The sequence below is a fragment of the Pseudomonas veronii genome (assembly GCF_001439695.1).
Lineage (GTDB): Bacteria > Pseudomonadota > Gammaproteobacteria > Pseudomonadales > Pseudomonadaceae > Aquipseudomonas > Aquipseudomonas veronii.
In genome coordinates, this window is the sequence record NZ_JYLL01000041.1 from 1 (window position 1) to 49,415 (window position 49,415).

Genomic DNA, 49,415 nt, shown 5'->3' on the forward strand with positions numbered 1-49,415 from the left:
CGTATTGCCGTGAAAACCAGCGATACGCGTTGGTGCTCGGACGGCTTTGAGTTCCGCTGCGAGGACGGCGCCAAACTGAGCGTGACCTTCGCCTCGATTGCTGTGATCGCGAAGCAATCGGCTGGGTGGCAAGCCCGACTGGGTACAGCGGCGATGATATCCGCGACTTGATGCTGGAAAGCGTGGAGAAGCGCTTCGGTGATCAATTGCCCACCACGCCGGTGCAATGGCTAAGCGACAACGGCTCGGCGTACACCGCCGAACAGACACGCCTGTTTGCTCGACAGATCGGCTTGCAGCCGGTGACCACGCCAGTTCGCAGCCCGCAGAGCAACGGGATGGCGGAGAGCTTCGTGAAGACGATCAAGCGTGACTACGTGGCGCACATGCCCAAACCGGATCGGGAAACGGCGTTGCGTAACCTGGCAATTGCCTTCGAACATTACAACGAGCAGCATCCGCACAGCGCTTTGAACTATCGCTCGCCGAGGGAGTTCAGGCGCTTGGCGGCAGCATCAATTTAACAGGGAGTTGGTGTCCGGTTTTGTAGGGGCAAGTCCAGGGACACGAAATGCCAAATTAGTGGCGCAATTTACTGATGGAAATGTTTCGAAGATTAAAACGAGTACCTTGTTTCCCGCATCGTGGACTGATGCGCAAACTATGAGTGCTGTTCGGGCTACCGGAAATGGCCCGGCGCTCGCGACTAGATCCGATGGTGCCTCGTTGCATAAAACGACAGTTAACGGTGTTAAAGTTGAGGTGATCAAGGTGGGGGATCGCGTTACTGCTGGCTATCCTTGTGGCAGAGGATGCACGGATCCAACGAAATTTTGATAGGTGAAATATGTTTAAAGAGTATGAATTTTTGCTGGATTCGATAGGGTCAGAAGATTATTGGTCGGATGTAGGTATTGATATCGCAGCCTCCAAAATCTCTCAGTTTGATAGTTTGAGTTGGGGTGAACTTGAGTATGCGCTTTCAGTGAAGTCTGAAATGTGGCGAGGTCGGTGCGCGGAGTCCCTTGGGGACTCGAATGATGAGCGGGCTCTGCGTATTCTGTTAGCGCTTCTAAAGGCTGAGGAGGAATCGGTTGTCATTCATGCAATTGAATCAATTGAATCAATTTTTTTAGCTGGCTATATTTTCGATAGGTCGCAGGCCATACTCGCTCTAAATGAGGGTTTTAAGGAAGGGAATCGAACGTTAAAGCTAATGAAGACTACATTGGCTAAGAAGTTAAGTGAGTAGTAATTGTGGAGAAAGGAAGAACGAGGTAGATGACGCGCAAATCCTAGTGCCGGTGCTCTATCTAGCCCGGGCCGACAATCGCCTCGCGCCGAGGGGCGGGTTGATCGCCGGTAACAATCCGAACCTGATAGCCGGTGAAGATCTGCTTAACGCCGGCGCGCCGTGTGCTACCAATAACCTGTCGGCGAATTCCAGCAACGACCTTTCCAACAGCGGCCTGATCGGAATTTAAATAAAACTGTCGCCTTTATTCGGTCCCCAGTCCTCTTTATTCCGAACTGCTGCGGCCTTGAAGTCCGCCATGTGGAACTCGACCCGTTCATACACGCACTCGAGGCTGCACGACAACTGACAGCGGGCGCCTCCTTTTCCTACAGATCATTGCTTTGCCACGCTTTGACAACCCAATTCAACCCGACTAACTTTCGTGGCGTGCTGCGCTCATGCGGCTCACGCTATGCAGCAACCCTATATCTCCACCACGTTCTTCCGTGGCACCGTTGCGACTAACAGCTAGCAAATGACTGTTAATCATTGGGTCCCTGGTTCGAGTCCAGGTCGTGGAGCCAGACAAGGTTTCAGAGAAAGCTTTTAAAATCTCTGAGCACCCCGAAAAACCCGCCTTCTGGCGGGTTTTTTCGTTTTGGCGTTCTGTCGGACCCCGGTGGGTGCCAGCCATTTCAAGGGTAGAACCCTTATCGCGCTTGCCTGAATTGCAGGAACGGATCGACACCTATAAAGGCCGCGCGCTTACCCGGCTGACGGTCTTGCTGTCGCTGCACGTGTTTGTACGCTCCAGCGAGCTGCGCTTCTGATTTTCATCGGTGGATAATTTCATCCGCAGCCGCAGAGCGCCCAACAATTCGAGCCTTGAGCCGAATTCTCCCCCAGGCGTAGAAAAGGTCGGGCAGAGCGCTGTCGTTGACAGCAACCCCGGTAGCCAGAACCTTTAAGGCTACGCCACGCCATGGTGGTTCTCCCAAAGTTTGATTAGCGTCCGGCGGCTCGCACGGTCACAGCGATGCAGATGATGGTGCCGCAGCCCAGGCCCGCAGGTATCAAGCAACATGAGTGTTCGCTGCAAGCTCATGCGCGGGCTCAGGCTTGATCTTGAACCAGAGGGTGTACATCGCTGGCAGGAACACCAAGGTCAGTACTGTGCCGGCAAACGTACCGCCAATCAGGGTGTACGCCAGCGTTCCCCAGAACACCGAATGGGTCAGCGGAATGAACGCCAGCATCGCCGCCAACGCCGTGAGAATTACTGGCCGTGCACGCTGCACAGTGGCTTCGACCACTGCGTCATAAGGCGACAGACCGGCTTGCTTATTAGAGTGGATCTGGCCAATGAGGATCAGCGTGTTGCGCATCAGAATCCCTGACAAGGCAATCAATCCCACCAAGGCGTTGATCCCGAACGGCTGCTGGAACAACAGCAGAATTGGCACCACACCAATCAGGCCCAAAGGCGCGGTGGCGAACACCATCATCATTGCCGACATCGAGCGCACCTGAATGATGATGGTCAGCAACATCAGCGCAATCATGATCGGGAACAACGGCAGCAATGCCTTGTTCGCTTTACCCGACTCTTCGATCGAGCCGGCAAACTCAATGCGGTAGCCCGCCGGCAGTTTTTCGATGATGGGCTGCAGCTGCGTTATCAAGGCGTTGGAGACATCGGGAGGCTGAAGACCTTCAGCCACGTCACCGCGCACGGTGATGGTCGGCGTCCGATCGCGCCGCCGCAGGATGGGCTCCTCCATGTGCACATCTACCGCTCCTACCTGGGACAGCGACACGCGCTGGCCTTGGGCGCCGGTCAGCGTGAAGGCGGCAATTTTCGATGGATCAAGACGCGTCTCACCAGCGGAGCGAGCGACCACCTGAACCGAACGAATGTCCTCACGCACCTCGGTGACAGGCACCCCCGTGAGCAGAAATTGCAGCTGTTGCGCGACATCGGTCGAGGTCAAGCCGAATGCTTGCAGGCGATCCTGATCCAGCGTGAGATGAAGTGCCGGCACGCGCTCGCCCAAGTCGGTGTTGACGGTCCTCATCATGGGGCTGGCGGTCATGACCTCACGCACCTGCGCGGCGATATCCCGCAACACTGCGGGGTCGGCGCCCATCACCCGAAAGGCCACCGGATACGGTGAGTAAGGACCGAATACCAACTGCGTCACCCGCACGCGGGCTTCGGGCGCCAAACCATCGGTCGTGGCTTGCCTGAGCCGAATCTTGAGCGCCTCACGCTCTTGCTGATTCGCCGTCAGGACGACGATTTTTGCGAAGGATGGATCGGGTAGCTCAGGGGCCATCGCCAAATAGAAGCGCGGCGCGCCCTGGCCAATGTAAGCGGTGACGATCTTGGCTTCCGGCTGCTGAGTCAACCACGCCTCGACCTTGGCCGCCGCCATATCAGTCTGTTCGATAGAGGTGCCGTAAGGCATCTGCACCTCAACCAGCACCTCAGGTCGGTCGGATGTTGGAAAGAACTGCTTCTTGACCACGCCCATGCCCATAATCGCAACAACAAACAAGCCCACGACGGATGTCGCCACCAGGCCATTGCGGCGGATCACACTGCCCAGCAGGCGCCTGAAACGCTGGTAGTTCGGTGTACCGTAAATCGCCGTATGCCCACCTTCAGGCACCTTGATCTGCGGCAGCAGTTTGACGCCCAGGTAAGGGGTAAACACCACGGCCACCACCCAGGAAGTGATCAGCGCAATGCCAACGATCCAGAACATGTTCGCGGTGTACTCACCAGCGGTCGACTTGGCAAAACCGTTGGGCATAAAGCCGATCGCCGTCACCAACGTCCCCGACAACATCGGCGCGGCCGTGTGGCTCCAGGCATAAGCGGAGGCCTTGATTCGGTCGTAGCCTTCCTCCATCTTTACCACCATCATTTCAATGGCAATGATGGCATCGTCCACCAGCAGTCCCAGCGCCAGAATCAACGAGCCCAGGGTAATTCGATCGAAGTCTTTGCCCGTGGCCGCCATGACAATGAACACGGCCGCCAGGGTCAGCGGCACCGCTGCGGCAACCACAACGCCGACACGCCAGCCCATGCTGAGAAAACACACCAGCAGCACCACGCCCAAGGCAGCAAAAAACTTCACCATGAACTCGTTGACGGATGCGTCAATATTCACCGCCTGATCCGTGACCTTGGTCAGGCTCATGCCCAAAGGCATCTGCTCATTGATCGCTGTTGCCTCAGTGTCCAGCGACTTCCCCAAATCCAGGCCGTTCCAGCCATCGCGCATGACCACGCCGAGCAACAGTGCTGGCTCGCCGTTGTTGCGTACCAGGAATGTCGCGGGGTCCTCATAACCGCGCTTGACCTCAGCCACGTCGGACAACTTGAGGGTTCTGCCCTGCACTGTCAGCGGGGTATTGCGAATCTTCTGCAGGTCATCAAACGCGCCATCCAGGCGGATGAAAACCTGGGGCCCCTTCGCTTCTACCGAACCGGCCGGCGTTATCATGTTTTGCGTGTTCAACGCACTGAAGATGTCTCGTGCAGAAATGCCCAGCGTCGCCAGGCGCTCGTAGGACAGCTCGACAAAAACGCGCTCGGCCTGTTCACCGATGATGTTGACCTTCTTCACACCCGCTACATGCAGCAAACGCTGACGCAAGCTCTCGGCTTCGCGCACCAACAGACGTTGCGGCTCGCCCTTGGCCTTGAGCGCATAGAGCGCGAAGGTGACATCGGAATACTCATCATTGACCATCGGGCCGATCACCCCAGACGGCAACCCCTTCTGCTCATCCAGGACTTTCTTGCGCGCCTGGTAAAACTCCTCCTGGACGGCTGAGGGTGGCGTGCTATCGAGCAGATAAACCGTGGTGAATGCCAAGCCGGGCCGGGTAAAGGTCTCGGTCCTATCGTACCAACGCAGTTCCTGCATGCGTTTTTCCAGCTTTTCTACCACCTGGTCCTGCATCTCCTGGGCCGTCGCTCCAGGCCAGGCTGTGACCACCGTCATTTGTTTAATGGTGAATGCGGGGTCTTCCGCACGCCCCAGTTTGAAGAAGGCGTACAACCCACCCACAGAAATCAGCAGGATCAAAAACAGGGTGATTGAGCGCTCGCGTACTGCCAGCGCCGAAAGATTGAAGCCGCTCATCGACTCACCTCAACCACCGTTTTTTGCGTGGCACCGGCAAGTTCAGTCCTGACTTTCTCTCCCTCATTCAATAGGTGTGCACCCAATGCGACGACACGATCACCCACCTGGAGATCACCCGTCACGCGCACACTGGCCTCGTTATTCAAGCTGCGAACCTTGATCGGGCGCCACACCACATGCTCCGGTTCTCCCTCAACCACCCAGACACCCGGGCCTTTACCCGCGTCGTAGAGGGCCCCTATGGGCACCTGTAATTCCTTGGCATCAGCAACATCCGTGTCAGCGATAGACACTGAGATAGTCGAACCCAGGGTGGCGTTGGAGAGCGCCCCCTCCAGCACATAACGCGCTTCATACGTTCGGGTCTGTTGGTCCGCAGAGTCGGACAGCTGACGTAAACGGGCGCTGCCTGCACGCTGGTTCTGCCCGTAGAGCTCAACCGTCGCCGCCGAGCCCAGCGCAGGACGTAGCGTCTCGGGTAACTGGATCACGGCCTCGCGCTGCCCTGAATGGGCAACGCGTACCACCCTCTGTCCTGCGCCAACTACCTGTCCCGGCTCCGCCAAGGTATCCACTACCACCCCGTCAGCATCCGCCACCAACGTCGAATAACCGGTCGCGTTTTTCGCCACATCAGCCTGAGCCTGGGCAGCGTTTAGCTGAGCTTTCGCCGAGTCGGCAGCCGCTTTGATCCCTGCGTAAGCTGAGGCAGATACCGCACCGACGGACACCAAATCACGGTAGCGAAGCTCATCATCGGAGGCCTGCCGGGCTCGAGCCATAGCGGCCAGCACCGCTTCCTGCTGCGCCCTCGCGGTCAGCGTCAGGTCGTTGGCATCGATACGCATGAGTGGCTGCCCACGTTTGACACTCTGCCCAGAGTCCACCAAGCGCTCCAAGACTTTCCCTGGCACCCGAAAACCGAGATCGCTCTGAACTCGAGCCGCGACGATACCGGTGAATACCCGTGCTGCAGGCGCGGAGGGTTGAACCACGCCGATGCGTACCAAGGGCACTTGAAGGCGAGGATCGGCGGGCGTGGCCTCGTTGCAGGCCGCTAGGGCAAACGGCAACAAGACAATGAAAATGAGTGACATGCGGTGGCGCTGGATCATAAAGACCTCTCGGTAGCGGATGCACCATGCTTATTCAAGTGACCATTTCTGTCAATAGTCACTGCCGAGATGAATGAACGTCGCCCACTTGATCAGAGCAAAGCAAAGAGGCTCGATAGCTAGTTTTTTCAGGCGCACACGCTGATACGGATGCGCAGCGCATCCGTCAGCAGAGGTTTAAGGCATCAGGCTGCGCAGAACCAGATTGGAGATGAGAGAAGGGGCTTCTTCAACAAAATCGAGGTTGTACTGCAGTAGCAGAGGATTGATGAAGGGCCGCAGAGCGAGATGAATCGCCTCTACCGTCTCGTCCAGCGGAGTCTTGCGTTCAAACTCGCCGAGCTCTCGCCCCTCACGCACGATTTGCAACACGAAGCTCTTGATCCGAGCGTCATAGACTTGTGAGCTGGGCCATCGCTCCGACGCGGAGAACGCTGCGATATCGTAGAGTTTACGGTCGTTAAAGAACAGGCTCACACCTGTAGCGATTAAGGTTTTGACCAGGCGCCGAAAACGTTCGGTCGGCGAGATGCCGTCTACATTGATGGCTTGCTCCACTGCCGTAACGATTTCAGTCAGGCAATTTGTACAGATTGCTTCACCAATCGCCTGCTTGGATTCAAAGAATTTGTAGATGTAAGCCTTGGAAAAGCCGATGGCCTTGGCTAGGTCAGAAACCGTTGTTTTGCCATAACCGTATTGACTGAAATGTTCGTTGGCCGCCGCAACAATCTGGTCTCGAATGTCGTGATCGGCTGGGCCACGGGCGCTGGGCGAAGAAACTGATGGCTGATTCATGCGAGCAGCTTACTCATCCCAACGGTGGTTGACAACTTGTGACCAAATTGTAATATCGTCACAAATCGACCCTTTCGCAGGTACCCCATGCATCCTCCTCTTCGTTTCGCCGTCTTACTGTGTTTGGGTATGGTTGCAGGTTGCGCAGTGGGCCCCGACTACTCAAAACCCAGTGTGGAATTGCCCGAGCATTTCTCGGCGCAAACGTCCAAGGCACGACAAGTGGATGCGGCAAATGCCGATCTCGCTGCTTGGTGGAATGCATTTAATGACCCGATACTCAGTCAACTGATAAATCGAGCACTTGAACAGAACCTCGATTTAGCCCAGGCAAGCGCAAGGATCGAGCAGGCTCGCGCCGGTTTGGGCGCAGCTAACGCAGCCCTCCTGCCGTCGGCTACCGTCAACGGTCAAGCGGCCCGAGCCCGTCAGTCATTGGAGACGCCGTTGGGCCAAGTGCTGAATTCAGACCCTTCCTATAATCGCTACGGCAGTGCTTATGAGGCGAACTTGAATGCCGGCTGGGAGCTGGATGTGTTTGGCGGGCTGCGCCGAGGTAAAGAAGCGGCCTTCGCCGATTATCAGGCCTCGCAAGCCGGAGCGATTGCCACACGCCTGGCAGTGGTCGCGCAAACAGCCGACCTTTACATCAGCATCCGTGGCCTGCAAGCACGCCTGGAAATTGCCCGGCGGCAAGTCGACACACGACAACAACTGCTCACCACCATCGAACATCTTTACGCAAAAGGCCTGGCGGCTGAACTGCAGTTGAACCAGGCCCAAGGCGCGCTGAACCAAGCGCAGGCCACCGTGCCGGTACTGCAAGCAGGCATTGACACGGCAATGAATGCGCTGGATGTCATGTTGGGCAAGGCGCCCGGCACTTACAGCGCGCAGTTGACTAAGCTGGCGCCCATCCCTGAGGTGCCAGGCCTCTCGGACATGGGCGCTCCTGCCGACCTGCTGCGTCGGCGTCCAGACTTGATCGTCGCGGAGCGCCGTCTTGCGGCATCCAGTGCGCGTATCGGCGAAGCCATGTCCGAGTACTACCCCAAACTGTCTGTGGCTGCGCTGCTCGGCAGTGCTACATCGGTATCCAGCGCGAACCTGTTCAGCAACGGCGCCAGTCAGGCTTCGGCGGCACTGGGATTACGCTGGCGGCTGTTCGATTTTGGCCGCATCAACGCCCAGATTGATTTGGCAAAGGGCCAGGAAGCCGAGGCCTTGGCCGCTTACCGCCAGTCCGTTCTGCGGGCCTGCGAAGATGTGGAAAGCGCTGTTTCGGCACGGATCAACCGCGAGCAACAATCGACCCAGCTCGCCCAGGGCGAGTCGGCGTATGCGAAAGCCAGAGCGACATCGTTTGCCGCCTATGAAAAAGGCGTGGTCAGCTTGATCGAAGTGCTGGATGCCGATGAGCATCTCCTAGCGGCATCTGATGGCAGAGCCCAGGCACAAACTGAATCGGCTCGCGCTGCAGTGGCCACGTTCAAAGCATTGGGCGGCGGTTGGCAGCGAGATGACTCAGATGCTCGCGTTGTCTCAAAAAGAGCGGAAACTCGAATGTTTTTTCCTGATCCAGGGATATCGAAAGAACTCCAATAAAATACGGGCTGGATCAGGATGATCGTAGGGATGTATAGACTAAAAAACAGAATAATTTCATTGTAGAACAAATGTTTATTTTTCTGTTCGAGTCCAGGTCGTGGAGCCAGATAGAGAAAAGCCTGCAGCGATGCAGGCTTTTTTTGCCTTGGATTTCGCCAGAGCGATCAAAGCGCACAGCGTGAACAGCATGAATGCGTCTCTGATCCTTCGATTCAGAGGTAAGCCCCATGAAAGTCACTGCAGTCGTTTCACCTGGCCACGGCCTAGGTAAGGCTGCACTCACGGGCGACTATCGGAAAGTGAGCAGGGTATTGGCGGTGTCGCGCGGTATCCATAAGACTCCTTCATGGGTAGTGGCGCGTTATAGCAACGCTTGGAGCGCTTGGCCCGGCATAAATCCCTGCCCTGGTGCCAGCCACCTGCATGCCCGGGCTACAGGTTGCGGGCGATGTTCAGCGCAGCGTAACTCTGGGCTACCGGCATGATTTCCACCGAGTTGATGTTCACGTGCGGCGGCTGGCCTGCGATCCACACTACTGTGTTGGCCAGATCCTCAGGGCGGATTGCCTCCACGTCGCGGTACAGCGCGTTCACCGCGTCCTGGTCACCGGCCAGGCGTACCAGTGAAAATTCCGTGCCCGAGCACAGCCCCGGCTCGATGTTGCTGACCCGTACCCTGGTGCCTGCGAGGTCTGCGCGCAGGTTCAGGCTGAACTGTTTAACGAAGGCCTTGCTGGCGCCATATACGTTGCCGCCCGGGTAGGGATACGTGCCGGCAATGGAGCCGATGTTGATGATCAGCCCGTTGTTAGCTTCCACCATGGCCGGCAGCAGCTTGTGGGTGACCATGGCCAGGCCGGTGACGTTCGTGGCGATCATGCGTTCCCAGTTCTTGGCATCGGCGCTCTGGGCGCGGTCGATACCCAGTGCCAGGCCGGCGTTGTTCACCAGCAGGTCGATGTGCAGCGACGAGTCGCGAATCGATTCGCAAGCCGCGTCCAGCGAGGCGGCGTCTGTCACGTCCAGGGGCAGGGCAATGAAGTGCTCGCCCAGTTCGCGCTTCAGTTCCGCCAATTTATCTGCGCGGCGGGCGCCGCCGATCACGCGGTAATTGTCAGCGATCAATGCGCGGCAGATGGCCTTGCCGAAGCCAGCCGAAGCGCCGGTCACAAATGCAGTTTTCATCAGGTTCTCCTTGAGGGTTGAATCAAGCCAGGTACTTCACGCCAAGGCTGGCGAACAGGCAAAGCATCGAAAGCACCAACACCTTGCGCACAACATCGTTGCCTTTACGGATGGCCAGGGCACTGCCTATGTGGTTGCCCAGGATGTTGCAGGCCACTAGTGGCAGGGCCAGCAGGTACACCACCTTGCCGGCCACAATGAACGCGACCAGCGCGCCAATGTTGGAGGCGAAGTTGAAGCTTTTCGAGTTGGCCGAGCTGGACACCAGGTCCATCTTCAGCAGGTAGTGGAAGGCGATGATGAACATGCTGCCAGTGCCCGGCCCGAAAAAACCGTCGTAGAAACCGATGACCAAGCAGGTCAGGGGCACTACGGTGAAGAGCATGCGGTTGCTGAGTGTGTGCTCTTGTACCGGCCGATCCTTGGGCGTGAGAAAGATCAAGATGCCAAGAGGGATAAGCGCCAGGATGATCTTGCCCACGGTTTCCGGGGAAATCGACACGATCAGGTGGGCGCCCATGTAAGCGCCCAGCAGCGCGAACGGCACGCCCACCAGCGCCACTTTCCACACCATCTTGCTGTTGGCGAAGAAGTTGCGGATGGCGGCCAGAGTGCCTAGGGTGCTGACCAGCTTTTCCTGGCCCAGCGCTACCTGCGGCGGCAGCCCCACCAGCAGGAAACCAGGCACTAGGAACAGCCCGCCCCCTCCGGCAATGCTGTCTACGAAGCCGGCGACAAAAGCGATTGTGCCCAGCAGCATGATGGCCAGTATCCAGTGCTGGGCCCAGAACGATCCGAGTAATTCCATGGTGGTACCTGTTTAGTCAATGTGGCGATCAGGAAAGGACTTCGTAAAGGTGGTCGGCGCGGCTGTGGCAGCGTCGACTGCGGTCTTGAGGTTTGCGCTTTCCATTTCAGGTGAAGTTCCATATTTTGATGTGGATGGGTAAAGAATATTGAGTCGATGTAATCATTCTAATTCCTTGAAATAAATCGACTCAATATGTTTTTGATACCTAAATTGACATTGTTTCGCTTGACTGATCATAACCTAATGATTTTATTGATTTTAATTGGCAATAAAATCTGCAGAAGCTGCTGCCGAACTGCACTTTCCCTCCGCTATGGCGCAGATGCTCCGTGCAAAATTCGGTCGCGTTGCCTTGCGGTGACGGCTGAAGTCTTGTGTTTCGGTAGAAAATCAATGACATGTATTTGATCGGTGTAATGTTTTGAATCGACTAATATTGAGTCGATTGTTGTGCGATTACGCTTATGAAAAATTTCATGGTAGGATTTCGCGCTTCAGTTGTTTCTGGTGTCGTTCCTATGTGGGTTCCTGAATACAGCGGCCATGGCCAGCCGGTTTACTTGATGATCGCCGACGCACTGGCGCGTGACATCGCTTCCGGGCACTTGGCCGCGGGCGAGCGCCTGCCCACCCTCAAGGAGCTGGCTGAGGCGTTGAAAGTGACGCCGGGCACCATCGGCCGCTCCTACGACGAGGCGGCCAAGCGCGGCCTGGTGATCGGGGAAGTGGGGCGAGGCACATTCGTGCTGCCGACCCGCGGTGTCTTGGCGCCGGTGGCCAGACTCGGCGTTGCCTCCAAGGTAGATACCGGGCAGATAGACCTGTCGATCATCAAGCCCTGCGACGCCGGCATGAGCGACTGGCTGCGAGGAGCAATCGAGGAGTTGGCGCAGGCGCCCGAGTTGGGATCGATCCTGGATTACGTCACCGACGGCGGCCATTCCGTGCATAAGGAGGCCGGCGCGTTGTGGGTGCAGCGCTGCCTGCCGGACGCCAATGCCCAACAGATCGTGTTGACGGCTGGTGCCCAACACGGCTTGCTGGTGGCCATCGGCGGCCTGTCCAGCGTCGGCGATATGATTCTGTGTGAGGAATATTGCTATCCGGGGATCATCTCCCTGGCCCACAGTCTGGGTCGTCGCCTGCACGGGGTGCAGGTCGATGAGTACGGCCTGGTGCCGGCGGCGCTGCGGGCTGCGTGCATTGAGCACCGGCCCACGCTGCTGGTGACGGTGGCCACGCACCAGAACCCCACCAACTCGATCATGCCCGAATCGCGTCGCCTGGAAATCGCCGAGATCGCCCGCGAGTTTGATCTGTACATCATCGATGATGATATCTACGGCTTTCTTGAGACACGCCCCGCGCACAAGCCGTTGTCGGCCTATGCCCCGGAGCGCTCGGTATACCTGACCAGCCTGTCCAAGAGCTTGCTACCGGCCCTGCGCATCGGTTACCTGTACGCGCCGCCGCAAACCCTATCGCGGCTGTCGTCCATGGTGCGCAGCAGTGTGTGGATGCCGTCGCCGTTGATGGCTCAATTGGCCAGCAACCTGATCACCAGTGGCCGTGGGGCGCAATTGGTGCGGGTGCAACAGGAGGAAGCTGCGGAGCGCCAGCGCCTGGCGCGGCAGCTACTGGGCTCGTACGACATTCGCACCCAACCCAACAGCTTCCATGTATGGCTCGAATTGCCCGAGCCCTGGACCAGCGACGAGTTCGCCAACCTCGCGCGCGCCAACGGCGTGATCGTGGTCAGTGGCAGCCAGTTCCTGGCCCAGCGCAGCGCCAGCACCCGTGGGGTACGCATCGCCCTGATGGGCCCTAGCCGTGCGGAGTTGGGGTTTGCGTTGACCAAGTTGGTCAGCCTGCTGGCTGCGCCGGAGCCGCGGTTGTTTTATTGATTGTTGTGGGGAGGGCGGTGGGAGGCATGAAGGCGATTGTCTTGAGGTCTTTTGCGCTCTCAAGATTGAGCGCCGCTCGTGCGAGGTTCCTCGGCTCACCTTCTCTGCCGCGAGAGTTGGCAAGCCGGATGTCAGCCTAGTCCTTTCATGATGCGACTCGCCCAAAACCTTGCGCAGCCTGTCACCCATTCGGCCTCGCGGTTTTTTAGGGTTCGTGTGATCTGGCTGCCCATCGTCGGATGGCTTTCTTTGCTGTTGGCGTTTTTTTTAGCCATATGGCGGAGGAGGGAGGGCATGATTCCGGCGAGCAAAACCCTACAAGCAACAGCATACGATCCGGCCAGGCCTTTACCGCTGCTGTTTGGTGAAGGCACGAAACTCAAGATCACCAGCGCATTTGAGCTTCATTCGATGATGGAGAAAGGATTTCCGTCGGAGTTGGTAATCGCCCCCGCTACGTGACCACCATGTATTTTCGAAGGTGCTCGGGCTTTCGGATCGAACAGTGCAGCGGCGAACCTAAGCGGTGACAAATGAATGCCCTGCTATTATAATTTGATTATCATTGATCGATTTAGGCGACAGGCAATTCCATGGAAAACAAGACTGCACGACTGACTGTGCTCATTGATCCCGTCAAGAAAAAAGCCCTTGAGGAGCTTTGCGCGTCTCAGGACCTGACACCTTCTCAGGTCGTTCGTCAGCTGATTCGGGACTACCTCGAGACGCATGGCGTGTCCTACGCGACCAAAAGCAAAATTGCGGCCAATGCCAAGTAATTCATCCCTGTATGAGCGGGCACGACAAGTGCCTGCTCATCGCGCGTCATTCACTGTCTCCTACGTCTCGCCCTGACTCTCGTTGATCTGGGTATGACTGACCAGTGCGCCATTGAAGTCGGCATGATAATGCTGTGAACCGAGCACCTGAAGAATCCCGGCCCGGTCGAGCTTGCCAAGCACTTTCTCATTGGCTTCACACAGCTTTACGACAATGCCGCGCTTGTGCAGTTGCTCAATGACTTCGAGCAGCGTTTGCAACCCCGTGATGTCCATAAACGGCACGCGCTTCAGGCGAATAATCAACGTTCTGGGATCGGTGTGCGTTTGCGCCAAAACACGTTCAAAGGTTTCTGCGGCGCCAAAGAACAGAGGCCCCTCGATGGTGTAGACCAAAACACCGGGAGGAAGATGTGCATGTCCATTTGTACGCAACTCTGCCTCCAGCTCATCTTCGACCATTAGCTGTACCTCGACAGAGGACGCCATGCGACGCATGAATTGCAGCATGGCAAGAATCACCCCAATGTTCACGGCGATCGTCAGGTCACTGAATACGGTCAGGCCGAAGGTGATTAGCAGGATGGCAACGTCGGCTTTGGGCGCGCGTTTGACCATGCGTTTGAAGTGCTTCAGTTCGCTCATGTTGTAAGCGACCACGAACAAGATCGCCGCCAATGCGCAAAGCGGGATATCCGAAGCCAGCGGCGCCAGAAAGAAGATCAGCAAAATCAACGTGAGGGAGTGGGCAATGCCCGCGATTGGGCTATTGCCGCCATTGCGGATGTTGGTGGCCGTTCGAGCGATCGCCCCTGTCGCAGCGAAGCCACCGAACAGAGGGGTGACCAGGTTGGCAATGCCTTGTCCGATCAACTCCTGATTGGAGTCATGTTTGGTGCCGGCCATCCCGTCGGCGACAATCGCCGACAACAGTGACTCGATAGCCCCAAGCATCGCGATTGCAAACGCAGGGCCAATCAACTCAATGACCTGGGGCAGCGTTATTGCTGGAAGGCCGATTTGGGGAAGGCCTTGAGGAATGCCCCCAAATGCACTGCCGATCGTGGCCACGCCGTCGAACTGAAAATAGGCATGCAACGCCGTGACCACGACCATCGCGATCAGCGGGCCGGGAACACGCTTTAAACCCGGCAGTTTAGGCGCGAGGATCACCAGCGCCAGGCTCAGCAGGGCTAACAGTGTCGTGGGTACATGAAGGTTGGGGAATGCCTGGATGAGGTGCCACAGCCGCTGGTGGAAGTGCTCGCCACTGATTTTCGGCAAGCCCAGAAAGTCTTTCCATTGCCCGACCCAAATGATCACCCCGATGCCGGCGGTGAATCCCACAATCACCGGGTCAGGGATGAACTTGATGAGTGCGCCAAGTTTGGTGATGCCGAGCAGCAATAAAATTGCCCCGGCCATCATTGTCGCGACCTGCAAGCCATCAACGCCGTACTTGGCTGTCACGCTGGCCAGAATGACGATGAATGCGCCTGTGGGGCCCGCAATCTGCAGCCGGCTTCCGCCGAACAGCGAAACCAGCAAACCACCCACAATGGCTGTGTAGATCCCTTGTTCCGGCTTGACGCCGGAGGCGATGGCAAATGCCATGGCCAAGGGCAGCGCCACGACGCCGACGATGATCCCTGAGACGATATTTCCAAGCCAATGCTCGCGCCCTAACAAGCCCGCTTTCCAAGCTTCTCGTATCGCAATCATGACTAGCCTCGTTCTGGTGGCATGTGCATACTATTCACACGTTATGATAATAGCAAAGCAATTGGCCTAGCCTCGGTACAACACCGGCGACGCTCTAGATTCAGTGCTCAGAGAGCTGAGCCCTATGCTCGGAGACCGCGCATGAAACGCGAAGATGTCAAAACCAAACACGGGGAAGGCATGCACTTCGACACGCATGTGATAGCCAACCCGGCCAACACGCACGAGTGGATCATTCTTTTCAAAAAGGATGCCGGGAGAAGCTATTTTCTGGTCAATGACAACGAGGAAGTGGAGTCATTTGGACGCCTCGATGATCTGATCCATGAGCTTCGCGAGCTGGGTATCAAATCTGCCGAAGTACATTTCTGACAGCCACCCTCAGAAAGGTTGAGCAGGTCAGTAAAGATTGAGTTCTGTTAAAGAAAGAATCGACGCCCCCCCATCCTTTTCCGCGATCGCCTGACACGGATCAACGCTGATCCGGCCCCATGAGCCGCGTCGACGCCCTTACGCGATTGTCGAAGTGCGTAGGGCGGCTCCAAGACGCGATAAGCAAACCCCCGAGTCCTAGTGTGTCGTGCTTGGTGCGTAGCGCGCCGGGCTTTCGAGCGCGCAAAAAAAAGGCCACACAAGGTGGCCTAAACGGGTTCAAGCATAGGAGGGCTCTATTGGCCAAAAAATACAGGCCCGCCCTGAAGTCTTAGGGCCAATAGCGTTGGTCTGCTGGCTGACAAACCCCTTCGTCAGCAGCATTCAAGCCGGCAACTCGATCCTGGTCTGTGGCTCAGGACCTCGTTGCCTTGTATTATAATAGTGTTAACATAATATTGTAATCAACGTCTAATTAGGGGCTCGCATGACTACCGACTTCAAGAAGGCTGCACTGGATTACCATGAATTCCCGACCCCAGGAAAAATCGGCATTGCGCTGACCAAGCCTGCCGATACCGCCGCCCAACTCGCACTGGCGTACAGCCCTGGCGTAGCCGAGCCCGTTCGCGAAATCGCGAAGGACCCGGAGAACGTCTATCGCTTTACCGGAAAAGGCAATCTGGTGGCCGTGATCACAAACGGTACGGCCATTTTGGGCCTCGGCGATCTGGGCCCCTTGGCCAGTAAGCCGGTGATGGAAGGCAAAGCGTTGCTGTTCAAGCGTTTTGCCGGTATCGACTCGATCGATATCGAAGTCAATGCCGAGAGTTCCCAGGCTTTTATCGATACCGTCGTGCGTATCGCCGACACCTTTGGTGGGATCAATCTGGAAGACATCAAAGCCCCTGAGTGCTTTGAAATCGAGGACGCACTGATCGAACAGTGCAACATCCCGGTCTTCCATGACGACCAGCACGGCACCGCCATCGTCACCGCGGCCGGCATGCTCAATGCGCTGGAGATTCAGGGCAAAACGCTGGAGAACGCGAGAATCGTCTGCCTCGGCGCCGGTGCCGCAGCCACGGCGTGCATGCGCCTGCTGCTCAGCCTTGGCGCGCAAAAAGGCAATCTGTACATGGTCGATCGTACCGGTGTCATCCACTCGGCGCGCAAAGACCTCAACCAATACAAAGCACAATTCGTTAACGACGGTGGCCCGCGCACGTTGATGGAAGCCATGAACGGTGCCGATGTGTTCGTGGGGTTGTCTGGCGCCAATCTGCTTCCGGCTGAAGCGTTGGCGGCGATGGCTCCCAAGCCGATCGTGTTTGCCTGCTCGAACCCCGATCCTGAAATCAGCTACGAGTTGGCCATGGCCACGCGTGATGACTTGATCATGGCGACCGGTCGCTCCGACTACCCGAACCAGGTCAATAACGTTCTGGGCTTTCCGTTCATCTTCCGCGGAACCCTGGATGTTCGGGCAACCCGGATCAACGAAGCGATGAAAATTGCGGCAGTGGAAGCACTGCGCCAATTGGCCAAAGAGCCAACCCCTGTGGAAGTGCTGCGAGCGTTCAACGTCGACAAGCTTGAGTTTGGGCGCGATTACATTCTCCCCAAAGCGCTCGATGCTCGCCTGCTCGGGGCAATCGCCGGCGCAGTGGCCAAGGCCGCTATCGACACCGGTGTTGCGAAGCTGCATTACCCGGCGCACTACCCGCTGTAAGCGGAGGTCAATCAGGCTGATGTGCGGCAGTTGCACGACCTTTTGCACGGTTGGCAGCTGTCGCACTCGGCGAACATCCGGCCGCCGCAGCTCCTGAACATCGACAGCCCGCCATTTGCAAGATCATCCGTTCTTGAATGATCCGAGCCACAACCCGTCTTCCTTTTATGCCTGCCTAAAAGCGATCTCACCCTGTCACGCACAGGCGTTCTAAGACCTTGGTATCATCCGGAAAACGCTGCTTTCTACCACGTGGAATTAGCATTGTATGTTAATGTTATGCGCGTCATCGATGGAGCAAATGACTGCACGCTTGATCCGGGCGCTCACCTGTAACCGCCGCATCCATAGCGAGAGCTGACACCCGTTCAGGTCGCTCGTCAATTGATCCGCAATGACCTGCGCGGTCACGGCGCGGAGGATGAAACATAGCACTCTGCCGCGGTGAAAGCCGTCAGACAGTCAATGCCTATCAGCAGACTCGTGACACCAGTCTCAGTGACCCCATCAATACAGCAGGCTGACACAGCGCTGTTAAGGAAGAGACCATGAGCAAAACCATCGCAATCATCAAGGGTGACGGCATCGGCCCTGAGATCATGCAAGCGACGCTACGCGTACTCGATGCCCTTGACTGCAATCTTCAGTACGACTTCGTTGAGGCCGGCTTGGAGGCCTTGCAGCAGCATGGGCAACTGATGCCGCCCGCGTCCATCGATACGATCGCCAAACACGGCGTCGCACTCAAAGGCCCTCTGACCACGCCGATTGGCCGCGGCTTCTCCTCGATCAACGTCCACCTTCGCCGCCACTTCGATCTCTACGCCAACGTCCGACCGGCGATCAGTTTCCCCGGCACTCGTTCGCGCTTTGAAGGTATCGATATCATCACGGTGCGTGAAAATACCGAAGGGGCGTACCTGCCAGAAGGGCAAAGTATTTCGGAAGACGGCGAAGTCGCTCTGGCAAGCATTCGCGTAACACGCACAGCCTCCGAACGCATCGTGCGCTACGCGTTCGAGCTGGCTCGTAGCAAAGGCCGCAAAAAAGTGACCGCGGTACACAAGGCCAACATCATCAAGTCGTGCTCCGGGCTGTTCCTTGACGTGGCGCGTGAGGTCGCCGAGGATTATCCGGAAATCGAATTCCACGAGATGATCGTCGACAATGCCTGTATGCAGTTGGTGATGAATCCCCATCAATTCGATGTCATCGTCACCACCAACCTGTTTGGCGACATCCTTTCAGACCTGTGCGCAGGCCTGGTCGGTGGGTTGGGCTTGGCGCCGGGGTCCAACATCGGTGCCGATGCAGCCATCTTCGAAGCGGTCCACGGTTCGGCACCGGACATCGCCGGCAAGAACATCGCGAACCCGTGTGCATTGTTATTGGCCGCCGCAGACATGCTTGATTACCTGGGCATGGTGGACAAGGGCACGCGCATTCGTACTGCTATCCGCGTTGTTCTGGAAAACTCCCGTGACCAAGTGACACCCGATATGGGCGGGGCCGGTACCACTGAGTCCTTCGCCGATTCCTTGGTGGCCTACTTGCGTGCCTGAGTAGAGCGTCAGGAAACGCGCGCCAGCTCACTGCGAGCTGGCGACTTTCTACGTGTGCTCCACGCGGACCTGCCCGTAGGGCCGCTGGCTGGAAAACCTTCCGATACTCGAGTCCTCCAGCAGTCTTTTGTTGCCGTAACGTTGGCGTTAATAGACGTTAATCCAACATCATTATTTGCTGCGATCGCACTTGTAGATGCGCGAGGTGCCAAGGAAACAATTCAGAAATGAATTTCAGCTACCTTGATACCGATTTCGCGCAGCTCATGAATCAAATCATCAAGGTACCGAAAAGGTTCGATTTCTTCGTTGTCATTGACTAGGAAGAAGCTTCTTCCGGCATCCTTTTTAAAGAAGACGATCCACTCCTGGGTGTTGGCCGGGTTGGCAATCAAATGGGTATCAAACTGAATGCCTTCAGCGTATTTGGTTTTTACGTCTTCACGTTTCATACGGGTCTCCAAGCGCTCACGTAGTGCTGCTTTCATGCATGTCTCTGCCTCCTGGCAATCAATCAAAAGACCTCGTCCGGGCCTCAGGCCAGGGCGACGTCGATTGCCTTTCTATTATCACTGCATGATAATATTATGCACATATGATCCAGTGGAGGATAGTCGTGTGCAGAGCTGTCGAAGCGCCTGAGCCACGCGGGTCCGCCCGATGCCCTGGCGTTCAAGGCACACCGCCATGCGGCTGGCTTTGCTTTTGATTCAATGCATAAGGTTTCTGAATTTTAAGGACGACAGTCATCATGCGCAAAACAGCAATTGAGAAACGCCTTGCGCTGAATGCTCCGCCCCTGGAGCCAGGGCAGCGACTGTTGGTTGGCCTTGAGCAATGTGTCGTCGTTCGGCAGCGAGAAACAGGAATCTATCAAGTTGTATTCGACTGCAAAGCCCCCAAGACTGCTCGGGTTTTTTGGGCGGAATATGAGTGGATGTTCATCGGCCGGATTAAGCGGCACGCTGAGCAAGATCCTTCATTGGAACGCTTTGTCTCGGTGCTGAGAGCAGGGTCTGAAGACTGACAGGCAGTCACGGCTCTGATCGACAGTACGCTTGGCTGAGCGCAGCCAGGTCGTGCCAGATAGAGAAAAGCCTGCAGCCATGCAGGCTTTTTTGCTGGTGTCGTTCCAGTCATCCAGGCGCACGGTGTGAGCAAGCCGAGCGACACTTCAATCCAGCAAGCGCTTCAACCCGGCGACGCCAACCGGCGGCTCCACTGTCCACGGCACTACGATGACAGCATGGTTGGTTTCTTCGGCCACTCTCGCCATTTGTTTGCGCTCGCTATCCAGGCGCGCTCGTAGCAGCGGGTCTGTCGTATCGGTGGCCAGCAACGACTTATTGACCACCCAGGCAAACGGTTCGATGTCGGCCCTGCGCAAGTCATCCTGCAGCGCCGCCGCCTGCGACACCGGGGTGGCTTCGGGCAGCGTGACGAGGATGATCTTGGTGTAGTCCGCATCTTGCAGGCGCATCAACGGCGTGACGATGTGGTCCGAGGCTTTGCCTTTGAATTCGCGAACCATCTGGCGGTGATAGGCGCCTGTGGCGTCCATCAGGAGCAGGGAGTGACCTGTGGGGGCCGTGTCGAGTACCACGAATGCACTTCTGGCTTGCGCAACCACACGGGAGAATGCGTGGAACACCGCGACCTCTTCGGTACACGGGGATTGCAGATCCTCGATGAGCAAGGCGGTTTCGTCTTCCGTCAGGCTTGGCGCGCGGGAGGCGACGATCTTGTCCACGTACTTTTGGGTCTCGACCTTAGGGTCGATGCGGCCGACGCTGAGTCCCTGCACATCGGCATTGAGGGTTACCGCCAGATGCGCCGCAGGATCTGTCGTACTCAGGTGTACGGACTTGCCATGCTGTACCAGTCCCAGGGCGATGGCGGCGGCAATGGTGGTTTTGCCCACGCCGCCTTTGCCCATGACCATGATCAGGCCGCGCTGGTCGTGGGCTAACTCGGCGATCAATTCCGCGAGTGCGTGATATTCCAGGCGCGACGGTACTGGGCTTGCGATGCTGGCTGGGACAGCAAGCTCGGGTGTCAGCAGTGCGCGAAGCGCGGGCAAGCCAACCGAATCCACGGCCTTGAGTGGGATGTAGTCGGCTGAAAGCTGGCGCAGTGACGCGGGCATCTCGTCGAGCGCCTGCTGGCCCATAGCTTCGATCGCGGCGGCGATCGGGTCATTCAAGTCGCTGCGTTTAAATACAGCATTGACCACCAGGCGCTGGTGGTTCAAGCCCAGTTCACGGAGTTCGTCGCTGGAGCGTGCAGCCTCGCTGAGCGCGCCTTTATCAGGGCGCGTCACCAGAACAACGGTAGTCAGGGCTGGATCATTGAGCGCCACTAATGCCTGATTGAACAACTGCTCCTGCATTTTCAAGCCCGAATGCGGCCCCAGGCATGATGCGCCACGATCGTTGCCTTTTAGAAAACCGCTCCACGCTTTTGGCAGGCTCAACAATCTGAGCGTGTGCCCCGTGGGCGCGGTATCGAACACGATGTGGTCATACGCCGCGCTGCCCTGCGACAGCAGGTGGGAGAACTCATCGAAGGTTGCGATTTCGGTCGTGCATGCCCCGGAGAGTTGCTCACGCACCAAGGCGATGTCTTCATCGCGGGCCTGGTCGCCCATTTGCTCGATCACCCGGGCCCGATAGTCAATTGCTGCGGTCCCTGGGTCGATATTGAGCACGAACATTCCAGGCACGTGCGGCACCGCGACAGGCTGATTGCTCAGCTCGACGCCGAGCATCTCGTCAAGGTTCGAGGCGGCGTCCGTGCTGACCAGCAGTACCTTCTTGCCTGCCTCGGCCAGGGCGAGTGATACCGCGGTTGAGACCGACGTTTTGCCGACACCGCCCTTGCCGGTGAAGAACATATATCGGGTGGGTTGATCGAGCAATTTGAGGGTGGGCTGCATGACACGCTGACTCCCTTGCGGAGCATGACTGGGTTTTGCAGTTTAGACCGATGTTCAGAATCGCCAATGGGGTCATATCAATCAAACGGTAATTTTTACCGTCCTGATAGAGGAGTGTTCTGTCGGAAGAGGGCGGTAATCCACAGCCCAAGTGAACAGCCTGTTTGGCTGGTTTTTGCCCTGCGGATCACATCGTCGAGCGTGCTGCAATTCAAATAATTGGAAAACAGAGAAAAGCCCCACAGCACACGCCGATTTTTCGACGTAGGTATTTCTTTAAAAAGCCTTGATCATCGACGCCGCTCTCTCACAACAAGAGGGCAAATCTGAAAAGCAAAGACGAGCTGGCTGACAGTCATCCGCCTGTGGAGTTGTTTGCTCTAGAAAAAGGTTGGCATTGAGACTTGCTCCCCAGTAGTTAGTTGAATGCCTGCATAACTTGACGTGATAAGGAATAGTCGTGTGAATAAAAAATTAATCGTATGCACATTGTTGGCGAGCTCTGCATTTTCGGCGCTCAGCCATGCGGCGGACGGCACTATTAACTTCACCGGTACGATCACCGATGCCGCGTGTACTGTTACACCCGGTACTGCCAATCAGACGGTGACAATGGGGACGGTCAGTTCAACGGCATTGGCCAATGTCGGCGATACCGCGGCCCCGACCCGGTTCGATATCGTCCTGACTAACTGCCCGGCCACGGCCACCAGCGCGGTCGTAAAGTTTGATGGCCCGACCGACGGGAATAACAGCAGTTTGATTGCCCTGACGAGTGGGGCTGGAACCGCCGAGGGTGTGGCGATCGGTGTGTATGAGGGGGATGCCGCTACGTTGATTCCCGTGGGCTCCCCGTCCGTCAGCAAGCCTCTTTCTCCGGTAGCCGACACCACCTTCAACTTCTTCGCCAAATATGTGGCAACCGCTCCAGTGGTGGCCGGTTCCGGCAACGCCGTCAGTGATTTCACAGTTATTTATAACTGATCACTAAGACAGGCCGGGCACGCTGCTCGGCCTTCTCAACAAGTGGGTTTGCTCACGTGCAGGCTTGAGCAAAGCGTCGGTAGGAGATACGTCGATGGGGTGGCTGAAATACATGTTAACCGCCGGCCTGCTGGTCGGTACGGTGCATACAGCTATTGCGGGTGTGGTGGTGGGGGGCACGCGGGTGGTGTACGACGGCTCAAGGAAAGAAGCCTCGATTTCGGTGAAAAACACCGAGAAGACCAAGCCGTATCTGATTCAGTCATGGGTCGATGACGGGGCGCAGACTGCACTTGGCAAGGCGCCGTTTATCATGACGCCGCCGCTGTTTCGGCTGGATGCCGAGCAGGAGAATGTGCTGCGCATCATTCGCACCGGAGGGGATTTTCCGCAGGACAGAGAGTCGGTGTTCTGGGTGAATATCAAGTCGATTCCCGCCTCGGAAAAAACCGAAGAAAACCAACTGCTGATTTCTGTGAAGAGTCGGATAAAACTCTTCTATCGCCCGCCGGGAATGCCAGGAGAGTCGCTGAATGCTTATAAGGCACTGGTCTTTACGCGGGTAGGTAAAGCGTTGCAGGTCAACAACCCTACGGCGTATCACGTGTCTTTTTTTCGCGTGAGCGTGGGTGACCAGGTTATTAACGATGCCGGTATGGTTGCTCCCAAAAGTACATTGGCCTGGCCGATGCCGGAAGGTGCAAGTGGAGCCGTCAGTTGGCAAGCCATCAATGATTATGGCGGTATTACGCCGCAGGCCAGTGCGCCACTCTAATTCATAAGGGCTGTTAGTTTTAACGGCTACCTGTTTCGTTAATGCGTTGGATCAACCGCCCTTTGGTGTTGGGGTGGCGGGCACTGTGTTGCCCGGATTGCGGGGCTTCTTATATGAACGCTATAAATAATGGAATGCTACGCCTGAAACTAAAGGTGCTGGCCGCGCATGCACTCAAATGCATGATAGGCATTACGCTGTGTGCGTCCAATGCGCTGGCGCGCGAGTATTTCAATGCCAGTGCCTTGGAGATCGACAATGCAGAACAAACGTGGGTCGACCTCGACGCATTCTCCAATCAGGGCGGGCAGTTGCCTGGAAGTTATTCAGTGGACCTCTACTTGAACGACCGACGAATAGCCAGTCGCGATATTAACTTCGTTGCGCTGGACGGTCTGTTGCAACCTGAACTTACCCCACGACAATTACAGGAGATGGGCGTCAAGTTGCAGGCGTTTCCTGCGTTGCGCGAACTGCCCCAGGAAACCCCCATCAGCAACCTGCAGGCATACATTCCAGATGCGGGCAGCGTGTTCAACTTTCATCAGCGCCGTCTGGACATCAGCATTCCCCAAGCGGCGCTCACCCGTGAAGCACGCGGGCAGATTGATCCTGAACAGTGGGACCAAGGCCTGCCGGCCGCGCTGCTCAATTACAGTTTCAGCGGCGCGAACACTCGGCGCGAAGGGCGTTCCGGCAGCGATGACAATTACTACCTGAACCTGCGCAGCGGGTTGAACCTGGGCGCCTGGCGGCTACGTAACTACTCGACTTACACCCAAGGTGACAGCCGAGCCCAATGGGCCAGCCTCAATACGTACCTTCAGCGTGATGTGCATTCGTTGAAGAGCCAGTTGGTCGTGGGGGACAGCTTCACGCCGGGGGAGTTGTTCAACAGCGTGCAGTATCAGGGCATTCAATTGGCCTCGGACGACAACATGTACCCCGACAGCCTGCGTGGGTTCGCCCCGGTGGTGAGAGGCATCGCCCGCAGCAACGCCCAGGTGACGGTGCGCCAGAACGGTTACATCATCTATCAGACTTATGTGCCCGCCGGCGCATTCGAAATCACGGATTTGTACCCCACGTCTTCCAGCGGCGATATGGAAGTCACCATCACTGAGGCCGATGGCAGCGTGCGCAGCTCGATTCAGCCTTTTTCGGCGGTGCCGGTGATGGTCCGGGAAGGGCGCTTCAAGTATTCGTTGGTCGCGGGCGAATACCGTTCGACGGCGAGCAAGAGCAGCACCCCCGCATTTGCCCAGGGTACGCTGATTTACGGGTTGCCCGGTGACACCACCGTGTACGCGGGTGTCCTTGCCTCGGCGAAGTATTCGGCGACGTCCTTGGGTGTCGGCCACGGGTTTGGCGAATGGGGCTCGCTTTCCATGGATGTGAGCCAGGCCCGCACCGAGTTGCGCCAGGGTTCCCGGCACGATGGCCAGTCGGTACGCTTTCAATATGCGAAGGATGTCGCGGCCACCAACACCACGTTCACCCTGGCCGGTTACCGTTATTCCACCAGCGGTTATTACGATTTCCAGGAAGCCAATGAGATCGACCCCGGCAACTTCAATGACTGGCGACGCCTGTATAACCGGCGCAGCCGTGCGCAACTCAATATCAATCAGTCCCTGGGCGAATACGGCAACTTTTATATCAATGGTTATCAGCAGGACTTCTGGCGACAAACCGGTTACGAACGGAGCCTGAGTGCCGGTTATAACCTGAGCCGGGGCGGCGTGACCTACGGTTTGAGTTATGCCTACACGCAGACCCCCGCGTATAACGGGCGCAAGCGCAATGACCAGCAACTGGCATTCAATATCCAGTTGCCGTTGGGGAGTGCTCTGCGTAATAGCTGGGTGAATTACAACCTGAATACCGATGCACAGGGAAAGACCGCCCACGAACTGGGGCTCAGTGGCGCGACGCTGCCGGACGATAATCTGATCTACAGCGTCAGCCAGGGCTATGCCAGCCCAGGGCAAGGCAACAGCGGCAATGCTCACGCGACGTATAAAGGCTCTTACGCGGAAACCAAGCTCGGTTACAACTACGAGCGACACTCCCGACAACTCAACTATGGCGCACAGGGTGGCATCGTTGCGCACCCGTTCGGCATTACCTTCTCCCAACCCCAGGGCGAAACCATGGCGCTGGTGCGCGCGCCTGGCGCTGCCGGGGTCAAAGTGCAAAACAACACCGGGGTCAATACCGATTGGCGCGGTTATGCGCTGGTTCCTCATGTCAGCACCTATCGTCGCAACCGCATTGCGTTGAGCACCGAAACACTGGCCGATGACATCGACATCGAGGCCAATACCCAATCGGTCATCCCGACCCGTGGCGCCTTGGTGCTCGCGGATTTCCAGACCCGCGTCGGCAGCCGGGTACTGATGGCCCTCACATATCAGGGAAAACCCGTCCCGTTCGGCGCCAGCGCAACGCTGGTGCAAGAGTCGACGACGTTTGCCAGCAGCGGCATTGTCGGCCTGGAAGGGGAGGTTTATCTAAGCGGCATGCCGGAACAGGGTGAAGTGAAGGTTCAGTGGGGCGAGCAAGCGGACCAACAATGCACGGCAGCTTTTGTTTTACCGATATCCATTGAAGGGTCGCAGCCGTTTTCAATCATCAGGACGTTATCGGTGTCATGCAATTAATCGAGGGCTTTTTATGCTGGGTGTACAACGGACGCTGATTAGGTTGTTCTGTTTTGGCAGTGCGGCATGGGTTTTAACGGTGTTATCGAATAACGCATTGGCATCGTGCCGTTTTTACAATGGCGTGTCGTCGGCGTTGACGCGAACGGTAAATTTTGGAACGTTGATTGTCCAGCGTGATACTCCCATCGGCACGGTTTTGGCAACCGCCAATACCGGCGCCTACAATGGTGGCCGGTATTTTTACGGCTGCAGTGTGAATTATGTGCATCGCTTTGCAATGGAACAGTTCAGAGTCATCAGTGCATATGGGAATAATGTATACAACACCAATATAGCGGGTGTGGGGATTCGTGTATTATTCTTCGGCGGCGCTATGCCTTACGATGTCAACTTTAACGGGCCCAGCACTGTTGCGCTGCCTGAACCCGGAATTACCGTGCAGTTGGTAAAAACCACTTCGGGGGCAGTTGGGGCCGGTGTTCTGACGAATGGAAGACTCGCCTCAGGCAGTATCGTTAATTATTTTTATGCTGCTTACGCCAGCCTGTCCGGCAGCAATACCATCATTCCCGTCGCTTGTTCGGTCTCCAATACGTCCATCCCTGTGCCCATGGGCAATGTGCCGCGAAGCCAGTTCACCGGCCCGGGAAGCGCGGGAGATGAAATCAACTTTTCCATCCCGCTCGACTGCGATGCCAATACACGGGTCAAAGTTGCCCTGGATGGCAACGCCCACAGCTCCGGGATTGCTGGGGTGCTGGCACTGAATGCGTCTCCTACCGCCGCAACCGGAGTTGGCGTAAGGCTCTACTACAACAATGCCCCCGTCACGCTTAGAACGCCGATTGCCGCGGGCACTACGGTCAGCGACGGCCCCTATGCAATCCCGTTGGTGGCACGTTACTACCAGACCGATGCCAACGTTACCGCCGGCCAGGCCAACAGCACCGCGACGTTTACCATGACCTACAACTGACCAAACCCGGAGGTCGGACGTAGCGCTGCGGGGTGTGGGAATTTTCTGCTGTAATGCCGGGGCTAGAGCAGGCGCGGCCCTGCGGCACTAACCTGGTTTTTCACGGTCAACAGCCCCCGCACCATCGTTGATGGTTGTCGGTTTATCCTCAGCCAAAAGATCTAGAACATGTACCTACGCAACATTGCAGTCGGGCTGTCGGCCCTTGTTTTACTCTCGACCGCGGCCCATGCCCGCAGTCTGCCTGACCTCTACACGGCCACCGAACAACGTGCCTCCTTTGATGGCTGTGCCGATCTTTTCCCCGCCGCCAAACCCATCAACACTGCCACCGTGCCCGCCAGCTTGCGGCCCCTGGCCCTGTGTTCGGACAATTTTGCGGTGCTCTATTCGCAGACCAGCAAGACGCCGCTGGTGGTGGTCGAGCGCCTGAACGCCGAGCAATTGCAGGATGCCAAAGGCGAGGAGCGCACCAACCTGTTCTACCCCGACCCGCGCATCCCCAAGGATGGCCGTGCAGAGTTGAGTGACTACCACAGCCAGCATCCGGCCGTCGACCGTGGCCACCAGTCGCCGGCCGCCGACGCACCGAACGCCCATGCCATGGCGCAGTCGTTTGCACTGTCGAACATGGTGCCGCAAGACCCTACCAACAACCGTAAGATCTGGAGCAAGGTCGAGGCGGATGTGCGCAAGTTCGCCAAGCGCGCTGGCGGTGATGTGTTTGTGTTCACCGGCCCGTTGTTTGACCCCGGCTACGGCACCATCGGCGACAACCAGGTCTGGGTGCCGACGCGCCTGTTCAAGCTGGTGTACGACGCTTCGTCGAAACGCGCCTGGGCTTACGTGCTGCCCAACGCGCAGACGCGCATCCAGCGGCCAATGGACTATGACGCGTTCGTGAAGAGTACCGGGCTGAAGTTGCTCGGTAATCTTCCGGTCTCCGGGTCAGTAGGGCGCACGTAAGAGGGGGAGTCACCCAGCGTCGTGCTACGCCACATCGAGCGTGCGAAACTCGACGGTGAGGTGACTCACTTCATGCACCGGTTTGAGGCGCTCGCGAATGCTGTCGGCATCCGCTGTGGAGCGGCCGACAACGCTCACGATTGCCGCATGCACACCGGGCCCTACCTGCCAGACGTGCAAGTCGGTAATCGTCGCGTCGCCCGGTTGTTCCACCAGCTCCCGGATCTCCGCAGCAACATGCTCATGGGTCTGATCGAGTAGTACGCCGGCAGTCACGCCCATCAAGCTCCAGGCCCAGCGTCCGATCACGATGGCGCCGACGATACCCATCAACGGGTCGAGCCAGACCCAACCCAGGTACCGCCCCGCGAGCAGCGCAGCGATTGCCAGCACCGAGGTCAGTGCATCGGCGAGCACATGCACATAGGCGGATCTCAGGTTGTTATCGTGGCCATGGTGGCCGTGGGCATGTTCGTGTTCGTGGTCATGCCCGTGGCTATGACCGTGGCCGAGCAACAGCGCACTGACGATATTGACCACCAGCCCCACCACGGCAATCAACGTCGCGGTGCCGAACTGCACGTCGGTCGGTTGCAACAGGCGCATGACCGACTCGATGCCAATGCCCAGGGACACCAGCGCCAGGATCAGCGCCGAGGCAAAGCCGCCCAGATCACCGACCTTGCCGGTGCCGAAGCTGAACCGCGGGCTCGACGCATGGCGTCGGGCATAGGCGTAGGCCGCGGCGGCGATGCCCAACGCACCCGCGTGGGTGGCCATATGAAAACCGTCGGCCAGCAGGGCCATCGAACCGGTGAGGGCGCCGGCGGCGATTTCCGCGACCATCATCACCACCGTCAACATCACCACCCATAAGGTGCGCTTGGCGTTTTCTTCGTGGGCCGAGCCGAGGAAGACATGCTCGTGGGTATGATCAAGGCTCATTTGGAGTACCGCCGAATGGCTTCAAGCAACTCTTCGACGCCCTGGTTGCGTTCTTCCTCGCTGAGGGATGGGTCCGCCACATGCGCCCGGGCATGTTCTTCGATGATTTCTTCCATCAAGCCGTTGATGGCGCCGCGTGTGGCGGCGACCAGGTGCAGGGTCTTGGCGCAATCGCTGTCCGATTCCAACGCTCTTTCCACCGCTTGAATCTGACCGGCAATGCGCTTGACGCGCTTGATCAGACTGTCTTTGTTGGCCGCTATATGGCTCAAAATATACCCCCCCTACCTATGAGGCGCGGAGCATGGCATACCCCGCCCCCCTATGCAATCTTCCGCCGAGAGACAGACCCTCTCGGTTTATACTCGACGGTCTGGTCATCAACCCCCTTCAAATGAATTGAGATACCTCATGAGCACCTCTCTTTCCACAACCTCTGCGCGCAAGCCTGTCGCGCCCCTAGTGGCCTTTGTGCTCCTGGTGCTGGGCGCCGTGTTCCTGCACAACCTTGTCGGCATGCGCCAGGTGCTGTTGCTGGTCGTCGGCGCGGCGCTGGGCTTGACCCTGTACCACGCCGCCTTCGGTTTCACCTCGGCCTGGCGCGTGTTTATCAATGACCGGCGCGGCGCCGGTTTGCGTGCGCAAATGGTGATGCTGGCGATAGCGGTATTGCTGTTCTTCCCGGCGCTGGGGGCGGGCACGTTGTTCGGCCAGCCGGTGGTCGGGCTGGTAGCGCCGGCCGGGGTATCGGTGGTGTTCGGCGCATTTATTTTCGGCATCGGCATGCAGCTGGGCGGCGGCTGTGCGTCGGGCACCCTGTTCACCGTGGGCGGCGGTAATGCGCGCATGTTGGTGACGCTGTTCTTCTTTATCTGTGGTTCGTTGATCGCCACGCACCATGTGGGCTGGTGGTTTGCACTGCCGGCGTTTCCGGCGACGTCGATCGTCAAAAGTGTCGGCGTCATGCCGGCGCTGCTTCTGAACCTGGCGGTGTTCGGCCTTATCGCAGCCGTCAGCGTGCGCCTGGAAAAGGCCCGTCATGGTCAACTGGAAGCCGGCGTGACCAGCGAGCATCAAGGCTTGCGCCGCTTCCTGCGTGGCCCCTGGCCCTTGGTGTGGGGCGCGATTGGCCTGGCCCTGCTCAATTACGCAACCCTGGCCCTGGCCGGGCGACCGTGGGGCATCACCTCGGCGTTCGCGCTGTGGGGCGCCAAGGTGGCGAGTGGCCTGGGTGTGGAGGTGGGCAGTTGGGCGTTCTGGCAAATGCCGGGCAACGCCAAGGCCCTGGCCGCGCCGGTGTGGGAAGACATCACCAGCGTGATGGACATTGGCATCGTCCTCGGTGCGCTCCTGGCCGCCGGCCTGGCCGGGCGTTTCGCCCCCAACCTGAACATTCCTGCGCGCTCGCTGATGGCGGCGGTGATCGGTGGCCTGCTGCTCGGTTACGGCTCGCGCCTGGCCTACGGTTGCAACATCGGCGCGTACTTCAGCGGCATCGCCTCCGGCAGCCTGCATGGCTGGGTGTGGCTGGTGGCGGCGTTCATCGGCAACAGCGTCGGCGTGCGGTTGCGCCCGTTCTTCTTTGCCGGCGAGCGGCCGCAGGTGGCGTTGAGCGGGTGCTGAGAATGCCCGCACACATGCTGCCCCGATGCGCTTTGTCTTGAGCCGCCCTTTGTTTTAATTGTGGGGTGTCGGCTGCAGAAACTGTGTGATCAGCGCAACGACCTGCTGCTGGATCACCTGCCGTGGCCGCGCGCCGTCGCCGTCCCGGCAGATCACGCCATCGCCTGGCGAATCTTCCTCAATCAACGCCACCGCGCCGGGCTTGCAGATCGACATAAAGCTGAAGTGGGTGGCGTCGCTGATCGCTACGTAGCGCGTCGAGGCTGTTGGCAGGCGCCTGGCCAAGTCGGCGGACTCCAACTCGGCGGGCATATCCTCCGAGGGCACCGCTCCCGCGATCACCAGCGTCGGCACTGACAATGCGGCCAGGCTGGCGTCGGTCATACCGCGTGACAGGCCCAGGTCCAATGACACCACGGCGCTGACGCGCTTGTCGCGCAGGTCCGCGGCCAGTTGGGCCTTTGCGGCTGGCGTGTTGGCGGGGTTGATCTGGTGGTAGACGATGCAACCGCCCAACTTCGGGTGTGCGTCGCAGTCCTGGGCGAAAAGGTCGGGGTCGAACCGCGCCCCGGCGAGTTCCATCACGGTCCAGCCACCGAGGGAATGACCTGCCGCAGCGATCCGGTTTTTGGCGACCGCGCCAAATTGCTTCGGCTGCGCCAGCACCGCATCGATGGCCCGGCTCACGTCTTTGGGCCGTTGCCATAACTGCGCGGCGGCTTGCGGGCTGCGATCCCTGGTGGTGGTGCCCGGGTGATTGACCGCTGCGACGATGTAACCCCGGTGCGCCAATGCACTGGCCAGCCACGCCTGATTGCCCCAATTACCGCCGTAACCGTGGGAGAGCACAACCAGCGGATGCTCGCCGCTCGCCGGCGGTGCGTTGGGCACCGCGAGGGCGCCGATAAAAGCCACGCTGTCGGCGATCGGTTCGGCGGTTGCGGTGGTGGCGGCGGGGTACCAGACGACCATCTCTAGCGGACGCTCATGGTGAGCATCGGCCAGCGTAGCGGTTTGGAAGCCGATGGCGTTGTCGACCGCGAGCGCGGGCGTGGTCAGGCAGATCAGGAGCAGAGCGGTGAGGGCGGTTTTCACGGTTTCTATCGTCCTTGATGTGAGCGCCGCATCATAGCCTGAAAGGCGGCCCAGCCAGATACTCGCGAGCGGCCCAACACGCGCGCCCTCTGGCTGAACACGCTGTTCCCGCTACTCGAACATCCGACATCGACCCCGTGGGGACCTACGCATGCGTAAGCCCAGTCAGCGTATCCGCAATCGTCTTGGTCCGTTGCGCGGTCCCCTCGGTGGCGCGGCTTGACGCCTCCAGCGCATCGAGCATTTCGCGCAAGGCGCCGACGCCGCTGGACTGGTCTTCAATCTGCTGGGCAACACGCTGGATTTCGCCGGACAGCAGGTCGATATCCACACCGATTTCCGCCGCATTCTTGCGGGTGATTTCCGCCAGCTTGCGCACCTCATCCGCCACTACCGCAAAACCGCGGCCCAGGTCGCCTGCGCGCGCGGCTTCGATGGCGGCGTTGAGCGCCAGCAGGTTGGTCTGGCCGGCGATTTGCTGAATCACCTGCACAATCGACTGGATACGCAAACTCGAACCGGCCAGGGTCCGCGCGCCGACTACGGCATCGTCCGCCTGGCTGGACAAGCCCTCGACCGTCGCCCCGGCCTTTGCAGACACGCTGTTCTGCTGGTCGATGGTGCCCACCAGTTCGTCCATCGAGGCGTGCAATTCGCCGGAGTAATGCTTGATCTGCGAGGCGATTTCCGCCTGTTGACGTTCGGCCTGGGCCAGCACTTGGCCGAGGTCTGCCAGGCCCTCGAACACCGGCAGGATATTGCTGTCCAGCCCGCGGGTATTCAGGGCGCCGCTGAAGTCATTGTTTTTGAACGCGGCAATCTGCTTGACCACCACATGGTTCAATCCGGCCAGCTTATTTACCTGGCGGCGTAGGAAGAAGGCTTTGAACTCGCCGTAGTGCGCGATGAAGTTGTCCAGGTATTCGTCGCTGTAGCTGGCGCCCTTGGCCACTCGAAAGAAGAAAATCGCGGTCAGGGTCTGGTTCAGGTTCAGGCCAAGGATTTCACCGAAGGTCGACAGCCCCGCCAGCGGCACATCGCCAAACGTCCCGGCCATGCTGCCCAATTCGCTGGGGTTGTTCAGCCTGCGCAAAATGCAGTCATTGAGAATGCCCGCCACCGGCTGGCCGCCCTTGCCGCGCAGGAACTGCGCGTAGTCCGTGCGGGTGGCCTCACGCAACGGCGTGCGCCGCACCATCACCAGCTCCTCGCCGGGGGCCACGTCGCAATACAGCTGGACGATCTGCTGTTCATAGTCGATCCGTGCGATGGAGCGCACGAACAATTCATTGCCCACGCGGATGGCAAACGAGAAATCCGCCAACTTCGCTTCCAGCGCCTGGGGCGCGCAACTGAACGCGTCACACAGCGCCTGCACCATGCTCTTGATATTGCCCGCGCTGTCGATCACCTGGTCAATCGTGCGGTCTTCTTCGGAGGCGGTCAGCACGCTGAAGGTCAAGTCAGCCGGTTTGAAATTCTGGCTTTTAAATACGCCAAAACGCACATTCGCGGCGGTTTTCAGGAACACGATCTGTGCGTGGTTCTGATAACTGCGCTGGCCGTCATGGATCAGGGTTTTCTGGAAATCCAACTTACCCCCGGCCGAACCGCCGACAAACAGGCAGGGGAAGCGCCCCGACTCATACAGCGCCTCCATGAAAAACGACTCCGACGCGGACAGCCCATCGAACACCACATAGGCCAGGGTGTCGCGATGGTCGATCGGCGTGTGTGCCTGTACCCGCTTGATATTGCTCGTCAGCTTGGCAATCCGCTCCTTCATCCCCATGCGCTTGCCGCCGCTGCGGATGTCCTCACACTCCAGCGGCACCATCACCACCTCGGCCGAAGCGATCAGGCTGTCGTCGAACAACTGCAGGACAATCCGGTCCCAGCGCTCGCCGGTGGTGCAATACAGCGAATTCGCCGCGTTGCACAACTCGCCAGCGGTGGTACACAGGCTGATGCTGGTGTGGGGAAAGCGACGCTTGAGCTTGGCGGCAATCTGGTCGATGTCCAGGTGCGGAGAGATGAAACCGGTGATCAGCACGGGCGTGATGCGCAGGTTGGCCAATGAGGATTCCAGTTCATTGGCGGTGCAGGTGAGGGTGGCGGTGCCTTGTCGATCGGCCCGGGCTTTTTTTAGAAGGTTGAGTGGGTTCATGGCGGCGGGCTCGATCCAGTGAGGGGCGCATGCGTTGGGCTTGCGGTTAATCAAGTTATCGGCCGATATGGCGGGGGCTGGAGCCGTAACAGAGGGGGTGCGACAAAGTGAACAGGACAATTTATTGCCGCCATTTAACTGGCGAATAAGTGTGCCCCCTTTATCGCGGATCAGTGTAGGCGTTGACTGACAACTTCACCGGTCTTGACACCTTCCAGCCAGATTTCCCATTGATTGAGGCCAATATACTTTGCGCGCGCAATTGTCTTTTGGTCGCGGGCGCCATTGAACTCAAGGTCGGCAAACATAAAGTGTCGAAGCCGCTGGTATTCCAACTGGATCTACGGTTGCGCGGTCCACACGGCCAGTTCATAGCCGTCGGGATCAATGAAGTGGAACCTGCTTCCACCGGGGAACGCAAAGGTTTCGCGGGAGATCACCGCGCCCAGAGCCTTGAGCCGCTGTTGCGCGTCTGCGAGATTATCCGAATACAAGATGATTAAAGGGCCGCCCGGTCGAACCGGCTCCCCGGTGGTGAAACCACCGGTCAGCCGGCCATCGCTGAACTCGGTATAGGTCGGGCCGTAGTCGACGAACGTCCAGCCGAAGGCGTTGCCGTAGAAGGCTTTGCTGCGGGCAATGTCGCTGACATTGAACTCGATATTGTCGATCTGTCGATCTTGACCACGAACGCTCATGGTTGCCTCCTTGGCGAATGTCCAAAGCGGCGATTGTAACGGTTCGAGCGTTGAAATGTCGCTGGGAACAAGGCGCTAAGCCTTGCCATACGCCATGTACTCGTTCTGCAACACGATGTGATCCGCCACGTACTTCGCATCATGCCAAACCCCATAGATAAACGACGACGCCCGGTTCACCAGGTTTGGCAGGCCCAGGAAATAGATCCCGCTCTGCGCCGAAATCCCGCGTTTGTGGAACGGTTCGCCGTTCTCGTCGAACGCATCCACCTTCAACCAACTGAAGTCGAACTTGAAGCCGGTGGCCCATAGGATCGTGGTCACGCCGGCTTCGGCCAGGTCCAGGCTGAGGGTCGGGTTCAGCAGGCATTGCGGGTCGGGCAGCAGTTCCCAGGCTTGCGGTTCTTCGGGGAACGGCAAGCCGTTTGCCTCGATGTACGCATCGGCGTCGCGCAGTACGTCGAAGTACGCCCGATCGCCCTGCGCCACGTTGGCGGCCAGGCCGGGGGCGAAGGTCATGACGCCAGCGTTCCACTGTTCGGTGACGCCCACCAGGTTGATCCCTTGATGCGCGAGGCGGCGGAAGTCGACGGTCTTGCCGCCTTCGTAGCCGCTGACGGCAAAGGCCACGTGTTTTTTCTTCGGCTGGATTTTGACTTCGTCCCACAGGCCCAGGGCGCCGAGCCACCAGCAGTAGTCGCGGCCGCGGTAGGCGCGGGGAGGGCGGTAGTGTTCGCCGACCGAGAGGTACACGGTTTTGCCGGCCTTTTGCAGTTCTTCGGCGATTTGCGCGCCGGAGGCCCCGGCGCCGACCACCAGCACGGCGCCTTCGGGCAGTTGGCCGGGGTTCTTGTAGGCGCAGGAATGCAACTGATGCAGCGGCGCGGTGGCGGGGACGATGTCCGGGATCGAGGGGCGTTGGAACGGGCCGGTGGCGGCCACCACGTTAGCGGCCTCGATCACGCCCGCCGAGGTGGTCACCTTGAAGCCGGGGCGCCCGACATGGCGCTCCACTTGCTGCACTTCGACGCCGGTACGCACCGGGGCGTTGAGCATTTCGACATAGGCTTGGAAGTAGTCGGCCATGCGCTCCTTGGGCGGGAAGGCTTCGGGGGAGATGCCGTCGAATTTCAGGCCGGGGAAGCGGTCGTGCCAGGCCGGGCCGTTGGCGACCAGCGAGTCCCAGCGCTCCGAACGCCAGCGCTCGGCGATGCGGCTGCGCTCCAGCACGATATGCGGCACGCCCATCAGGGACAGGTGTTCGCTCATGGCGACGCCGGCCTGGCCAGCGCCGACTACCAGGGTGTTGATGGTTTCTACTGACATAGGAAGGGCCTGAATAGTAAGAAGTCTGTCTGAAAAGAACGGGCGCGGTCGCGGTGGACCGCCAATGTGGACGCGTGGGTGATACCGTTCACTGCGGCGGCTCTGCGAGCAGTTCGGCCACCGCCGTGAGTGCCAGTTGGTAACCCAGCGCGCCCAACCCGGCGACCACGCCGGTGGCGGCTTTGGACACGTAGGAGTGATGCCGGAAGCTTTCGCGCTTCCAGATATTGCTCATGTGCGCTTCGATGATCGGGCCGTCGAACGCCAGCAGTGCATCGAGGATCGGCACCGAGCTGTAGCTCAGCCCGGCGGCGTTGATCACGATGGCGTCGGCGTTCAGGCGGGCCTCTTGAATCCAGTCCACCAGCACGCCTTCATGGTTGCTCTGGCGAAAGTCCAGGGTCAGGCCCAACTCCGCGGCGTGGCCCTGGCAACGCGCTTCGATGCTGGTGAAGCTGGCACTGCCGTAGGTGCCGTCCTTGCCCAGCCCATAGAGGTTGGCGTTGGGGCCATTGAGGAAGTACACGGTGTGGGGCATGAGGTTCTCCGGCTTATTCGGCGAGGTGCAGCACGAGGTGGGCGTCGGCCGCCTTCATACGCTCCAGTCGTCCGGCACCACGGCGATCACATCGATCTCCATCAACCACTCCGGTTGACCGAGGCCGGAAATCACCAGCCCGGTGGAAATCGGGAACACGCCCTTGAGCCATTTGCCGACCTCCTGGTACACCGGCTCGCGGTAGCGCGGGTCGATCAGATAGGTGGTGGTCTTGACGATATGGGACAGGTCGGAACCCGCCTCCTCAAGCAGTTGCTTGACGTTTTTCATGGCCTGTTCGGCCTGGGCACGCGGGTCGCCGAGGCCGACCAGGTTGCCGTCGAAATCGGTGCCGATCTGGCCGCGCACATAGATGGTGTTGCCGGCGCGCACGGCCTGGCACAGGTCGTTGTCCAACGCCTGGTTGGGATAGGTCTGTTTGGTATTGAACATGCGGATACGGGTATGAGTGGGCATGGCGAGCGACTCGTCGGCAGCGGGATGCAATCAGCTTCACATCGCCGGTCGCCGGACGAAACCAGCATTTGTGCGGGGTAGTGCTTAGGAAAAACCGAAGCCCGTGCAGGTCATCGCCCTGCGCAGGGCCCGCGCCTATCCCGGCATGAACCCTGCAACGCGCTGGGCATACAGTCATTACCGAGGTACAGGCCTGATGCTCAGTCGTATCACTCAGCGCCAACTGGAATATTTCGTCGCGTCGGGCGAGGCCGGCAGCATCAGTGCCGCGGCTGAACGCATCCATGTTTCGTCGCCGTCGATCTCGGCGGCGATCACTCACATGGAGGCCGAGCTGGGCATCCAGCTGTTTATCCGGCATCACGCCCAAGGCATTTCGCTGACGGCCGTGGGGCGCCTGGTGATGCAAGAAGCCAAACAGATCCTGGAGCAGGTGAGCAACCTCTACACCATCGCCTCGGAGTCGTTGAACACCGTGCGCGGGCCGCTGCGCGTGGGTTGCCTGGAGTCGCTGGCGCCGATGATCACCCCCGAGCTGGTGTTTGGTTTCGGTCGTGCGTTTCCCGGCGTGCGCCTGACCCAGGCCGAAGGCAACCACGAGGAACTGCTGGAAAAACTGCGCAGCGGCGAGCTGGACATCGCCCTGACCTACGACCTGGTGACCAGCCCCGACATCGATTTCCAACCCCTGGCGCACCTGCCGCCGTATGTGATGGTCGGCGAGTACCACCCGCTGGCGAGTCTGTCGGCGGTCAGCATGCAGGACCTGGAGGCGTACCCGGTGGTGCTGCTCGACACGCCCTGGAGCCGCGACTATTTCCTCAGCCTGTTTATGCAGGCAGGCACCACGCCGAACATCATCATGCGCTCCACCAACCTCGAAACGGTGCGCGCCATGGTCGGCAACGGGATCGGTTATTCCTTCGCGAATGCGCGGCCCAAATCGAACCTGTCCCAGGACGGCAAACGCGTGATCCGCCTGCGCCTGGCGGGCGCGCACCGGCCGATGAAGCTGGGCTACGCCACGGCGAGCAACACCCAGCTGTCGCGTGTGGTGTCGGCGTTTGCCGAGCGCTGCCGCATGTTTGTGTCCGACCAGTACATCCCCGGCATGGCCCCGCCGAGCTTTTTTGACCCGCATGCGGTGCGCTCGCTCAGCAGTGTGAGCTGAATTTGCACCAAAAGGTGGCGTGTTCGGCGCGGTGAGTTCAGGCGCGCACCCTTTCGGTCAGGGCCTACAGCCTATCCAATGTGGGAGGGGGCTTGCCCCCGATTGCAGTGGGTCAGCTTGCTGATGTGTTGCTGATGCGCCGCTATCGGGGGCAAGCCCCCTCCCACATTGATTTTTGGTGGTTTCGAGGGTGGCGGCGGGCTGCGTAGGTTCTGCCTACCCAGTGGACCGGGTTTTACGAATTGACCCCAAGGGCCCGTCCCCACGACTCTGAATTCATTGACGCAGATCAACTTCTTTTTTGGGGCAGGGCAGCGCGACGATGACATTCGACTGGAATTATATGTTGGGGCTGCTGGGTGACGCCGAGTTCTGGCGCGCAACGTGGACGGTGATCAAGCTCAGCACCCTGACCTGGGTCTTGAGTATCGGTCTGGGCTTTCTGCTGGCGCTGGCCAAGCAATCCAGACATGGGCTGCTCAGCGTTCCTGCGCGTGGCTATATCTGGCTGTTCCGCAGCCTGCCGTTGTTGGTGCTGTTGATCTTTATCTACAACCTGCCGCAAGCGCTGCCCGGCACGTCGGCGATTCTGGCCGACCCGTTCTGGTCCGGCCTGTTGGCCCTGGTGATCTGCGAAACGGCGTATGTGGCCGAGATCCATCGCGGCGGTCTGCTCTCGATCCCCAAAGGCCAGGGCGAGGCAGCGCGGGCGTTGGGCTTGAAGTTTTTCGGCACCCAATGGCGCGTGGTGATCCCCCAGGCGGTGCGGGTGGCGCTGCCGTCTCTGGCCAACGAATACATCTCCATCGTCAAGCTCACCTCGCTGGTGTCGGTGATCTCGCTGACGGAAATCCTGATGGTCGGCCAGCGCCTGTATTCGCAGAACTTCCTGGTGATCGAAACCATGGCGGCGGTGGCGTTTTTCTACGTGTTTATCGTCACCGTGTTCGACTTCCTGCTCAAACGCCTGGAGCGCTTTCTCGACGTCAACCAACGCAATGTGTCGCGGGTTCCCGATGCGGCGGTGCTGGCGCTGGCCACGCAACAACGGGTTGCGCTGCAACGTCCGGCAACCACCGGGGCCCCGGCGCTGCAAGCCACGCGGCTGCACAAGGCCTACAACGACATCGAGGTGCTGGGCTCGGTCAACCTGCAGGTCCAGCCCGGTGAGGTGGTGTCGGTGATCGGGCCGTCGGGGTCGGGCAAAACCACCTTGATTCGCCTGCTCAACGGCCTGGAGCAACTGGACAACGGCGAGATCAGGATCAACGGCCAGCCGTTCATCCACCTGAACAAAACCGGCGCGCAGAAACCGCAGTACGTCGAACACGCCGAGCATCGCCTGAACATCGGCATGGTGTTCCAGAGCTTCAATCTGTTCCCGCACTTGAGCGTGCTCGACAACCTGCTGATGGCGCCGAAATACCACGGCCTGGGGCGTACCGACGCGCTCAAGCAACAGGCCTACGCGCTGCTGCACAAGGTTGGCATGCTCGACCATGCCTGGAAGTACCCGCACCAACTCTCCGGCGGCCAGCAGCAACGCGTGGCCATCGCCCGCGCGTTGATGATGCGCCCGCAGATCATGCTGTTCGACGAGCCCACCTCGGCGCTCGACCCGGAGAAAGTCAACGAAGTGCTGCAAGTCATCGAAGCCTTGGCCGAGGAGGGCATCACCATGGTGATCGTCACCCACGAGATGAATTTCGCGTTCAAGGTCTCCGATCGGATCGTGTTCATGGAGAAGGGGCGTGTGGTCTGCGACGACACGCCTGCGGTATTGCGCAGCGGCCAGAACCCACGCGTGGAGGCGTTCCTCAAGGACGTCTCGCTGGCGTGACCCTCTAACGTTCAGGAAAAACAAAATGATCGAGCAACATCAAATCGAGCAGTTCCAGCGCGACGGCTACCTGGTGGTGGAAGGCGTGTTGTCGATGGACGAAGTGGCCGCGTTGCAGCACGACTTCGACCAATGGGTAGAAGAAAGTCGCCGCCATGACCAGGGCTGGGGCACCACCGTGGATGGCCGCGCACGCTTCGATCTGGAGGGCGACCATCGCGCCGATCACCCGTCGCTGCGGCGGGTCAGTTCGCCCACCGAGATTTCCCCAGTGTATGAGCGCGTGGCGTTGCATTCACGCATGGCGGCGATTTCCGCGCAGTTGATTGGCGCCAGTGGCACGCGCTTTCACCACAGCAAGATCAACTCGAAGCTGCCCCGCACCGCGACCCAGGTGAAGTGGCACCAGGACTTTTTATTCACGCCCCACAGCAACGACGACATCATCACCGCCTTGCTGATGGTCAGCGAAGTGACCCCGCAAAACGGCCCGCTGAATGTGATCCCCGGCAGCCATAAAGGCCCGCTGTGGTCGCACTGGCAGAACCAGCGTTTCACCGGCGCGGTGGACGATGCCGTGGTCGCGCAACACTGTCGGCAACCGGTCGCCTGCTACGGCCCGGCCGGTTCCGTGTGCTTCATGCACACCCGGCTTTTGCATGCCTCCAGCCCTAACGAGACCGAACTGCCGCGCACCCTGTTCATCAGCGTCTACGCCGCTGAAGACGCGCTGCCATTCGGCGAAAACCCTCTGCCCAGCGCACATGCCGGCCTGCTGGTGGCCGGTGAAGAAAGTGGCTTGATACGTTCCACGGACAACCAACTGCGCTTGCCGCAGAAACCCCGTGGCGCGTCTTTCTTCGTGCAACAGGCCGGACAAGACTCTGCCACTGCCTAACCTCCCAACCCCCTTGCAGGTATTGACCATGACAGCGTTTCGTAAAAGTGTTCGTCCCCTTGCCGTGTGCCTGCTGGGCGCAGCGGTTGCGATGACCTCGTTGGCGGCTTCGGCGTTCCAGCAGGACGGCAAGATCATCGCCGGTTCCGATGTGACGTTCTTCCCCTATGAGTACATGGATAACAACAAGCCAGCGGGCTTCGATATCGAGTTCATGGACGGCCTGGGCAAGGTCATGGGGCGCAAGGTCGAGACCCTCGACACGCGTTTCCCCAACCTGATCACCGGCCTGCAGGCCGGGCGTTTCGATGTGACCAACTCGTCGATGTACATCACCGCCGAGCGGGTCAAGGTCATCGACATGATCCCCTACCTGAAAAGCGGTGAGTCGATCCTGACCCTCAAGGATAGTGCTTTCCAACCCAAGACCCCGGAAGAATTCTGCGGCCACAAGATCGGTTCCATGGGCGCTACGTCCTGGCTCGCGCAGATGAACAAACTGTCGGCCGAGTACTGCGTGGCCAAGGGCTTGAAGCCGATCCAGATCAGCGAGTACAGCACCGACCCGCAAACCACCCAGGCGTTGCTGGCCCATGCGGTCGAAGCGCAGATCACCGACGCGGCCGTGGCCCGTGGCGTGATCGACAAGCTGGGCAGCCGCGTGGTGATTTCCTCCGACGCCTTGATCTACCCGGTGCTGAACGGCTTCGGCGTGAAGAAGGGCAATGACACGGTGAAAAAAGCCTTGCTCGACGGCCTGGAGAAGTACCGCGCCACGCCGGAATACGCGGCCTTGCTCAAGAAGTACAACTTCGAGGCCCCCACCGATGCCGACCTTGCGGCGCTGATGCCCAAGTAAGCCTATTGCGCGGCCGCCGTCTTGCGGTCGCGCCCTGCGGAGACCGATCCATGGCGTTATCCCTCGAAGAACAGACGCGCATCGACCTGGCAGCGACCTTTCGCATCGTCGCCCACCTGGGTATGCACGAAGCGGTGGCCAACCACTTCAGCGCTGCCGTGTCGGCCGATGGCAAACAGTTTTTGCTCAACCCGAGGTGGAAGCACTTCTCGCGCATTCGCGCCAGCGACCTGCTGCTATTGAACGCCGATGACCCCAGCTGTGCCGACCACCCGAACGTGGACGCCACCGCCTGGTCGATCCACGGGCAGATCCACCGACTGCTGCCGCACACCCGCGCCGTGCTGCACCTGCACCCGGTCTACACCACGGCGGTGGCGTGCCTGGCCAAGCCGCACATCCCGGCGATCGACCAGAACACCGCGCGCTATTTCAACCGCGTGGCGGTGGACGAGCTCTACGGCGGCATGGCCGATACCGAAGCCGAAGGCGCGCGCCTGGTCGGCCTGCTCGACGGCAAGAGCCGCCTATTGATGGGCAACCACGGCGTGATGGTGACCGCTTCGTCCATCGGTGAAGCGTTCGACGATATCTGGACCCTGGAGCGCGCCTGCCAGATCCTCGTCACGGCGTGGTCCACCGGGCAGCCGTTGCGGGTGTTGTCCGATGAAGTGGCGGAAAAAACCGCGCGGGGCTGGGAAGGCATTACCGATTTCTCGCGCCAGCATTTTGAAGAAATGAAGCAAATGATGATCGATGCCGATGCGTCGGTGCTCGACTGAGGAAGCGCTATGACCTTTTCCGTTGTTGCCCGCTGTGCCGAGACGGGCCAGTTGGGGATCGCCATCAGTTCGTCGAGCATCGCCGTGGGCGCGCGTTGCCCGTGGCTGCGCCCCGGTGTGGGCGCGGTGGCGTCGCAGAACATCACTTTGCCGAGCCTGGGTCCGCAGATTCTCGACCTGCTGGAGCAGGGCATGACGCCGAGTGAAGCCGTGGCGGCAGTGTTCGCCGGGCAGGACCACCGCGACTATCGGCAGGTGACGGTGATCGATCGGCTGGGCCGCACCGCGCACTTCAGCGGCGCGCAGACTCTCGGCCTGCATGCCGCGCAGAGCGGCGAGCAATGTGTTGCGGCCGGGAACATGCTGGCTAATCCCGGTGTGATCGCCGCGATGGTCGGCGCGTTCGAAAACGCCTCGGGGCATCTGGCTGACCGGCTGCTCGCCGCGATGCACGCAGGCCAGGCCCTCGGCGGCGAAGCGGGGCCGGTGCATTCGGCGGCCCTGATGGTGGTCGACGATCTGCTCTGGCCCATCGTCAATCTGCGCGTGGACTGGGCCGATGCCGAGCCGATCGGCGCCCTCGATCAGTTGTGGCAGGCCTATCGCGGGCAACTGCAAGACTACCTCGACCGCGCCCTCCACCCGCATATCGCGCCGGGCTATGCGGTGCCGGGAGATGACCGATGAGCCACAGCCGTGACCTGCTGGCGCAACTGGTGCGCTTTGACACCACCAGCCGCGAATCCAACCTCGCGTTGATCGACTTCGTGCGTACTTATTTGCAGGGCCACGGCGTCGCCTGTGAACTGGTGTTCAACGAACACAAGAACAAGGCCAACCTGCTGGCGACCATCGGCCCGGCGGATGTGCCCGGCATCGTGTTGTCCGGGCATACCGATGGGGTGCCGGTGGACGGCCAGCGCTGGAGCGTGGCGCCGTTCGACCTCACCGAACAAGACGGCAAGTTGTACGGGCGTGGCACCGCCGACATGAAGGGCTATATCGCCTGTGTGTTGGCCTGTGTGCCGGCGCTGGTGCGGGCGTCGTTGCGCATGCCGGTGCATATCGCGCTGTCCTATGACGAGGAGGTGGGGTGCCTGGGCGTGCGTTCATTGATCGAACGGTTTCGCGTGCAGCCGGTCAAGCCGCTGTTGTGCGTGATCGGCGAGCCCACCGAGCTCAAGCCGGTGCTGGGGCACAAAGGCAAATTGGCCATGCGTTGCGATGTGCATGGCGCGGCGTGTCATTCGGCCTATGCGCCGTCGGGCGTCAACGCCATCGAATACGCGGCCTGCTTGATCCGGGAGCTGGTGCGGCTCGGTGAAGAACTCAAGGCGCCGCAACACCTGAACGCGGCGTTCGATCCGCCGTTTTCCACAGTGCAAACCGGGGTGATGAGCGGCGGCAAGGCGCTGAATATCGTGCCGCAGCAGTGCAGCTTCGATTTCGAAGTGCGCTCGCTGCCGGCCCAGGATCCGTGGCAGGTGGCGCACCAGTTACGGTTGTATGCCGAGCACACCCTGCTGCCGGCGATGCAGGCGGTGAGTGCGCAGTGCGCGATCGGTTTCAGTGAGTTGTCCAGCTATCCGGGGTTGGCGACTTCGTCGCAAAGCCAGGCCGCTGAGTGGGTCGCGCAGTTTTGCGGTTCGCGGGACTTCGGTACCGTCGCCTTCGGCAGCGAAGGCGGGTTGTTCGATCAGGCAGGGATTCCCACCGTGGTGTGCGGGCCGGGCAGCATGGAGCAGGGGCACAAGGCGGATGAATTCATCAGCCTGCAACAACTGGATGCCTGTGATCGAATGCTGGAGCGGGTGGTGGAGTTTGTGCGTCAATAGCCCTCGCACTGACACTCGTGGTGAAGAAGGGGCCCCAGTTGAACGAACACACATTGTCCATGCGCCTGGAACGCGTGGCGGCGCATGTGCCGGCCGGGGCGCGGTTGGCGGATATCGGCTCCGACCATGGCTACCTGCCGGTGGCGTTGCTGCGCCGCGGCCTGATCGCGGCGGCGGTGGCGGGGGAGGTGGCCGCGACGCCATTCCAGGCCGCCGAACGCACCGTGCGTGAAAATGGCCTGGAGCGACATGTCAGCGTGCGCCTGGCCGATGGCCTGGCAGCCATCGAACCCGGCGACGCGATCAGTGCGATCAGCGTCTGCGGCATGGGCGGCGAGACCATCCGCGACATCCTCGACAGCGGCAAGGCCTGCCTCACCGGCCAGGAGCGCCTGATCCTGCAACCCAACGGCGGTGAACAACCGTTGCGCCAATGGCTGATGGACAACGGTTACCGCATCCTGGTCGAAGAGTTGTTGCGGGAAAACCGCTTCTACTACGAGATCATCGTCGCCGAGCGCGCCGAACCGCGGGTGTACAGTGCCGAGGAGTTGTACTTCGGCCCGCTGCACCTGCAGGCCCGCAGCCCGGACTTCCTGGCCAAGTGGCAACGCCTGCTGCGGCAAAAGCAGAAAACCCTGGCCGGTTTCGAACAGGCCCGCCAGACGTTACCGCCGGCCAAGGTGCAAGAGGTCGCCCGGCAAGTGCAGTGGATCACCGCGTTGCTGGCGTGACCGCAGCGGGTTGATCGAACCCACTCGCTACGCGGTCGTTCCCGACGCTGAGTGCTTTCGCCCCATCTTCGCGCACGGCACACGATTTTTCGGGTGTCGCACCGCCTGTTCAGGGGGGCGCTCTCTGCGGCCCGTATCTTGCTTGAGCCTTCCCAATCAATGACATGGCACTTTGCCGTTAGTCATTTCAAGGCGTCACCCATCGTTGCCGCGTGTGGGTGGTTTTAGGGAGTAGTCGGCCATGCACAGTCTTTTGTCACCCGGTATCCGCCTGCTCGGACGTTTCGGCTTCGCACGCAAATTCCAGATTCTGTTCATTCTGTTCATTCTGCCCTTGGCCGGGAGCCTCTGGATGATCGGGCTGGACTATCGCGACAAACTCGCGGTGATTTCCAGCGAAAAGTCCGGCGTTTCTCAACTGCTGACCCTGGACGCGCTAGATGGCCAATTAACGGCCCAACGCAACCTGGCGTCGCGCTGGAAAGCGCTGGACCTGCTGCGTGAACCGACTCCCGCAGCCAAGGCGGCGATGGACCAGGTGGATGCGAACAACCCGCTCATCCTGCAAAGCCTGCAAGCCCTGGGCGACGCGCTCAAGAAACAGGGCGCGAGCGGCGATACCCTGGCCCGCTTCGATGCGTTGCAGGCAGCGGTCAAGGGGATGGATGTGCAATCCCTGCGCACCGTCGGCTGGTGGCCAGACGGCTACGACCGCTTCACCTCGGCGCTGAGCGCCATGCAAACCCTGCGTGAACAGATCACCCTCGACGCCGGCCTGATCCTCGACCCCTGGCTGGAGACTTACCTGCTGATGCAGATTTCCAGCCAGCACACGCCGGACCTGATCGAGCGTATCGGGCGCATGGCCAGTATTGGTCAGTCGTCCATTGCCTCGGGCCAGTTCACCTTGCAAAGCCGCTTGCAGATGCGCGACCTGCGCGGCCGTATCGGCGATGCGCGGGACCAGTTGATCAAGGCTGCGGCATCGCTCAAGGCCAAGCCATACGCCGGCCTGGAACCCTGGACCGCGCAGTACGACAACAGCCTGCAACAACTGGACAGCGAGCTCAAAGTGCTCGACGACGGCGTGTTTGGCGGCACCATCAAGCTTGACCCTGCCAGTTTCGAGCGCAGTGTCGACACCATGCTCGGCAGCCTGGGCGCGTTGCGCAAGCAATCGCTCGGCTCGCTGGATGCGCGCCTGACCCATTACCACGACCGCTCCTTGCAGCAATTCATCCCCGTAGCGGCCATTTTCAGCCTGCTGGCCCTGGCGGCGCTGTACCTGTTCATGTGCCTGCAAGCGTCGATCCGCCGCAGTGCCAGCGGTATCACCACGCTGGCTGAGTCGTTGCGCGACGGCAACCTGTGTGTGGAAGTGGCGGTGGACGGTCGCGATGAGCTGGCGGCGATCAGCGCGGCGCTCAACGTGGCGGTGGTGCAACTGCGTACCAGCCTGCTGGGGGTCAATCACGAGACTCAGCAACTCGGGTCGGCGGTGCTTACGCTCAATTCGCAGTCGGGCAGTACCCTCAGCGACGTCGAAGACCAGCAACACCAGATCAGCCAGATCGCTGCGGCGGCGACGCAATTGGCCGCCACCTCCATGGGCGTCGCCAAAAGTTGTGAGCAAGCCTCCGGCAGCGCCCAACACACCCGCCGCATCGCTGAAGACAGCAGCCGCGACAGCCAGCGTACTACGGCGAGCATCCAGCAACTCAACCAGCGCCTGACCGACACCGCCAACGCCCTGGAGCAAGTGAGTCAACAGGGCCAGCAGATTCAGTCGGTGGTCGACACCATTCGAGGCATCGCCGAGCAAACCAACCTGTTGGCACTCAACGCCGCCATCGAAGCCGCGCGAGCTGGCGAACAGGGCAGGGGGTTTGCCGTGGTCGCCGATGAAGTGCGCAGCCTGTCGCAACGCACCCAGGCCTCCACCGCGCAAATCGCCGGCACCGTCGACAGCCTGCGCGCCACGGTCAGTCAGGCCGTCACACTGATGAGCGTCGCCTGTGCCCAGGCGCTGACCGACGCCGAATCCGTTACCGGGCTGGGCGCGCGGCTGGGCGAGATCGCCGGAGCCGTGCAGAACGTCACCGACACTCTGGCGCATATCGCGGCGGCGGTGGAAGAACAAGCGACGACGGCGGACGAGGTGAGCGGCAATATCCAGCAAGTGGATCAGGCGGCAGGGCGCTTGCTCGATGGCGCGCGGGCGGTGAATCAGGCAGCGGATACGTTGAGCAAGGGCAGTCGTGCGCTGAGTGACAACACCGCACGTTTCCGCCTGAGCTGAATAGGCCGCCGGGTGTAAGCCGGTCTAGTTTGTGTCCTGACTGGACTCTACCTCGAGTTTCAATCGGTCAGCCTTGCTGATGTACTTGTCCTTGGTTTTCGGCGCCAATTTGGCACTGGCCTTTTTCGCGTTGGCCTTTAATAGCTGATTGATCTTTTTACGACGGTTCATGTTGGTCTCACCCACCTGGTCAATTCTCGAATGATATCAGCTAAAAACAATGGGCCCGATTTTGACGGTGCGGTGTCATAAAATAGTGGCACAATGCCTCATTCTCAGGCATCGCAAGCACAAGGAGATGAGCCTTGCACCTATTGATCACTCGCGCCGCCTCACTCAGGGCCACGCTTCATCGCCCTGAACCCTTCAACCTGTTCACGCTGTTGCGCAGTGCTTCGGACGAGGTCCGCCTGCACTCTCGCTACCTGGCTTTTTTGCTCAACCCCAAGGGCGCCCACGCCGCGGGCGGGAAACTGCTGGAGCTGTGGCTCGCGGCGTTGAATATAGAAGGCTTCGATTGTCGCGCTGTCACGGTGGATGTCGAGTACCGCAATGTCGACATCCTGATCCGCAACGGCAAGCGCCAGGCGATCATCATTGAGAACAAGCTCAGCGCCGAGGACCAGGACGCCCAGTTGCACCGTTACCTGGAAGCGCTCCAGGGCGAGGGCTACCAGACGTTCCCGCCGTTGTACCTCACCCTGGACGGGCGCGATGCCGACACGCGCAGTTGCCTGGGCATCGACTACCAACGCATCAGCTACGCCGCCGACATCCTGCCTTGGCTTGCGCAATGCCAACCTTGGGTGATCCGCGAAGCGGGCGTGCGAGAAAGCCTGCTGCAGTACATCGACCTCATCGCAAAACTGACTTTCCAGAACCAAGGACACGCCTACATGGACGCGCTCAAGCAGACGTTACGCCAGGACAACAACCTGCTCGTGGTCAAGGACCTGCAGAGAGCCTTCACCGAGACGCTCAAAGACCTGCAACTGGAACTCTGGCAAGCCGTTGCCAAGTGCGTCGAAGATAAATACCCCACGCTGCCCAAGCCCTCTGAAGCGCCCACTGCGGCGGTTATCGACCGTTACTACAGCGCGGCCAGGGATAACCGTTATTACGGCCTTCACTACGAGCTGGGCTTTATGGCGGGCTCGGTCTACATCGAGCTCAATCATCGCTTCTATTGTGGCTATTGCTGCGATGCCGAATCCCATCCTCGCGATTTCGGGCAACTGGAAATGTTGACGCTGTTGTTGGAGAACGATGGCGTCAGCGAAAATGGCTTGCTCTGGCGCTTCACCACCGAACTCAATATGAAACACCCCAGCGACGAGCACCTGATGACACTGCTTGCATCGGGGACGCGAGCGCAAGCGGCAGAGCGCATGGCAGACGACCTTTATGACCTCTGGTACAAGGCGCATGAACTCTACGGCGCAGCAGCGTCGGGCGCGGGCCGCATGGCGGTCGATCAGCCAGGCTAGGCTTGGGGCCGCGCCGCTGGACAGCTACTTGCCCTACTCAGACTCCTGAGCCTGGGTAGGGAAAAGAATTTTCAGGCGGGGGTTGACCACGTAATTTAATCCTGTATTATTTGCCTCCCGCTAACGAGCAGTTCGCTGCTGGTCTGGCTTAAGTAATTGATTTTGTTGATAAAATTAAAAACTTTTAGGGTTGCTACTTCGAAGGGTGTGCTGTAGAGTGCGCTCCTCGGTTGAGACGAAAGATCTTAGCCAACCGCTCTTTAACAACTGAATCAAGCAATTCGTGTGGGTGCTTGTGGAGTCAGACTGATAGTCAACAAGATTATCAGCATCACAAGTTACTCCGCGAGA

The 49,415-nt window shown here is 59.4% G+C and carries 44 protein-coding genes and 2 pseudogenes; 29 read left to right on the top strand and 17 right to left on the bottom strand.

Annotated features, from left to right (window positions below; translation table 11 throughout):
• From TU80_RS28680 to TU80_RS34100, 5 genes and pseudogenes are all read left to right on the top strand, one after another.
• Positions 1-524: pseudogene (locus tag TU80_RS28680) on the top strand (integrase core domain-containing protein); the annotation flags it as partial.
• A gap of 10 nt (positions 525-534) precedes the next feature.
• Complete coding sequence (locus TU80_RS34090) at positions 535-837, top strand: EndoU domain-containing protein (protein ID WP_159440089.1); 303 nt, start codon at positions 535-537, stop codon at positions 835-837.
• Positions 838-847: 10 nt separating this feature from the next.
• A complete protein-coding gene (locus tag TU80_RS28685) occupies positions 848-1,252 on the top strand; it encodes a hypothetical protein (protein WP_017845876.1) in 405 nt (134 codons plus the stop codon).
• 40 nt (positions 1,253-1,292) lie between these two features.
• Positions 1,293-1,475 (top strand): annotated as a pseudogene (locus TU80_RS34095) (hypothetical protein); the annotation flags it as partial.
• Between the two features lie 337 nt (positions 1,476-1,812).
• Positions 1,813-2,067 (top strand): hypothetical protein, encoded by a 255-nt coding sequence (locus tag TU80_RS34100; protein ID WP_082643913.1) that lies wholly within the window; start codon positions 1,813-1,815, stop codon positions 2,065-2,067.
• Positions 2,068-2,310: 243 nt separating this feature from the next.
• Here TU80_RS34100 and TU80_RS28700 read toward each other — a convergent pair whose 3' ends face one another.
• The 3 genes from TU80_RS28700 to TU80_RS28710 all read right to left on the bottom strand — a co-directional run bounded on the left by TU80_RS28700 (position 2,311) and on the right by TU80_RS28710 (position 7,313).
• Complete coding sequence (locus TU80_RS28700; RefSeq protein ID WP_057005945.1) at positions 2,311-5,397, bottom strand: efflux RND transporter permease subunit; 3,087 nt, start codon at positions 5,395-5,397, stop codon at positions 2,311-2,313.
• Entirely contained in the window at positions 5,394-6,515 is a 1,122-nt protein-coding gene (locus tag TU80_RS28705) for an efflux RND transporter periplasmic adaptor subunit (protein WP_057005946.1), read from the bottom strand. Before TU80_RS28705 ends, TU80_RS28700 begins: the two co-directional genes overlap by 4 nt.
• 177 nt (positions 6,516-6,692) lie before the next feature.
• A complete protein-coding gene (locus TU80_RS28710) occupies positions 6,693-7,313 on the bottom strand; it encodes a TetR/AcrR family transcriptional regulator (protein ID WP_046382597.1) in 621 nt (206 codons plus the stop codon).
• 87 nt (positions 7,314-7,400) lie between these two features.
• On the opposite strand from TU80_RS28710, the gene TU80_RS28715 reads away from it, so the two are divergent.
• The gene (locus TU80_RS28715) at positions 7,401-8,918 is read left to right on the top strand and encodes an efflux transporter outer membrane subunit (protein ID WP_057005947.1); all 1,518 of its coding nucleotides are present in this window, start codon (positions 7,401-7,403) and stop codon (positions 8,916-8,918) included.
• A 435-nt stretch (positions 8,919-9,353) separates the two neighbouring features.
• Here TU80_RS28715 and TU80_RS28720 read toward each other — a convergent pair whose 3' ends face one another.
• Together TU80_RS28720 and TU80_RS28725 are read right to left on the bottom strand one after the other, a co-directional pair.
• Positions 9,354-10,106: an SDR family NAD(P)-dependent oxidoreductase gene (locus TU80_RS28720; protein ID WP_017845883.1), complete on the bottom strand. Its 753-nt coding sequence runs from the start codon at positions 10,104-10,106 to the stop codon at positions 9,354-9,356.
• 22 nt (positions 10,107-10,128) lie between these two features.
• On the bottom strand, positions 10,129-10,914 hold the full coding sequence (locus TU80_RS28725) for a sulfite exporter TauE/SafE family protein (RefSeq protein WP_017845884.1): 786 nt from the start codon (positions 10,912-10,914) through the stop codon (positions 10,129-10,131).
• Positions 10,915-11,435: 521 nt separating this feature from the next.
• Between TU80_RS28725 and TU80_RS28730 the strand changes: the two genes are divergently transcribed.
• The 3 genes from TU80_RS28730 (at position 11,436) to TU80_RS28740 (ending at position 13,600) form a co-directional block, all read left to right on the top strand.
• A complete protein-coding gene (locus tag TU80_RS28730) occupies positions 11,436-12,821 on the top strand; it encodes an aminotransferase-like domain-containing protein (protein ID WP_046483922.1) in 1,386 nt (461 codons plus the stop codon).
• A gap of 147 nt (positions 12,822-12,968) precedes the next feature.
• Entirely contained in the window at positions 12,969-13,283 is a 315-nt protein-coding gene (locus tag TU80_RS28735; protein ID WP_057005948.1) for a hypothetical protein, read from the top strand.
• A 131-nt stretch (positions 13,284-13,414) separates the two neighbouring features.
• Positions 13,415-13,600, top strand: a complete 186-nt coding sequence (locus tag TU80_RS28740; protein WP_017845887.1) for a ribbon-helix-helix protein, CopG family — start codon at positions 13,415-13,417, stop codon at positions 13,598-13,600.
• A gap of 60 nt (positions 13,601-13,660) precedes the next feature.
• On the opposite strand, the gene TU80_RS28745 is transcribed toward TU80_RS28740, so the two are convergent.
• Positions 13,661-15,322, bottom strand: coding sequence for a SulP family inorganic anion transporter (locus tag TU80_RS28745; RefSeq protein WP_026139891.1), 1,662 nt, complete (start codon positions 15,320-15,322; stop codon positions 13,661-13,663).
• A 141-nt stretch (positions 15,323-15,463) separates the two neighbouring features.
• Between TU80_RS28745 and TU80_RS28750 the strand changes: the two genes are divergently transcribed.
• The 3 genes from TU80_RS28750 (at position 15,464) to TU80_RS28760 (ending at position 18,988) form a co-directional block, all read left to right on the top strand.
• Positions 15,464-15,694 carry a hypothetical protein gene (locus TU80_RS28750; RefSeq protein WP_017845889.1) on the top strand — a complete coding sequence of 77 codons (231 nt, stop codon included), beginning with the start codon at positions 15,464-15,466 and terminating at the stop codon, positions 15,692-15,694.
• A 487-nt stretch (positions 15,695-16,181) separates the two neighbouring features.
• Positions 16,182-17,426 carry a malic enzyme-like NAD(P)-binding protein gene (locus TU80_RS28755; RefSeq protein WP_057005949.1) on the top strand — a complete coding sequence of 415 codons (1,245 nt, stop codon included), beginning with the start codon at positions 16,182-16,184 and terminating at the stop codon, positions 17,424-17,426.
• A 548-nt stretch (positions 17,427-17,974) separates the two neighbouring features.
• Positions 17,975-18,988 carry an isocitrate dehydrogenase gene (locus tag TU80_RS28760; protein WP_057005950.1) on the top strand — a complete coding sequence of 338 codons (1,014 nt, stop codon included), beginning with the start codon at positions 17,975-17,977 and terminating at the stop codon, positions 18,986-18,988.
• Positions 18,989-19,209: 221 nt separating this feature from the next.
• On the opposite strand, the gene TU80_RS28765 is transcribed toward TU80_RS28760, so the two are convergent.
• Positions 19,210-19,440 (bottom strand): hypothetical protein, encoded by a 231-nt coding sequence (locus tag TU80_RS28765; protein ID WP_017845892.1) that lies wholly within the window; start codon positions 19,438-19,440, stop codon positions 19,210-19,212.
• A 299-nt stretch (positions 19,441-19,739) separates the two neighbouring features.
• On the opposite strand from TU80_RS28765, the gene TU80_RS28770 reads away from it, so the two are divergent.
• On the top strand, positions 19,740-20,015 hold the full coding sequence (locus tag TU80_RS28770) for a hypothetical protein (protein WP_017845893.1): 276 nt from the start codon (positions 19,740-19,742) through the stop codon (positions 20,013-20,015).
• 147 nt (positions 20,016-20,162) lie between these two features.
• On the opposite strand, the gene arsA is transcribed toward TU80_RS28770, so the two are convergent.
• On the bottom strand, positions 20,163-21,923 hold the full coding sequence (arsA, locus tag TU80_RS28775; protein WP_057005951.1) for an arsenical pump-driving ATPase: 1,761 nt from the start codon (positions 21,921-21,923) through the stop codon (positions 20,163-20,165).
• Positions 21,924-22,385: 462 nt separating this feature from the next.
• Here arsA and TU80_RS28780 point away from each other — a divergent pair, with 462 nt between their 5' ends.
• From TU80_RS28780 to TU80_RS28800, 5 genes are all read left to right on the top strand, one after another.
• Positions 22,386-22,907 (top strand): fimbrial protein, encoded by a 522-nt coding sequence (locus TU80_RS28780; RefSeq protein ID WP_057005952.1) that lies wholly within the window; start codon positions 22,386-22,388, stop codon positions 22,905-22,907.
• Positions 22,908-23,001: 94 nt separating this feature from the next.
• Positions 23,002-23,682 (top strand): fimbrial biogenesis chaperone, encoded by a 681-nt coding sequence (locus tag TU80_RS28785; RefSeq protein ID WP_057005953.1) that lies wholly within the window; start codon positions 23,002-23,004, stop codon positions 23,680-23,682.
• 182 nt (positions 23,683-23,864) lie between these two features.
• A complete protein-coding gene (locus TU80_RS28790) occupies positions 23,865-26,345 on the top strand; it encodes a fimbria/pilus outer membrane usher protein (protein ID WP_082643914.1) in 2,481 nt (826 codons plus the stop codon).
• A 13-nt stretch (positions 26,346-26,358) separates the two neighbouring features.
• Positions 26,359-27,324, top strand: a complete 966-nt coding sequence (locus TU80_RS28795; protein WP_052735766.1) for a fimbrial protein — start codon at positions 26,359-26,361, stop codon at positions 27,322-27,324.
• Positions 27,325-27,492: 168 nt separating this feature from the next.
• Positions 27,493-28,290 carry a DNA/RNA non-specific endonuclease gene (locus tag TU80_RS28800; RefSeq protein WP_057005955.1) on the top strand — a complete coding sequence of 266 codons (798 nt, stop codon included), beginning with the start codon at positions 27,493-27,495 and terminating at the stop codon, positions 28,288-28,290.
• Between the two features lie 24 nt (positions 28,291-28,314).
• On the opposite strand, the gene dmeF is transcribed toward TU80_RS28800, so the two are convergent.
• Positions 28,315-29,235 carry a CDF family Co(II)/Ni(II) efflux transporter DmeF gene (dmeF, locus tag TU80_RS28805; RefSeq protein WP_057005956.1) on the bottom strand — a complete coding sequence of 307 codons (921 nt, stop codon included), beginning with the start codon at positions 29,233-29,235 and terminating at the stop codon, positions 28,315-28,317.
• Positions 29,232-29,507 carry a metal/formaldehyde-sensitive transcriptional repressor gene (locus tag TU80_RS28810; protein WP_017849380.1) on the bottom strand — a complete coding sequence of 92 codons (276 nt, stop codon included), beginning with the start codon at positions 29,505-29,507 and terminating at the stop codon, positions 29,232-29,234. The genes dmeF and TU80_RS28810 overlap by 4 nt, the downstream gene beginning before the upstream one ends.
• A gap of 139 nt (positions 29,508-29,646) precedes the next feature.
• Here TU80_RS28810 and TU80_RS28815 point away from each other — a divergent pair, with 139 nt between their 5' ends.
• A complete protein-coding gene (locus tag TU80_RS28815) occupies positions 29,647-30,858 on the top strand; it encodes a YeeE/YedE family protein (protein ID WP_046486823.1) in 1,212 nt (403 codons plus the stop codon).
• A 54-nt stretch (positions 30,859-30,912) separates the two neighbouring features.
• Here TU80_RS28815 and TU80_RS28820 read toward each other — a convergent pair whose 3' ends face one another.
• The 6 genes from TU80_RS28820 to TU80_RS28845 form a co-directional block, all read right to left on the bottom strand.
• Entirely contained in the window at positions 30,913-31,953 is a 1,041-nt protein-coding gene (locus TU80_RS28820; RefSeq protein WP_057005957.1) for an alpha/beta hydrolase family protein, read from the bottom strand.
• Between the two features lie 145 nt (positions 31,954-32,098).
• Complete coding sequence (locus tag TU80_RS28825) at positions 32,099-34,120, bottom strand: FIST N-terminal domain-containing protein (protein WP_057005958.1); 2,022 nt, start codon at positions 34,118-34,120, stop codon at positions 32,099-32,101.
• Positions 34,121-34,461: 341 nt separating this feature from the next.
• Positions 34,462-34,818: a VOC family protein gene (locus tag TU80_RS28830; RefSeq protein WP_017849375.1), complete on the bottom strand. Its 357-nt coding sequence runs from the start codon at positions 34,816-34,818 to the stop codon at positions 34,462-34,464.
• A 75-nt stretch (positions 34,819-34,893) separates the two neighbouring features.
• Positions 34,894-36,144, bottom strand: a complete 1,251-nt coding sequence (locus TU80_RS28835; RefSeq protein ID WP_046382610.1) for a flavin-containing monooxygenase — start codon at positions 36,142-36,144, stop codon at positions 34,894-34,896.
• A gap of 88 nt (positions 36,145-36,232) precedes the next feature.
• Positions 36,233-36,682 (bottom strand): type II 3-dehydroquinate dehydratase, encoded by a 450-nt coding sequence (locus tag TU80_RS28840; RefSeq protein ID WP_057005959.1) that lies wholly within the window; start codon positions 36,680-36,682, stop codon positions 36,233-36,235.
• Between the two features lie 54 nt (positions 36,683-36,736).
• On the bottom strand, positions 36,737-37,159 hold the full coding sequence (locus TU80_RS28845; protein WP_017849372.1) for a RidA family protein: 423 nt from the start codon (positions 37,157-37,159) through the stop codon (positions 36,737-36,739).
• Between the two features lie 196 nt (positions 37,160-37,355).
• Here TU80_RS28845 and TU80_RS28850 point away from each other — a divergent pair, with 196 nt between their 5' ends.
• The 9 genes from TU80_RS28850 to TU80_RS28890 all read left to right on the top strand — a co-directional run bounded on the left by TU80_RS28850 (position 37,356) and on the right by TU80_RS28890 (position 47,577).
• Positions 37,356-38,330 (top strand): LysR family transcriptional regulator, encoded by a 975-nt coding sequence (locus TU80_RS28850; RefSeq protein ID WP_017849371.1) that lies wholly within the window; start codon positions 37,356-37,358, stop codon positions 38,328-38,330.
• Positions 38,331-38,652: 322 nt separating this feature from the next.
• Complete coding sequence (locus TU80_RS28855; RefSeq protein ID WP_046486813.1) at positions 38,653-40,170, top strand: amino acid ABC transporter permease/ATP-binding protein; 1,518 nt, start codon at positions 38,653-38,655, stop codon at positions 40,168-40,170.
• A 25-nt stretch (positions 40,171-40,195) separates the two neighbouring features.
• Positions 40,196-41,068, top strand: a complete 873-nt coding sequence (locus TU80_RS28860; RefSeq protein WP_017849369.1) for a phytanoyl-CoA dioxygenase family protein — start codon at positions 40,196-40,198, stop codon at positions 41,066-41,068.
• Positions 41,069-41,096: 28 nt separating this feature from the next.
• Positions 41,097-41,927 (top strand): ABC transporter substrate-binding protein, encoded by an 831-nt coding sequence (locus TU80_RS28865; RefSeq protein ID WP_057005960.1) that lies wholly within the window; start codon positions 41,097-41,099, stop codon positions 41,925-41,927.
• Between the two features lie 50 nt (positions 41,928-41,977).
• Positions 41,978-42,709: a class II aldolase and adducin N-terminal domain-containing protein gene (locus TU80_RS28870; protein ID WP_046382614.1), complete on the top strand. Its 732-nt coding sequence runs from the start codon at positions 41,978-41,980 to the stop codon at positions 42,707-42,709.
• A gap of 9 nt (positions 42,710-42,718) precedes the next feature.
• Positions 42,719-43,396: a DUF1028 domain-containing protein gene (locus TU80_RS28875; protein WP_057005961.1), complete on the top strand. Its 678-nt coding sequence runs from the start codon at positions 42,719-42,721 to the stop codon at positions 43,394-43,396.
• On the top strand, positions 43,393-44,544 hold the full coding sequence (gene argE / locus TU80_RS28880; protein WP_057005962.1) for an acetylornithine deacetylase: 1,152 nt from the start codon (positions 43,393-43,395) through the stop codon (positions 44,542-44,544). The genes TU80_RS28875 and argE overlap by 4 nt, the downstream gene beginning before the upstream one ends.
• Before the next feature lie 38 nt (positions 44,545-44,582).
• Positions 44,583-45,278 carry a tRNA (adenine(22)-N(1))-methyltransferase gene (locus TU80_RS28885; protein ID WP_057005963.1) on the top strand — a complete coding sequence of 232 codons (696 nt, stop codon included), beginning with the start codon at positions 44,583-44,585 and terminating at the stop codon, positions 45,276-45,278.
• Between the two features lie 241 nt (positions 45,279-45,519).
• The gene (locus TU80_RS28890; protein ID WP_046382617.1) at positions 45,520-47,577 is read left to right on the top strand and encodes a methyl-accepting chemotaxis protein; all 2,058 of its coding nucleotides are present in this window, start codon (positions 45,520-45,522) and stop codon (positions 47,575-47,577) included.
• Between the two features lie 24 nt (positions 47,578-47,601).
• On the opposite strand, the gene TU80_RS32255 is transcribed toward TU80_RS28890, so the two are convergent.
• Complete coding sequence (locus TU80_RS32255) at positions 47,602-47,748, bottom strand: DUF2986 domain-containing protein (protein ID WP_017849362.1); 147 nt, start codon at positions 47,746-47,748, stop codon at positions 47,602-47,604.
• Between the two features lie 134 nt (positions 47,749-47,882).
• Between TU80_RS32255 and TU80_RS28895 the strand changes: the two genes are divergently transcribed.
• Positions 47,883-49,064, top strand: coding sequence for a PDDEXK-like family protein (locus TU80_RS28895; protein ID WP_057005964.1), 1,182 nt, complete (start codon positions 47,883-47,885; stop codon positions 49,062-49,064).
• Positions 49,065-49,415 lie beyond the last annotated feature (351 nt).

What these genes read in the sequence shown, in the direction of transcription:
- TU80_RS28685 (WP_017845876.1), top strand. Translation starts at nt 848, where the DNA reads ATGTTTAAAGAGTATGAATTTTTGCTGGATTCGATAGGGTCAGAAGAT.
- TU80_RS28700 (WP_057005945.1), bottom strand. Translation starts at nt 5,397, where the DNA reads ATGAGCGGCTTCAATCTTTCGGCGCTGGCAGTACGCGAGCGCTCAATC.
- TU80_RS28705 (WP_057005946.1), bottom strand. Translation starts at nt 6,515, where the DNA reads ATGATCCAGCGCCACCGCATGTCACTCATTTTCATTGTCTTGTTGCCG.
- TU80_RS28710 (WP_046382597.1), bottom strand. Translation starts at nt 7,313, where the DNA reads ATGAATCAGCCATCAGTTTCTTCGCCCAGCGCCCGTGGCCCAGCCGAT.
- TU80_RS28715 (WP_057005947.1), top strand. Translation starts at nt 7,401, where the DNA reads ATGCATCCTCCTCTTCGTTTCGCCGTCTTACTGTGTTTGGGTATGGTT.
- TU80_RS28720 (WP_017845883.1), bottom strand. Translation starts at nt 10,106, where the DNA reads ATGAAAACTGCATTTGTGACCGGCGCTTCGGCTGGCTTCGGCAAGGCC.
- TU80_RS28725 (WP_017845884.1), bottom strand. Translation starts at nt 10,914, where the DNA reads ATGGAATTACTCGGATCGTTCTGGGCCCAGCACTGGATACTGGCCATC.
- TU80_RS28730 (WP_046483922.1), top strand. Translation starts at nt 11,436, where the DNA reads ATGTGGGTTCCTGAATACAGCGGCCATGGCCAGCCGGTTTACTTGATG.
- TU80_RS28735 (WP_057005948.1), top strand. Translation starts at nt 12,969, where the DNA reads ATGATGCGACTCGCCCAAAACCTTGCGCAGCCTGTCACCCATTCGGCC.
- TU80_RS28740 (WP_017845887.1), top strand. Translation starts at nt 13,415, where the DNA reads ATGGAAAACAAGACTGCACGACTGACTGTGCTCATTGATCCCGTCAAG.
- TU80_RS28745 (WP_026139891.1), bottom strand. Translation starts at nt 15,322, where the DNA reads ATGATTGCGATACGAGAAGCTTGGAAAGCGGGCTTGTTAGGGCGCGAG.
- TU80_RS28750 (WP_017845889.1), top strand. Translation starts at nt 15,464, where the DNA reads ATGAAACGCGAAGATGTCAAAACCAAACACGGGGAAGGCATGCACTTC.
- TU80_RS28755 (WP_057005949.1), top strand. Translation starts at nt 16,182, where the DNA reads ATGACTACCGACTTCAAGAAGGCTGCACTGGATTACCATGAATTCCCG.
- TU80_RS28760 (WP_057005950.1), top strand. Translation starts at nt 17,975, where the DNA reads ATGAGCAAAACCATCGCAATCATCAAGGGTGACGGCATCGGCCCTGAG.
- TU80_RS28765 (WP_017845892.1), bottom strand. Translation starts at nt 19,440, where the DNA reads ATGAAACGTGAAGACGTAAAAACCAAATACGCTGAAGGCATTCAGTTT.
- TU80_RS28770 (WP_017845893.1), top strand. Translation starts at nt 19,740, where the DNA reads ATGCGCAAAACAGCAATTGAGAAACGCCTTGCGCTGAATGCTCCGCCC.
- arsA (WP_057005951.1), bottom strand. Translation starts at nt 21,923, where the DNA reads ATGCAGCCCACCCTCAAATTGCTCGATCAACCCACCCGATATATGTTC.
- TU80_RS28785 (WP_057005953.1), top strand. Translation starts at nt 23,002, where the DNA reads ATGGGGTGGCTGAAATACATGTTAACCGCCGGCCTGCTGGTCGGTACG.
- TU80_RS28790 (WP_082643914.1), top strand. Translation starts at nt 23,865, where the DNA reads ATGATAGGCATTACGCTGTGTGCGTCCAATGCGCTGGCGCGCGAGTAT.
- TU80_RS28795 (WP_052735766.1), top strand. Translation starts at nt 26,359, where the DNA reads ATGCTGGGTGTACAACGGACGCTGATTAGGTTGTTCTGTTTTGGCAGT.
- TU80_RS28800 (WP_057005955.1), top strand. Translation starts at nt 27,493, where the DNA reads ATGTACCTACGCAACATTGCAGTCGGGCTGTCGGCCCTTGTTTTACTC.
- dmeF (WP_057005956.1), bottom strand. Translation starts at nt 29,235, where the DNA reads ATGAGCCTTGATCATACCCACGAGCATGTCTTCCTCGGCTCGGCCCAC.
- TU80_RS28815 (WP_046486823.1), top strand. Translation starts at nt 29,647, where the DNA reads ATGAGCACCTCTCTTTCCACAACCTCTGCGCGCAAGCCTGTCGCGCCC.
- TU80_RS28825 (WP_057005958.1), bottom strand. Translation starts at nt 34,120, where the DNA reads ATGAACCCACTCAACCTTCTAAAAAAAGCCCGGGCCGATCGACAAGGC.
- TU80_RS28830 (WP_017849375.1), bottom strand. Translation starts at nt 34,818, where the DNA reads ATGAGCGTTCGTGGTCAAGATCGACAGATCGACAATATCGAGTTCAAT.
- TU80_RS28835 (WP_046382610.1), bottom strand. Translation starts at nt 36,144, where the DNA reads ATGTCAGTAGAAACCATCAACACCCTGGTAGTCGGCGCTGGCCAGGCC.
- TU80_RS28840 (WP_057005959.1), bottom strand. Translation starts at nt 36,682, where the DNA reads ATGCCCCACACCGTGTACTTCCTCAATGGCCCCAACGCCAACCTCTAT.
- TU80_RS28845 (WP_017849372.1), bottom strand. Translation starts at nt 37,159, where the DNA reads ATGCCCACTCATACCCGTATCCGCATGTTCAATACCAAACAGACCTAT.
- TU80_RS28850 (WP_017849371.1), top strand. Translation starts at nt 37,356, where the DNA reads ATGCTCAGTCGTATCACTCAGCGCCAACTGGAATATTTCGTCGCGTCG.
- TU80_RS28855 (WP_046486813.1), top strand. Translation starts at nt 38,653, where the DNA reads ATGACATTCGACTGGAATTATATGTTGGGGCTGCTGGGTGACGCCGAG.
- TU80_RS28860 (WP_017849369.1), top strand. Translation starts at nt 40,196, where the DNA reads ATGATCGAGCAACATCAAATCGAGCAGTTCCAGCGCGACGGCTACCTG.
- TU80_RS28865 (WP_057005960.1), top strand. Translation starts at nt 41,097, where the DNA reads ATGACAGCGTTTCGTAAAAGTGTTCGTCCCCTTGCCGTGTGCCTGCTG.
- TU80_RS28870 (WP_046382614.1), top strand. Translation starts at nt 41,978, where the DNA reads ATGGCGTTATCCCTCGAAGAACAGACGCGCATCGACCTGGCAGCGACC.
- TU80_RS28875 (WP_057005961.1), top strand. Translation starts at nt 42,719, where the DNA reads ATGACCTTTTCCGTTGTTGCCCGCTGTGCCGAGACGGGCCAGTTGGGG.
- argE (WP_057005962.1), top strand. Translation starts at nt 43,393, where the DNA reads ATGAGCCACAGCCGTGACCTGCTGGCGCAACTGGTGCGCTTTGACACC.
- TU80_RS28890 (WP_046382617.1), top strand. Translation starts at nt 45,520, where the DNA reads ATGCACAGTCTTTTGTCACCCGGTATCCGCCTGCTCGGACGTTTCGGC.
- TU80_RS32255 (WP_017849362.1), bottom strand. Translation starts at nt 47,748, where the DNA reads ATGAACCGTCGTAAAAAGATCAATCAGCTATTAAAGGCCAACGCGAAA.